This window comes from Streptomyces sp. NPDC003697, assembly GCF_053587115.1.
The window spans coordinates 1-56,704 of record NZ_JBSFNN010000009.1; the positions used below are offsets into that span (position 1 = coordinate 1).

The 56,704-nt window shown below is 74.1% G+C and carries 50 protein-coding genes and 1 riboswitch (1 of these 51 cut by a window edge); of the genes, 33 read left to right on the plus strand and 17 right to left on the minus strand.

Features of this window, described 5'->3' with window-relative positions; all coding sequences use genetic code 11:
• Window positions 1–432: 432 nt before the first annotated feature.
• Entirely contained in the window at window positions 433–1,572 is a 1,140-nt protein-coding gene (locus ACWDNY_RS05675) for a sigma factor-like helix-turn-helix DNA-binding protein (RefSeq protein ID WP_451644431.1), read from the minus strand.
• A gap of 96 nt (window positions 1,573–1,668) precedes the next feature.
• Between ACWDNY_RS05675 and ACWDNY_RS05680 the strand changes: the two genes are divergently transcribed.
• On the plus strand, window positions 1,669–3,975 hold the full coding sequence (locus tag ACWDNY_RS05680; RefSeq protein ID WP_451644432.1) for a cell division protein PerM: 2,307 nt from the start codon (window positions 1,669–1,671) through the stop codon (window positions 3,973–3,975).
• Window positions 3,976–4,100: 125 nt separating this feature from the next.
• Here ACWDNY_RS05680 and ACWDNY_RS05685 read toward each other — a convergent pair whose 3' ends face one another.
• Window positions 4,101–4,934 (minus strand): hypothetical protein, encoded by an 834-nt coding sequence (locus ACWDNY_RS05685; RefSeq protein ID WP_451644433.1) that lies wholly within the window; start codon window positions 4,932–4,934, stop codon window positions 4,101–4,103.
• A 288-nt stretch (window positions 4,935–5,222) separates the two neighbouring features.
• Here ACWDNY_RS05685 and purN point away from each other — a divergent pair, with 288 nt between their 5' ends.
• The gene (gene purN / locus ACWDNY_RS05690) at window positions 5,223–5,852 is read left to right on the plus strand and encodes a phosphoribosylglycinamide formyltransferase (RefSeq protein WP_451644434.1); all 630 of its coding nucleotides are present in this window, start codon (window positions 5,223–5,225) and stop codon (window positions 5,850–5,852) included.
• Window positions 5,849–7,438 (plus strand): bifunctional phosphoribosylaminoimidazolecarboxamide formyltransferase/IMP cyclohydrolase, encoded by a 1,590-nt coding sequence (gene purH, locus ACWDNY_RS05695; protein ID WP_451644435.1) that lies wholly within the window; start codon window positions 5,849–5,851, stop codon window positions 7,436–7,438. Before purN ends, purH begins: the two co-directional genes overlap by 4 nt.
• A gap of 84 nt (window positions 7,439–7,522) precedes the next feature.
• Here purH and ACWDNY_RS05700 read toward each other — a convergent pair whose 3' ends face one another.
• From ACWDNY_RS05700 to ACWDNY_RS05715, 4 genes are all read right to left on the minus strand, one after another.
• Window positions 7,523–8,023 (minus strand): hypothetical protein, encoded by a 501-nt coding sequence (locus ACWDNY_RS05700; RefSeq protein ID WP_451644436.1) that lies wholly within the window; start codon window positions 8,021–8,023, stop codon window positions 7,523–7,525.
• Window positions 8,024–8,154: 131 nt separating this feature from the next.
• Window positions 8,155–9,825: a serine/threonine protein kinase gene (locus tag ACWDNY_RS05705; RefSeq protein WP_451644437.1), complete on the minus strand. Its 1,671-nt coding sequence runs from the start codon at window positions 9,823–9,825 to the stop codon at window positions 8,155–8,157.
• The gene (locus tag ACWDNY_RS05710; RefSeq protein ID WP_451644438.1) at window positions 9,822–10,568 is read right to left on the minus strand and encodes an FHA domain-containing protein; all 747 of its coding nucleotides are present in this window, start codon (window positions 10,566–10,568) and stop codon (window positions 9,822–9,824) included. Before ACWDNY_RS05710 ends, ACWDNY_RS05705 begins: the two co-directional genes overlap by 4 nt.
• A gap of 115 nt (window positions 10,569–10,683) precedes the next feature.
• Window positions 10,684–11,247 carry a hypothetical protein gene (locus tag ACWDNY_RS05715; RefSeq protein WP_451644439.1) on the minus strand — a complete coding sequence of 188 codons (564 nt, stop codon included), beginning with the start codon at window positions 11,245–11,247 and terminating at the stop codon, window positions 10,684–10,686.
• Window positions 11,248–11,503: 256 nt separating this feature from the next.
• Between ACWDNY_RS05715 and ACWDNY_RS05720 the strand changes: the two genes are divergently transcribed.
• The 12 genes from ACWDNY_RS05720 (at window position 11,504) to ACWDNY_RS05775 (ending at window position 27,289) form a co-directional block, all read left to right on the plus strand.
• Window positions 11,504–12,358 carry a bifunctional methylenetetrahydrofolate dehydrogenase/methenyltetrahydrofolate cyclohydrolase gene (locus ACWDNY_RS05720; protein WP_451644440.1) on the plus strand — a complete coding sequence of 285 codons (855 nt, stop codon included), beginning with the start codon at window positions 11,504–11,506 and terminating at the stop codon, window positions 12,356–12,358.
• Window positions 12,348–12,848 (plus strand): DUF3017 domain-containing protein, encoded by a 501-nt coding sequence (locus tag ACWDNY_RS05725; RefSeq protein WP_451644441.1) that lies wholly within the window; start codon window positions 12,348–12,350, stop codon window positions 12,846–12,848. The genes ACWDNY_RS05720 and ACWDNY_RS05725 overlap by 11 nt, the downstream gene beginning before the upstream one ends.
• A gap of 604 nt (window positions 12,849–13,452) precedes the next feature.
• On the plus strand, window positions 13,453–14,685 hold the full coding sequence (locus tag ACWDNY_RS05730) for a DUF2690 domain-containing protein (protein WP_451644442.1): 1,233 nt from the start codon (window positions 13,453–13,455) through the stop codon (window positions 14,683–14,685).
• A gap of 766 nt (window positions 14,686–15,451) precedes the next feature.
• Window positions 15,452–16,441 carry a malate dehydrogenase gene (locus tag ACWDNY_RS05735; RefSeq protein ID WP_451644443.1) on the plus strand — a complete coding sequence of 330 codons (990 nt, stop codon included), beginning with the start codon at window positions 15,452–15,454 and terminating at the stop codon, window positions 16,439–16,441.
• A gap of 233 nt (window positions 16,442–16,674) precedes the next feature.
• Window positions 16,675–18,423: a hypothetical protein gene (locus ACWDNY_RS05740; protein WP_451644444.1), complete on the plus strand. Its 1,749-nt coding sequence runs from the start codon at window positions 16,675–16,677 to the stop codon at window positions 18,421–18,423.
• Window positions 18,410–18,757 carry a hypothetical protein gene (locus ACWDNY_RS05745; RefSeq protein ID WP_451644445.1) on the plus strand — a complete coding sequence of 116 codons (348 nt, stop codon included), beginning with the start codon at window positions 18,410–18,412 and terminating at the stop codon, window positions 18,755–18,757. Before ACWDNY_RS05740 ends, ACWDNY_RS05745 begins: the two co-directional genes overlap by 14 nt.
• A gap of 51 nt (window positions 18,758–18,808) precedes the next feature.
• Window positions 18,809–19,936 carry a hypothetical protein gene (locus ACWDNY_RS05750; protein ID WP_451644446.1) on the plus strand — a complete coding sequence of 376 codons (1,128 nt, stop codon included), beginning with the start codon at window positions 18,809–18,811 and terminating at the stop codon, window positions 19,934–19,936.
• Window positions 19,937–20,121: 185 nt separating this feature from the next.
• The gene (locus ACWDNY_RS05755) at window positions 20,122–21,648 is read left to right on the plus strand and encodes an aldehyde dehydrogenase family protein (protein WP_451644447.1); all 1,527 of its coding nucleotides are present in this window, start codon (window positions 20,122–20,124) and stop codon (window positions 21,646–21,648) included.
• 104 nt (window positions 21,649–21,752) lie between these two features.
• Window positions 21,753–23,282, plus strand: a complete 1,530-nt coding sequence (locus ACWDNY_RS05760; protein WP_451644448.1) for a GMC family oxidoreductase — start codon at window positions 21,753–21,755, stop codon at window positions 23,280–23,282.
• Entirely contained in the window at window positions 23,282–24,376 is a 1,095-nt protein-coding gene (locus ACWDNY_RS05765; RefSeq protein WP_451644449.1) for a quaternary amine ABC transporter ATP-binding protein, read from the plus strand. The genes ACWDNY_RS05760 and ACWDNY_RS05765 overlap by 1 nt, the downstream gene beginning before the upstream one ends.
• A complete protein-coding gene (locus ACWDNY_RS05770; protein ID WP_451644450.1) occupies window positions 24,376–26,325 on the plus strand; it encodes an ABC transporter permease subunit in 1,950 nt (649 codons plus the stop codon). Before ACWDNY_RS05765 ends, ACWDNY_RS05770 begins: the two co-directional genes overlap by 1 nt.
• A gap of 1 nt (window position 26,326) precedes the next feature.
• A complete protein-coding gene (locus ACWDNY_RS05775) occupies window positions 26,327–27,289 on the plus strand; it encodes an ABC transporter substrate-binding protein (protein WP_451644451.1) in 963 nt (320 codons plus the stop codon).
• A gap of 364 nt (window positions 27,290–27,653) precedes the next feature.
• Here ACWDNY_RS05775 and ACWDNY_RS05780 read toward each other — a convergent pair whose 3' ends face one another.
• Window positions 27,654–28,163, minus strand: a complete 510-nt coding sequence (locus ACWDNY_RS05780; protein ID WP_451644452.1) for a carboxymuconolactone decarboxylase family protein — start codon at window positions 28,161–28,163, stop codon at window positions 27,654–27,656.
• A 46-nt stretch (window positions 28,164–28,209) separates the two neighbouring features.
• On the opposite strand from ACWDNY_RS05780, the gene pdxR reads away from it, so the two are divergent.
• The 6 genes from pdxR (at window position 28,210) to ACWDNY_RS05810 (ending at window position 34,897) form a co-directional block, all read left to right on the plus strand.
• On the plus strand, window positions 28,210–29,628 hold the full coding sequence (pdxR, locus tag ACWDNY_RS05785; protein ID WP_451644453.1) for a MocR-like pyridoxine biosynthesis transcription factor PdxR: 1,419 nt from the start codon (window positions 28,210–28,212) through the stop codon (window positions 29,626–29,628).
• Window positions 29,629–29,785: 157 nt separating this feature from the next.
• Window positions 29,786–30,130, plus strand: coding sequence for a hypothetical protein (locus ACWDNY_RS05790; protein WP_451644454.1), 345 nt, complete (start codon window positions 29,786–29,788; stop codon window positions 30,128–30,130).
• 13 nt (window positions 30,131–30,143) lie between these two features.
• On the plus strand, window positions 30,144–31,367 hold the full coding sequence (locus ACWDNY_RS05795) for a glutathionylspermidine synthase family protein (RefSeq protein ID WP_451644455.1): 1,224 nt from the start codon (window positions 30,144–30,146) through the stop codon (window positions 31,365–31,367).
• Between the two features lie 75 nt (window positions 31,368–31,442).
• Window positions 31,443–31,536: riboswitch (ZMP/ZTP riboswitch) on the plus strand.
• 32 nt (window positions 31,537–31,568) lie between these two features.
• The gene (locus tag ACWDNY_RS05800; protein ID WP_451644456.1) at window positions 31,569–33,017 is read left to right on the plus strand and encodes a glycine hydroxymethyltransferase; all 1,449 of its coding nucleotides are present in this window, start codon (window positions 31,569–31,571) and stop codon (window positions 33,015–33,017) included.
• A gap of 134 nt (window positions 33,018–33,151) precedes the next feature.
• Window positions 33,152–34,165 carry a tryptophan--tRNA ligase gene (gene trpS / locus ACWDNY_RS05805; RefSeq protein ID WP_451644457.1) on the plus strand — a complete coding sequence of 338 codons (1,014 nt, stop codon included), beginning with the start codon at window positions 33,152–33,154 and terminating at the stop codon, window positions 34,163–34,165.
• 153 nt (window positions 34,166–34,318) lie between these two features.
• Window positions 34,319–34,897 carry a 2'-5' RNA ligase family protein gene (locus ACWDNY_RS05810; RefSeq protein WP_451644458.1) on the plus strand — a complete coding sequence of 193 codons (579 nt, stop codon included), beginning with the start codon at window positions 34,319–34,321 and terminating at the stop codon, window positions 34,895–34,897.
• Window positions 34,898–34,995: 98 nt separating this feature from the next.
• Here ACWDNY_RS05810 and ACWDNY_RS05815 read toward each other — a convergent pair whose 3' ends face one another.
• Window positions 34,996–35,748 carry a decaprenylphospho-beta-D-erythro-pentofuranosid-2-ulose 2-reductase gene (locus ACWDNY_RS05815; protein ID WP_451644459.1) on the minus strand — a complete coding sequence of 251 codons (753 nt, stop codon included), beginning with the start codon at window positions 35,746–35,748 and terminating at the stop codon, window positions 34,996–34,998.
• Window positions 35,749–35,833: 85 nt separating this feature from the next.
• Here ACWDNY_RS05815 and ACWDNY_RS05820 point away from each other — a divergent pair, with 85 nt between their 5' ends.
• Complete coding sequence (locus tag ACWDNY_RS05820; protein ID WP_451644460.1) at window positions 35,834–36,742, plus strand: YihY/virulence factor BrkB family protein; 909 nt, start codon at window positions 35,834–35,836, stop codon at window positions 36,740–36,742.
• Here ACWDNY_RS05820 and ACWDNY_RS05825 read toward each other — a convergent pair.
• On the minus strand, window positions 36,690–37,979 hold the full coding sequence (locus ACWDNY_RS05825; protein ID WP_451644461.1) for a D-alanyl-D-alanine carboxypeptidase family protein: 1,290 nt from the start codon (window positions 37,977–37,979) through the stop codon (window positions 36,690–36,692). The genes ACWDNY_RS05820 and ACWDNY_RS05825 overlap by 53 nt on opposite strands.
• A gap of 91 nt (window positions 37,980–38,070) precedes the next feature.
• On the opposite strand from ACWDNY_RS05825, the gene ACWDNY_RS05830 reads away from it, so the two are divergent.
• Together ACWDNY_RS05830 and ACWDNY_RS05835 are read left to right on the plus strand one after the other, a co-directional pair.
• Complete coding sequence (locus ACWDNY_RS05830; protein WP_451644462.1) at window positions 38,071–38,310, plus strand: SCO4848 family membrane protein; 240 nt, start codon at window positions 38,071–38,073, stop codon at window positions 38,308–38,310.
• 147 nt (window positions 38,311–38,457) lie between these two features.
• Entirely contained in the window at window positions 38,458–39,846 is a 1,389-nt protein-coding gene (locus tag ACWDNY_RS05835) for a metallophosphoesterase (RefSeq protein ID WP_451644463.1), read from the plus strand.
• Window positions 39,847–39,921: 75 nt separating this feature from the next.
• Here ACWDNY_RS05835 and ACWDNY_RS05840 read toward each other — a convergent pair whose 3' ends face one another.
• The 7 genes from ACWDNY_RS05840 to ACWDNY_RS05870 form a co-directional block, all read right to left on the minus strand.
• On the minus strand, window positions 39,922–40,671 hold the full coding sequence (locus tag ACWDNY_RS05840; protein ID WP_451644464.1) for a TetR family transcriptional regulator: 750 nt from the start codon (window positions 40,669–40,671) through the stop codon (window positions 39,922–39,924).
• Between the two features lie 267 nt (window positions 40,672–40,938).
• On the minus strand, window positions 40,939–41,346 hold the full coding sequence (locus ACWDNY_RS05845) for a VOC family protein (RefSeq protein WP_451644465.1): 408 nt from the start codon (window positions 41,344–41,346) through the stop codon (window positions 40,939–40,941).
• Between the two features lie 173 nt (window positions 41,347–41,519).
• The gene (locus ACWDNY_RS05850) at window positions 41,520–42,281 is read right to left on the minus strand and encodes a succinate dehydrogenase iron-sulfur subunit (RefSeq protein ID WP_451644466.1); all 762 of its coding nucleotides are present in this window, start codon (window positions 42,279–42,281) and stop codon (window positions 41,520–41,522) included.
• Window positions 42,281–44,035 (minus strand): succinate dehydrogenase flavoprotein subunit, encoded by a 1,755-nt coding sequence (gene sdhA, locus ACWDNY_RS05855; RefSeq protein ID WP_451644467.1) that lies wholly within the window; start codon window positions 44,033–44,035, stop codon window positions 42,281–42,283. The genes ACWDNY_RS05850 and sdhA overlap by 1 nt, the downstream gene beginning before the upstream one ends.
• 23 nt (window positions 44,036–44,058) lie before the next feature.
• Complete coding sequence (locus tag ACWDNY_RS05860; RefSeq protein WP_451644468.1) at window positions 44,059–44,541, minus strand: succinate dehydrogenase hydrophobic membrane anchor subunit; 483 nt, start codon at window positions 44,539–44,541, stop codon at window positions 44,059–44,061.
• A gap of 5 nt (window positions 44,542–44,546) precedes the next feature.
• Complete coding sequence (gene sdhC, locus ACWDNY_RS05865) at window positions 44,547–44,927, minus strand: succinate dehydrogenase, cytochrome b556 subunit (protein ID WP_451644469.1); 381 nt, start codon at window positions 44,925–44,927, stop codon at window positions 44,547–44,549.
• A gap of 149 nt (window positions 44,928–45,076) precedes the next feature.
• On the minus strand, window positions 45,077–45,601 hold the full coding sequence (locus ACWDNY_RS05870; protein WP_451644540.1) for a 2-oxo-4-hydroxy-4-carboxy-5-ureidoimidazoline decarboxylase: 525 nt from the start codon (window positions 45,599–45,601) through the stop codon (window positions 45,077–45,079).
• A gap of 178 nt (window positions 45,602–45,779) precedes the next feature.
• Here ACWDNY_RS05870 and ACWDNY_RS05875 point away from each other — a divergent pair, with 178 nt between their 5' ends.
• From ACWDNY_RS05875 to ACWDNY_RS05905, 7 genes are all read left to right on the plus strand, one after another.
• Entirely contained in the window at window positions 45,780–47,402 is a 1,623-nt protein-coding gene (locus tag ACWDNY_RS05875; RefSeq protein WP_451644470.1) for a beta-N-acetylhexosaminidase, read from the plus strand.
• A 254-nt stretch (window positions 47,403–47,656) separates the two neighbouring features.
• A complete protein-coding gene (locus tag ACWDNY_RS05880) occupies window positions 47,657–48,232 on the plus strand; it encodes a hypothetical protein (protein WP_451644471.1) in 576 nt (191 codons plus the stop codon).
• Window positions 48,233–48,389: 157 nt separating this feature from the next.
• On the plus strand, window positions 48,390–48,782 hold the full coding sequence (locus ACWDNY_RS05885) for a hypothetical protein (RefSeq protein WP_451644472.1): 393 nt from the start codon (window positions 48,390–48,392) through the stop codon (window positions 48,780–48,782).
• A gap of 315 nt (window positions 48,783–49,097) precedes the next feature.
• Window positions 49,098–49,718, plus strand: a complete 621-nt coding sequence (locus tag ACWDNY_RS05890) for an RNA polymerase sigma factor (protein ID WP_451644473.1) — start codon at window positions 49,098–49,100, stop codon at window positions 49,716–49,718.
• Between the two features lie 60 nt (window positions 49,719–49,778).
• A complete protein-coding gene (locus tag ACWDNY_RS05895) occupies window positions 49,779–50,618 on the plus strand; it encodes a hypothetical protein (protein WP_451644474.1) in 840 nt (279 codons plus the stop codon).
• Between the two features lie 810 nt (window positions 50,619–51,428).
• Window positions 51,429–52,091 carry an RNA polymerase sigma factor gene (locus tag ACWDNY_RS05900; protein ID WP_451644541.1) on the plus strand — a complete coding sequence of 221 codons (663 nt, stop codon included), beginning with the start codon at window positions 51,429–51,431 and terminating at the stop codon, window positions 52,089–52,091.
• Entirely contained in the window at window positions 52,091–53,065 is a 975-nt protein-coding gene (locus ACWDNY_RS05905; protein WP_451644475.1) for an extensin, read from the plus strand. Before ACWDNY_RS05900 ends, ACWDNY_RS05905 begins: the two co-directional genes overlap by 1 nt.
• 439 nt (window positions 53,066–53,504) lie before the next feature.
• Here ACWDNY_RS05905 and ACWDNY_RS05910 read toward each other — a convergent pair whose 3' ends face one another.
• Window positions 53,505–54,410 (minus strand): L,D-transpeptidase family protein, encoded by a 906-nt coding sequence (locus tag ACWDNY_RS05910; RefSeq protein ID WP_451644476.1) that lies wholly within the window; start codon window positions 54,408–54,410, stop codon window positions 53,505–53,507.
• A 221-nt stretch (window positions 54,411–54,631) separates the two neighbouring features.
• Between ACWDNY_RS05910 and ACWDNY_RS05915 the strand changes: the two genes are divergently transcribed.
• Window positions 54,632–56,212: an acyl-CoA mutase large subunit family protein gene (locus tag ACWDNY_RS05915; RefSeq protein ID WP_451644542.1), complete on the plus strand. Its 1,581-nt coding sequence runs from the start codon at window positions 54,632–54,634 to the stop codon at window positions 56,210–56,212.
• A gap of 89 nt (window positions 56,213–56,301) precedes the next feature.
• Window positions 56,302–56,704, plus strand: partial view of a Uma2 family endonuclease gene (locus tag ACWDNY_RS05920; RefSeq protein ID WP_451644477.1) — the 5' portion only. Its footprint extends 173 nt past the window's final position; only the first 403 of its 576 coding nucleotides appear in the window; the start codon lies at window positions 56,302–56,304; its stop codon lies beyond the right edge, outside the window.

Genomic DNA, 56,704 nt, shown 5'->3' on the forward strand with positions numbered 1-56,704 from the left:
GGAAGCCAGCTACGGCTACGCCGAGATCGTGATCCCCACCTTGTCCGCAGTAGCCGCCGAGCGCGAGAACCCCGGTGCCGGCCGACCTCACACGCGCGGCCCGGCTCCACGCGCCGATGCCCGCGGCCTCTCCGGCAGCACGCGCCGATGCCCGCGGCCTCCCCGGCTGCAGGCGTCGGTGCCGCTGGCCTTCCTGGCCCCACGCCCCGACGCCGGTGGCCTCAGGCGTCAAGGCGGTCGGTTACAAGGCCCCAGGCGGTGAGGCGGTGAGGCGGCGAGCGGCGAGGCGGCCCGTCTGCCCGGCCCCGGCGGCGAAGCGGCCGGTCACCGGGCCTCAGGCGGCGAAGCGGCCGGCCTCCCCGGCCCAGGCGTCGAAGCGGCCGGTCGCCGGGCCGCAGGCGCGGGTGCCGGCGGGCGCCCCGGCCGCACGCGTCACCGGGCCTCCGGCATCACGCGCGCCGGTCCGCCCGCCGTGTCCCGCGCCGTCAGCTTCGCCCGCAGCCGGGTCTGCGCCGGCGACAGGGGCCCCAGGGCGGCCCGCGGCGGCACCCCGCGCACCGTGCGCCCCGGAGACACCGGTGTCTCGTAGTGCGTCGGAGCCGTCCGCAACGTCAGGGCCGTCGCCCCGACGACGGTGACCGTGAAGGCGATGGCGGCCCGCACCCAGAAGCGGGTCCGGCGTTCGCCGGCCGTCCGCACGACCGGGGGCCGGTCCGCCCGGAACTGGTCCCCGGAGGCCAGCCGGACCAGCCGCCGGTGCAGCTCCGCCGGGTCGGACAGCTCCGGCAGGCACGCGGCGACGGCCTCGCGTGCGTGCATCAGCCGGTTCGCCGTCGCGGGTGTGCTCGCCTCACTCTCAGCCGCCGTCTCGGGCAGGTCGAGGCCGACGCCGTCGTAGAGGACCAGGGCGCGGCGGTACGACGGCGGCAGGTCGAGCAGGGCGCGCAGCAGCGCCCGGTCCGCTGGGTCCGCGGGCGGCGGTTCGGCGGCAGCGGCGGCGCGGGAGGGCGGGCGCAGACGGTGCCAGGGGGAGAGGGCGCAGTCGTACGCCGTCGCCCGTACCCAGCCCGCCGGGTCCGGATCCCGGGCCACCTCCGGCCAGCGCTGCCAGGCCAGCTGGAAGGCCCGCTCCACGGCGTCCCGCGCCCGGTCCCGACGGCCGGTCAGCAGGTAGGCCTGCCGGACGAGGGCGGGCGCGCAGAAGGCGTACAGGGCGTCGAAGGCCTGAGCGGGCGTCATGACGGGCCCGGCGGAGGGATCGGCCGAGGCGGGCGCACCTGAGGCATCGGCGGAGGCGGCCGCACCGTGTGACGCGCCGGTCCCCCGACGGGCCGTCACACCGACCGAGCGCCCGTTTTCCTGACGCTCCGCATCGACGAGTGCGGCGAGCAGGTCCGCGTACGCCTTCCGCTCCCGGCCACGCGCCGGGGAGCGGCCGGCCTCCCAGGCGCGCACGGTCTCGAGGGCTACACCGATCTGCGAGGCGACCTGATGCTGGGTCAAGGAGGCCGCCTGACGCAGACGTCGGCATTCCGCGGGCGGCGGCAACGGTTGCGCAGGACTCCGGTTCACGATGCGCCCCTTCGCGCGATAAAGAACATAAACGTATGTTGTGCGACACAGCGGCAGTTCGCCTGTTACGAGAGGAAAGCGGGTGGTGTTGGGAGCATGGCGGTCGTGATCCAGACGACCGCGCGACGTCCGCCGCTGCCACCCCTGCGTATCCGGGTGCGGGACCGATCGCCCGGGCTGGGCGCCGGCCTCCTGGGCGGCGCGGTCGCGGCGGGGCTCGGACTGGGCTCGTTCGCCGTGCTGGTCATCGCGCTGTGGATCAGCTCGCCGTACCCGGACAGCGGGCCGGGCGGCGCGCTGCACGTCGCTGCCGCACTGTGGCTGCTGGCACACGGGGCCGAACTCCTGCGCGCCGACACGCTGTCCGGTGTGCCCGCCCCCGTGGGCGTCACACCGCTGCTGCTCCTCGTGGTGCCGGTACTGCTCGTGCACCGCGCGGCGCGGGACGCGACCGACGCGGGCGACGGCGGGCCGCTCGTCCCCGCGCGGACCGCCTGGGTGGGCGTGGTGCTCGGCTACCTCGCCGTCGGCGGCGCGGCCACGGTCTACGCGGCGGGCGGTGCGCTGCGGCCCTCGTACGTCTGGACGGTGATCTGCGTGCCGCTGGTCGCCACGGTGGCGGCGGCCAGCGGGGTGTGGACGGCGTACGGCTGCCCGCGTGCCCCGGTGGAGAGGGCACTCGGCGGGCTCCCGGCGGGCGTCCGGCGTCTTCTGCTCGCTCGCGGCGCCCGCGCGCGGCTCGGCGGTGCCGCGCGGGCGGCGGCGGCCGGGACGGTGGTGTTCGGCGGTGGCGGGACGTTGCTGTTCGGGATGTCGCTGGTGGGGCATGGCGCGGCCGTGCAGCGGGCCTTCGTGCACCTCTCGGAGGGGTGGTCGGGCCGCTTCGCCGTCGTGGTGCTGTGCCTCGTCCTGCTTCCGAACGCGGCGGTGTGGGCGGTCGCGTACGCCGCCGGCCCCGGCTTCCTGCTCGGCGCCGGTCATGTGGCCGGCCCGCTGTCGTCCGCGCCGGCTCCGCTGCTGCCGCCGTTTCCGCTGCTGGCCGCGGTGCCGGGCGCCGGGCCCGGCACGCTGGTGCACTGGGTGGCCGCGGTGCCGGTGGCGGCCGGGCTGACGATCGGGTGGTTCGTCGCGGGGGCGGCCGTGGCGGAGGGACGGGGAACGGCAGCCGGCGCGGGCGGCCGTACGGACAGGAGTGCCGCCGCGGCCGGTGCCCGGGGCGCGGTCGCCGGACGGGGCGCGGGTGCGGGCCGGGCGTCGGACAGGCCGGGCCGGGGGACCGGGGAACCGGAAGGGCCGGAAGGGGGAGAAGCCGAGGTGTGGTCGTGGGGGCGGACGGTGGGCGGCGCCGGGCTGGCCTGTGTGCTGTGCGCCCTGGTCCTGGCCGTGCTCGCGACGCTGGCGGGCGGCCCGCTGGGCAACGCCGCCCTGGCGCGCTTCGGGCCGGTGGGCTGGCAGGTGGGACCTGCCGTGCTGGCGTGGACGGTGCCCGCGGCCGTGCCCACGTCGCTGGTGGCACGGGCGTGGCGCCGCCGCGGCGGTCGCGTCACGCGGGAGCCGCGGGCCGGGACACCGCGGACGGCCTGCGCCGGTGCCCGGCCGGGCGCCGACGGAGGCCGGGACCAGGCTGCCGCGCCGTCGACGCGGGGCCGGCTCACCCGGGGCGGGACGCGCGCGCCGCGACCGCCGGAGCCGGCGTCGGCCTCCGGGCACGACGAGGACTCCGTGCTGGAGGCGTACGACGTCCTGCCCCTCGACGACCCGTCGGGCGGTGACGGCTCCCTCTGGCACGACGACGTGACCCGCGCGGCCCGCTGGGCGGCGCTGAGGGAGGCCGCGAAGGACTTCCCCGGCCTCGCCGGGACGACGCAGGCGGCGGAGGGCGGCCCTGCCGGACCCGGCGAGGCGGCGGGCGCGGCGAAGGGAACGCCGGCGGGGGAGGAGACGGAGGAGGCGGCGGCGCTCCGGCTCGGCGACCCGGGGCGGGACAGCGAGCACGCCGAGGCCGACGGGACCGGGCACGCCACGCGATCCCCACAGGTCCCGGAGGCCACGCATGCCGCGCCGGCGACCGGGGCCGGGGCGGCCGCCCGGCTCCCCGGGCCGACCGAGGCCACCGTCGCCCGGGGATCCGCGACGGCCGGTGGACCCAGCGCGCCCGAGGTGCCCGCGGAGAACGCGGAGAACGCGGAGGACGCGGCACCGGACGCACCCGGGAGGCCGACGCCCGCGAAGAACACCGCGCAGGTCGAGACGTCCGCGGCGGTCGACGGATCAGCGGCGGTGGAAGACCCCTCGGCGGCCCGGAGCGCCGCGCCTCCGAGCGACCGGCCGGCCCCACCCCGGCCGGCACACGTTCCCGATCCGCCGCCCGCCTCCGGCCCGACCGGCCTGCCCCACCGGTGAGGTCGTCACCGGCCAGGACCGGAGGACGTCACCGGCAAGGACCGGAGGACGTCACCGGGGAGGCCCGGAGGACACCGGGATGCCGCCGGCCACCTGCCCGAGCCGAAGGCGAAGGTGTGACCGTCTCAGCCGCTCACGCCCAGCACGCCCCGCAGTTCCTTCGGCAGGTGCTGGTCGCAGGACTGTCTGGCCTCGTTCGTCAGGGCGTCCTTCACACACGAGTAGTAGTCGCTGTACACCAGCTGCGCCGTGAAGCTCACGGCGACCAGGGCCAGGGCCAGGGACGCGGTGACCAGACCGCTGATTGCCGCCGTCGTCTGCGGCCGGCCCTCGGGGGCGGGAGCGGGGGCCGCGGCGTGCGGGTCGGGGGTGCGCGGCTTGGCGCGCAGGGCGCTGACGCCCCAGTACAGAGCCGGCGCGCCCAGCAGCAGAGCCACGTACGGCCAGCTGAAGAGCGCGAAGAAGAAGGCCCACATGCCGCACAGCAGGGCGTAGCGCGCCCTGCGCTGGGCGGGGTCGGTGGGGTCCCAGCGCAGGCCGGGGCCTTTGCCCTGCCCCTGGGGGCCGCCGGGCCCCTCGGGTCCGCCGCCGGGCGGCTGCGGGCGGTCGCCGAAGCCGCCCGGTGAGCGGCCGGGCTGCCGGTCGCTCCACTGGCTGCCCCAGTGCGAGTCGCCCCGGTCACCGGAGTCGCCGTCGGGGGACTGGTCGCCGCCCGACGGGTGCCGCGGCTGCCAGGGGCGGTCGGGCGTGCCCTCCGGCGGCGGCGCGAAGGGGTTGTCGTCCTGTCCCGCGTCGCCCTGCCCGGCGCCGTTCTTCCCGGCGCCGTTCTTCCCGTCCTTCCCGCCCGAGGGCGCGTCCGGGGGCGAGGTGGGGCGCTCCCGCAGCAGTACGGCGCCGCGTACCCCTCCCGGCGTCGGCTGCGGGGGGAGCGTGAGGAGTCGCGGGCTGCGGTCCGGCATCAAGTGAGCGTCTTCCCCTTGGTGAGTCACGACTGATCTTGAGCGTCCCCGAAGCGCTCGGGAGCCCGGGACTCGGGTACGCACCCGGTGAACGCACGGTGCGCGGAGCGCGTTCCCGTACGGGCTCACCTCAGACGCTACCTTCCGGCCGCGCCCCCGTCCCGTGGGGGCCGCATGGTGTGCCGGTATCGTTGCTGGCGGTCGGCCGCTTCGTAGGCTTCCCCGTATCCGGGGGCGCGAAGCATTCGTACGACCGTACAAACAGCTCCCCCGAGAAAGGGCCCCGCCGTGGCCGCCAAGACCGTGGCCAAACGCCTCGTCGTGCTGGTCTCCGGATCCGGCACCAATCTGCAGGCGCTCCTCGACGCGATCGCCGAGGCCGGCGTCGAGGCCTACGGCGCGCGGATCGTCGCCGTGGGCGCCGACCGCGACGGCATCGAGGGGCTGGCACGCGCCGAGCGCGCCGGGGTGCCGACCTTCGTGCGGAGGGTCAAGGACTACGGCACGCGCGAGGAGTGGGACGCGGCGCTCGCCGAGGCCGTCGCCGCCCACGAGCCCGACCTCGTCGTGTCCGCCGGGTTCATGAGGATCGTGGGGAAGGAGTTCCTCGCGCGGTTCGGCGGGCGCTTCGTCAACACCCATCCCGCCCTGCTGCCCAGTTTTCCCGGGGCCCACGGCGTGCGGGACGCGCTGGCGTACGGCGCCAGGGTCACCGGCTGCACCGTCCACTTCGTCGACGACGGCGTCGACACCGGGCCGATCATCGCGCAGGGCGTGGTGGAGGTCCGGGACGAGGACGACGAGAGCGCGCTGCACGAGCGCATCAAGGAAGTCGAGCGAAGGCTGCTCGTCGAGGTCGTGGGGCGGCTCGCCCGCAACGGCTATCGCATCGAGGGACGAAAGGTAGTTATCCAGTGACCGCCGAGAGCAACAAGCGGCCCATCCGGCGCGCGCTCGTCAGCGTCTACGACAAGACCGGCCTGGAGGAGCTGGCGCGCGGGCTGCACGAGGCCGGCGTCGAGCTCGTCTCCACCGGGTCCACGGCCGCGAGGATCACCGCGGCCGGCGTCCCCGTCACCAAGGTCGAGGAGCTCACCGGCTTCCCCGAGTGCCTGGACGGCCGCGTCAAGACCCTGCACCCCAAGGTCCACGCCGGCATCCTCGCCGACCTGCGCCTGGAGGACCACCGCAGGCAGCTGGCCGAGCTGGGCGTGGAGCCGTTCGACCTCGTCGTCGTCAACCTGTACCCGTTCCGCGAGACCGTGGCCTCCGGTGCCTCGCCCGACGAGTGCGTCGAGCAGATCGACATCGGCGGCCCGTCGATGGTCCGCGCCGCAGCCAAGAACCACCCCTCGGTGGCGGTCGTCACCAGCCCGGCCCGGTACCCCGACGTCCTCTCCGCGGTGCGGGAGGGCGGCTTCGACCTCGCCACCCGCAGGCGGCTCGCCGCCGAGGCGTTCCAGCACACGGCCTCCTACGACGTCGCCGTCGCCTCCTGGTTCGCCGGCTCCTACGCCCCCGTCGACGACTCGGGGTTCCCCGACTTCCTCGGCGCCACCTGGCAGCGCGCGCACACCCTGCGCTACGGCGAGAACCCGCACCAGCCCGCCGCGCTCTACGTCGACACCGCCTCCGTGGGCGGTTCCGCTGGGGCCCGCGGCGGCCTCGCCCAGGCGGAGCAGCTGCACGGCAAGGAGATGTCGTACAACAACTACACGGACACGGACGCCGCCCGTCGTGCCGCCTACGACCACGCCGAGCCCTGCGTCGCGATCATCAAGCACGCCAACCCCTGCGGCATCGCGATCGGCGCGGACGTCGCCGAGGCGCACCGCAAGGCGCACGCCTGCGACCCGCTGTCCGCGTTCGGCGGTGTGATCGCCGTGAACCGGCCGGTCAGCAGGGAGATGGCCGAGCAGGTCGCGGAGATCTTCACCGAGGTCATCGTCGCGCCCGGCTATGAGGAGGGCGCCCTGGAGGCCCTCACCAAGAAGAAGAACATCCGCGTGCTGCGCGCCCCCGAGGCGCCGGCCGCCCCCGTCGAGATCAAGCCCGTCGACGGTGGCGCGCTGCTGCAGGTGACCGACCGGCTCCAGGCCGAGGGCGACGACCCGGCCCACTGGACCCTCGCCACCGGCGAGGCGCTGGACGCCGCCGGGCTGGAGCAGCTGGCCTTCGCCTGGAGGGCGTGCCGGGCGGTGAAGTCCAACGCGATCCTGCTCGCCAAGGACGGCGCCTCGGTCGGCGTGGGCATGGGACAGGTCAACCGCGTCGACTCCGCGAAGCTGGCCGTGGAGCGGGCCGGCGCCGAGCGTGCCCGGGGCGCGTTCGCCGCCTCCGACGCCTTCTTCCCGTTCCCCGACGGGCTGGAGATCCTGACCGGGGCCGGTGTGCGGGCCGTGGTCCAGCCGGGCGGCTCCGTCCGCGACGAACTCGTCGTGGAGGCCGCGCGCAAGGCGGGCGTCACGATGTACTTCACCGGCACCCGCCACTTCTTCCACTGAGTCGGCCGGACAGGCCGGCGAGCGACGGGCCGCGGTCTCCGGCACCTCCCCGGGGGGAGGGCCGAAGACCGCGGCCCGGTCGCGTCAGCAGGGGCGCACGGACCAGATCGGGTCCCAGGTGGCCCGGCCTGCCTGGTAGGCGGTGGACGTCCAGCGGACGCTGCCGTCCTTGTTGTAGAAGCGGGCGACCGTGCCCGGCGTCTGGTTGTTGACGAAGTCGCCGTCGCCGTACCAGTTGGAGACGGCCCACGTCTGGCACTTGTAGAACGTGAAGACGGTGCCGCGGACGTTGACGCACAGGTAGCCGTAGGCGCAGTCCAGGGCCGCGGCCTTGGCCCGGCCGGCCTGACCGGCCGGGTAGACCGTCACGTCGAGGCCGTCGTAGTGGACCTTGCCGGCGGCGACCTGGCGGCCACCGGGCTGCGCGGCGAGCACGGCGTCGACGCGCTGCTGGACCCCGGCCGGCGCCGCGACGGCGGTCCGGGTGGGCGGGACGTTCCCGGCCGTCTGGGCCGCGGCGGCCGAGACGGTGGAGCCGGCGAGCAGGGCGGTGGCCGCGACGAGCAGCGCGGCGGGCCTCTTCATCTTCACTTTTCCCCCATGTGTGATCGAGCACCGGTGTGGTGCGTCGTACCGTCCGGCGGAGCACCGCCGGAGCGGAGTGGGACCACCGTGCCAGGGACTCCGGGGCGGGGGGTACCTCGGAGGTCTCAGGGTCACTTACCGCCGGGCGGGGTGTACTCCTCCAGGTAGTGGGCGATGCGGTCGGCGTAGCCGCGGTACCTCGGGGGGACCCCGCCCGCGCCGTTCACCTTCGCGTACGACGTCCGGTAGGCCACGGCGATCAGCACCCGGCGGTCGCCCGGCAGGCCGGAGTCGAGCCGGGGCGCGATCCAGCACAGGTAGCGGCCCATGGCCGGGATCGACTCGGCGGGAGGGAACGGCGGCTGGGGGACGCTCTCCGCGGGCGTGCCGTCGGCGTGCATCCACCAGCGGAGCACGCTCGGGGTCCAGCGGGCGATGCCGTACTCGTCGTTGGCGGGATCGGCGAGGTCCGGGTCGAAGCCGCTCTCCACCTTCAGCATCGCCGCGATCAGGGACGCGGTGACGTCCGGCTGCCGGCAGTCGTGCGCGGTCTGCACGATCAGCAGCCGGTAGGCGGCCGGCACGCCCCTGTCCGTCCGCAGTTCCGAGGCGCCGTACGCGGCGGAGACCCGGACGGACCCGGCGTGGGACGCGATGGCCGAGGGGCGGCCGGAGTCGCCCGCGCGGTCCCCCCAGACGCTGACGCCGTAGCCGAGGGCGGCGACGGCGGCGGTGGCGGCCGCCGCGCCGAGCACCCTCCCCGCCCGGCGTCCGCGCGGCTCACCCTCCCGCCGGGGCCGTCCGGCATGCGGGCGGCGCGCGAGGCCCCGCAACCGGGGGCCGCCGGGCGAGCGGTCGGAGCCCGCCGCGGCCTCGACACGGCGCAGCAGGGCCTCGGTGCCGACGCGGTCGTCGTGCGTGCGGGCCAGGCAGTCCCGCACGATGTCCCGCCAGGCGTCCGGCAGATCGGGGGACAGGCGCAGGTCGTCCAGGCCCCGGGCGTAGGCGACGGCCGCGTCCCGGCGGGCGCCCGGCGTGCCGCCGGGCAGGGGGAGGGAGCCGGTGAGGACGAGGTGGGCGAGGACGCCGAAGGCCCACACGTCGGCGGACGGGCGGGTGCGGCGGCCGTGTTCGCCGATCTCGCACCACAGCAGCTCGGGCGGGGTGTAGTCGGGCGTGGAGAAGGCGGGGGTGTAGGCGTGCGTGCCGTCCAGCTCGGCGGCCATGTTGAAGTCGGCGAGCCGCGCCGAACCGTCCCGCATCAGCAGCACGTTGGCCGGCTTGAGGTCACCGTGCACCCAGCCCGCGCGGTGGAGCTGGGCGAGGCCCTCGCAGATCTGGGCGAGCAGCACGGGCCCGGCGGCGGGCCGCGGGGCGGCGGTCAGCAGGGCGGCCAGCGAGCCCTCCGCCTTCTCCAGCACCAGGACGGTGGCGCCGTCCAGGCCGGGATGCCCGGGGTCGTCGACGGTCAGGGTCTCGTACATGCGGATCAGCCGCGGACGCCTGAGCCGGCGATGCAACGCGACTTCCCGCTCGACGAGTTCGCGCAGGTGGTTCAGCTGGCGCGGGGTCCCGGTGCCGGTGGGCAGGAACTTCAGGGCGGCCGTGCGCGGCAGCGCGCCGGTGCCGTCGCCGCGCCCCGCCTCCGGCACGCCGGTGCCGGCCGCCGACGTCCCCTCGGGGCCGCCGGTGCGCCGGGCCTCGTACACGCTGCCGAAGGCGCCCGTCGCGAGGGGGCGCCGCACCTCCCAGACGCCGACCCGGTAGCCGCGCGGCACCGGCACGGCGTACGGCTCGGTCACCGGTCCACCCGGCTCGGCGGGGGCGCCAGCACGACCAGGTCGTCCTCGCGGACCAGGTCGAAACGCAGCGCCAGGGAGACCAGTGACTCCTTCTTGCCGTTGAGGCGGCCGCCGGTGCCGGCGGTGTCCGGGCCGGGCTTCAGACGGAGTTTCACCGCCAGGTAGTCGATGTTCCACTGCACCGACGTGCGGGACGCGGCCGGCCAGGTGGGACGCAGCCGCTCGACGACCTGGTCCACCGTCGGCAGCGGCGCGTGCGGGGCGCCGCGCAGCCGGGGTTCGCACAGGGCGGCGAGTACCGCGAAGTAGCGCTTGGTGCGGTCCACCGAGAACGCGGGCGCGGTGGTCCCGCCGTCTGTCCCGCCCGCGCCGTGCAGGTAGTCGTGACGGGGCGCCCAGACCTCCAGCGCCAGGAGGTCCCCGGCGGCGGGCAGCACGATCCGCGAGAACTCGAAGGGGACGGGTGCGTCCAGCCGTCCGGGCGGGACCTTGACGTGCTCGCCCGCGCCCTCGGGGTTCTCCACGACGTACGTCTGGCGCGCGGAGAGGTTGCTCAGTATCCAGAAGGCGCCGTAGGCGGCGATCTCACCGGCCCGGCGGGAGACCCCGTCGTGCGGGATCACCAGGTCGTTGCCGGGTGCGGACCGCCCGAAGGCGAGCCGCTCGCCGGGCGCGAGCCGGACCTGCGGGCCGCGGTGCTCGTCCTCCGTGGTCGGCGGAGGTACCACGATGATGCTGTACAAGGTGCGTCTCCCCGTGCCTGACGGCTGCGGAATTCAGACTAGGGCGACGCACCAGGGCCGTGTCGCCTCTTGTACGGGGTGAGACACGGCCCTTGGGGTGAATGGCGTGAAGTGGTCAGTAGCGGGGGCGGTTGAACCAGGCCGCGCCGTTCGAGCCACCGACGAAGCAGGCGATCAGGATGGCGAGCACCGTGTGCACCAGACCCACCAGGACGAACGGGTAGATGCCGAGGATCGCGGTGATGATGGCGAAGACCATCGTCGTCACGCGCACGCCGTTGCCGCCGGTGCTGAACTTCGCCGCCAGCACGCCGCCGAAGACGCCCCAGGCCAGCGCGAAGACGACGATGGCCCACAGCAGGCCGGTGGAGTAGTCCGCGAGCTGCTGGAAGGCGGCGTCGTCCTTGAGGGTGTTGTCGTTCCTGGCGGTGTGGAGGCCCACGGCGGCGAAGGCGAACAGCGCCACGCCGACGACCTGAAGGGCGACGATCACCCACAGCATGACGCGGGACGCGCTGACGTTGCCGGGCATCGTCTGCGGGACCGGGGCGCCGTAGTGCTGCTGCACCGGCGGGGCCTGCGGGTAGCCGTAGCCAGGCCCCTGACCCTGCGGGTGGCCGTAACCCTGCTGCTGCTCCTGCGGCGCGCCGTAGGGGTTGTTCGGGTCACCGAAACTCATGGTGGTCCTTCCTCCGTTCTGTGCGGGACGACGCGCGCGGCACCGCGCGGAGGAGAGAGCTACAGATGCGGTCCGTCCCCCCGATGAGCTGCCCGCGACACTGCGACCTTCATCGTTCTCGACCGGACTTGAGCTGTCCAGCCGGAATGCGTGGGTGTTGTGCAAGTGCAACATCGCCGATCATGACCGGATGTGTGCAGGACGGGATCGGGGCCCGGATTGGAACCGCGGCCCGGTCATCCGCGAGGATGGGACCATGACCGCCCAGATTCTCGATGGCAAGGCCGCCGCAGCCGCGATCAAGACCGATCTGACCGCCCGGGTGGCGGCGCTGAAGGAGAAGGGCGTCACGCCCGGCCTCGGCACGATCCTGGTCGGGGACGACCCCGGCAGCCAGAAATACGTCGCCGGCAAGCACCGCGACTGCGCGCAGGTCGGTATCGCCTCCATCCAGCGCAAGCTGCCCGCCACGGCGACGCAGGAGGAGATCGAGGCGGTCGTCCGCGAGCTGAACGAGGACCCGGCCTGCACCGGCTACATCGTCCAGCTGCCGCTGCCCAGAGGCATCGACGAGAACCGCATCCTCGAGCTGATGGACCCCGGCAAGGACGCCGACGGCCTGCACCCGATGAACCTCGGCCGTCTCGTCCTGAACGAGCCCGCCCCGCTGCCCTGCACCCCCAACGGCGTGCTGACCCTGCTGCGCCGCCACGGCGTGGAGATCAAGGGCGCGGAGGTCGTGGTCGTCGGCCGCGGTGTCACCATCGGCCGCCCGATGCCCCTGCTGCTGACCCGGCGCAGCGAGAACGCCACGGTGACCCAGTGCCACACCGGCACCCGTGACCTGTCCGCCCACCTGAGGCGCGCCGACATCATCGTCGCCGCGGCCGGCTCCCCGCACCTCATCCGCGCCGAGGACGTCAAGCCCGGCGCCGCCGTCCTCGACGTCGGTGTCTCCCGCAACGCCGAGGGCAAGGTCGTGGGCGACGTGCACCCGGACGTCGCCGAGGTGGCCGGCTGGCTGTCCCCCAACCCCGGCGGGGTCGGCCCCATGACGCGGGCCCAGCTGCTGGTCAACGTGGTCGAGGCGGCGGAGCGCAGTGTCGGCTGACGCAGAGGGCACCCCGCGCGGGGCGGACGCCGCGGACGCGGAGCCGGAGATCGAGGTGCGGGACCCGGTCAGCGCGCCCGACGCCGAGGGCAGGCCCCGGCGGGTCACGCGCCGCTTCCCGCTGTTCACCAGGGACACCGCGCCCCCCGAGGGCGGCGGCCGGGCCGCTCCCCGCGACGCCCCGGCCCCCGCGCGGCAGTGGCCGATACTCGCGGTGCTGTCCGTGGTCGGGCTCGGTCTGCTGATCGCCGCGTTCGACGCGTTCCGGATCGGGACGATGCTGATCGGCGTCGGGCTGATCGGCGGCGCCGTGCTGCGCTGGCTGCTGCCGGGCGTCGGCATGCTCGCCGTCCGCTCCCGCTTCACGGACATCGTCACGTACGGCGTGCTCGGCGCCGCCATCGTCCTGCTGGCGATGATGGCCCAGCCCAGGCCGTGGCTGGAGATCCCCATCCTGAACGACGCCTTGCACTTCACGGTCCGGGGATAGGGATTCCGCCCGGACGGTCCGGGCGGCCCGGACGGGCACGGACCGCCCCGTCCGGCCTGACCCGGACGAGGGCCCCGAGGCCCTCGCGGCGCCTGCGGTGCCGGCCCGTCCCCTCCCCCGAGCAGGGGCTCCGAACAGAAGGGGAGTCCGATCAGCGCGCGGCGTCCGGTGCGTGCCGGACGTCGCGCGCCGGGCGCCCGTTCTGTTCGGGGCTCCAAGGACGGGCCGGCGCCACGACCCACCCTCCGGCACAGGGAACGGGCTGTTCAACGGCTGTCCGCGCGCTGTGGCACGGAAGTGACCGTTCCGCCACGGTGTCCGTCTTCCGCCACAGTGGCACCGGCCGGTGCGGCGCGCTGCGTTGAAGCCTCCGGAGGGCGGGCCGGTACGGGGGGAAGTCGGTGAAGCCGCGGGAGTTCGGGCCGTCGGCCGCGACGGTGCGCGCGCACGGCACGCGTTCCGGTCGGCGTGCTCCCGTGCGCCCCCACGCCGGGAAACTGGGACCCTGTGCGGAGGCATCCCCGTGGACAGGGGGAGCGGGGACCCGGCCAGGGCACCGCGCGCGGCGAACCGTTGGCACCAACAGGGGGAAGAGGGGGAAGCAATGCCTCGCTGGAAGGCTTTGCCCGACGAACTCGATCCGCAGGTCCGGGAGTTCACCGACCGGCTGCGGCGGCTCGTGGACCACGGCGGTCTCAGTGTCGAAGCGCTCGCGGACCGCACGGGTTACAGCACGACGGCCTGGGAGCGCTATCTCAACGGCCGGTTCCTCGCGCCCAAGGGAGCGATCATCGCGCTCGCCGAGGTCACCGGGACCAGTCCCGTCCACCTCACCGGGATGTGGGAGCTGGCGGAACGGGCCTGGAGCCGCTCGGAGACGGGCGACGACCCGGCCATGGACGCCCCGCGCACCACCCGGGCAGGCGCCGCGCCCGGGGGGAGAGCGGAACCGCCCCCGAGGCACACCGGGGACACCGCGGGCGGCGGAGGCGATGGGGCCGTCCGCTCCGGCGGCAGAACCACGGTGACCCCCGCGATCGGGAGCGCCGCCGGTACCGTGCCGGCCGTGCCGGCGCAGCCGACGGCCTTCGACGCCGACGTACGCGACGGGGTCCCACGGCGGGCGCCCTCCGGCTCCGGCGCCTCGCCGGGGGCCTGGCGGAGCGCGGCCGGGCACCGCGGTGCGCCCCGCGCGGGCGCGGCCGCCCAGGCCGCGGGAGCGCCGTCCGGCGGCTCCGGACGGACAGCCCAAGTCCCGGGCCCGCACGCCGGACCGGCCGGCACCCCGCGCCCCGCCGGCCCCGGCGGTGACGGTGGCCGTGACGGCGACGACGGCCACGCCAGGGCCACCCGGCAGCTGACGACGTCCGTCGCGGGCGTGGCCGGTGCGCTCCTCCTCATCGGGGCCGTCCTCTGGTTCACCGACGGCGCCGGGGACTCGAGGACTCACGTCGCGGCCGGGCCGCCGGCCCCCGCCGCGAGCACCCGTCCGGCCCTGCCCGCCGGCGTCGGGTGCGGCGGGGTGGGCTGCACCGGCAAGGACGCCGAGGCCATGGGGTGCAGCGGCGACCTGGTGACCACGGACCGCAGTGCGACCGTCGGCACGGCGGTCGTCGAGGTCCGCTACAGCAGGACCTGCGGCGCCGCCTGGGGCCGCGTCACCCAGGGCGCCCCGGGCGACCGGGTCCGGGTCGAGGCCGGCACCCTGGAGGAGACCGGCACCATCACGGCCGCCGGTGGCACGACCGCGTACACACCGATGGTCGCGGTGCGGGACGCCGGGCAGGCGAGGGCGTGCGTGACACTGGCGTCCGGGCGGACGGGGTGCACGACGTAGACCGGGGTGCACTACGCAGGCACGGCGAGACGGGGGGCGCGGGCATGCGCGGCGCCTGCGCGCGGTCGGCAGGGGCGCGGTCCTTCCCGGCGGACCGGCCCGCCCCGGCCCCCGCTCGCGGCGCGGGCGCGTGGTCCGTCCCGGCCGACCGGCCCGGCCCGGCGCCGGCACCCGGCGACCGTCCGTGCGGGCGGCTGCTGGTGGGAGTGGTCGTTCTCCGGAGTGCGGGTCGACCGCACGCATGGCTGGTCCCCCCGCGGGCAGCCGGCCGTCCCGGCTCGGACGGCCGGCACGTCCCGCCGCGCGCGGTCCGTCCCGGCCGGCAGCCAGGGGCTCCGGTGGCGGCGCCCGGTGGCCGTCCGTGCGGCCGGTCGCTGGTGCGAGCGGGCGTTCGCCGGGCAGCCGGCCGGTGCCACGCATGACTCGTCCTCACCCGGGCAACCGAACTGCAACCCCACGGGACTCCGGTGCTCCGGGAACCCCTCGGCGGCCGTCCTCGTCCTCCCCCTCCCGGACGGGCGGCCGCCTTCCGACCGGCTCCGGCCGGTCCGCGGCGCCGGTCACTCTGTGGGACGGGCCACACGCAGCCCGCCCGTCCCGCATCCCGCGGGCGCGATAGCCTGACCGCTGGATCTCTTGACGCCAAGAGATCGATCATCCGTACCCGTGATCGATCATCGCGGCGGGCGCCGGTCACGAGCCGGCGGCGGGATCCCGCACCCCGGGGCAGGGACGCCCCACCGCCAGCTGTCATACGGAGAACGCCATGACCCGCACTCCCGTGAACGTCACCGTCACCGGCGCGGCCGGCCAGATCGGTTACGCCCTGCTCTTCCGCATCGCCTCCGGCCAGCTGCTCGGCGCGGACGTGCCGGTCAAGCTGCGTCTGCTGGAGATCACCCCGGCGCTGAAGGCCGCCGAGGGCACGGCCATGGAGCTGGACGACTGCGCGTTCCCGCTCCTGCGGGGCATCGACATCACCGACGACCCGAACGTCGCGTTCGACGGTGCCAACGTCGCCCTCCTCGTGGGCGCCCGCCCGCGCACGAAGGGCATGGAGCGCGGTGACCTCCTGGAGGCCAACGGCGGCATCTTCAAGCCGCAGGGCAAGGCGATCAACGACCACGCCGCGGACGACATCCGGGTCCTCGTCGTGGGCAACCCGGCCAACACCAACGCGCTCATCGCGCAGGCCGCCGCCCCCGACGTGCCGGCCGAGCGCTTCACCGCGATGACCCGCCTGGACCACAACCGCGCGCTGACCCAGCTCGCCAAGAAGACGGGCTCGACGGTCGCCGACATCAAGCGCCTGACCATCTGGGGCAACCACTCCGCCACGCAGTACCCGGACATCTTCCACGCCACGGTCGCCGGCAAGAACGCCGCCGAGATCGTGAACGACGAGAAGTGGCTGGCCGAGGACTTCATCCCGACCGTCGCCAAGCGCGGCGCCGCCATCATCGAGGCCCGCGGTGCCTCGTCGGCCGCCTCCGCCGCCAACGCCGCGATCGACCACGTCCACACCTGGGTGAACGGCACCGCCGAGGGTGACTGGACGTCCATGGGCATCCCGTCGGACGGCTCCTACGGCGTCCCCGAGGGCCTCATCTCCTCCTTCCCGGTCACCTGCAAGGACGGCAAGTACGAGATCGTCCAGGGCCTGGACATCAACGACTTCTCCCGCTCCCGCATCGACGCCTCCGTCAAGGAGCTCGAGGAGGAGCGCGAGGCGGTCCGCGGCCTCGGCCTCATCTGACCCCACCGGGCACCGGCCGCCCGGGCGGTCCGCCGCCCGTCGTGACCCCGCGCAGGCCCCGCTCCGGTCCCACCGGAGCGGGGCCTGCGGTGTTGACGTTCCGCTTTCCCCGCCACCCGCGTCCCTCTATGCTGATGCGTCATCAACTCCCCGTCCCGGCGTCCTCGGTGTCCTGGCCGTCTTCGGCGTCCTGGGCGTCCTCGGGGTTCTTTCACACGCATCGGGGGATTCGCGTGAGCACCGCGTACGTGCCGCAGCAACCGCAGGCCGCAGCCACCGCGGCACCACTGGACCTGCCCGCCACACCGCCGCACGCCAGTGAGGCCACCCGGCTGCTGTGCGCGGGCACGTACTCGGATTCCGGTTACCGCGACCGGGTCATCGAGGAACTGCACCTCAACGAGCAGCGGTTCGTGGCCCCCTCACTCGGGCTCGACGCGGCGCGGGTCCTCGCGCACGCGTTGCGGGCCCGGCGGCGGGAACTGCTGTGGGCCGGTCTGATCCTGGGGCTGTGGGTGGTGGGCGCGGCCCTGACCGGCGGATGGCTGGCCTTGTTCGTGGTGCCCAGCCTGTACCTCGCCTTCGCGGCGTGGATCCGGGGCCGGGAGGAGCGGCCGCCCCTGTACCGCCGGGTCCCCGCCTTCCTGGTCCGCTGGTGGGGCCGGATCATGTTCCTGTACCTGCTGTTCGCCACGCTGACCTCCGCGTTCGGCGGCTCCGACGGCGACTCGCACTCCTACGGCGCCGACCCCTACGGCTACGGCGAGCCGAGCGCGAACGACGTGCTCCTCCCGGGCTCCGGGCTGGGTGACTTGATCAAGCCCTGGCAGGCCTGGGCCACCATCGCGCTGTTCGCGCTGCTCGCGGTGTGCGTGGCCGCCCAGCGGAACCAGTTCGCCCGGGCGCTGGCGGCCGAGCTGTCCCCGCAGCGCTTCCCGGACGCCGCGGGCGACCCCGCCGAGCGCGGCGAGGGCGCGCGGTTCCAGCGGCTGAAGGACCGGATCAGGGCCGAGCAGCACGCACCGCTGATCATGTACCACGAGCTGCGCCCGTTCTGCGGGGCCGGTGACGCCCACGACACCTGGGTGCTCCCCGTCGAGCTCAAGCCGGACCCTCTGCGCAAGGAGCAGCTGCCGATCAGCAACCGGGCGGTCCTGGAGAAGATCCGGCCCCTGCTGGAGCAGCTGAGGCTGCCCTCCGAGTACGCCGGTTACACCGTCCGCGACCGGCTGCGGCGGCTGGAGATCGACGAGTGCGTGTTCCTGCCGGCCGAGGGCCTGCTGCGGCGCGTCGACGCCCCGTACGACCGGGCGGCGTTCGAGGAGCACCGGGCGCGCGCGGTCGAGGAGGGCGGCGAGAAGCGGCGCCACTTCCTGCGCATCCGTGTCGGCGGCTGGGAGGAGGAGCTGGTCGTCACCGTCTTCGTGCGCATCCACACGCAGGGCCGCATGCTGATGCTGGAGGTCGCCCCGCACGTGCTGCTGCCGGTGCGGGAGGACTTCAAGGAGACCGACCGCACCGCGCACCGCTTCCGGCACAACAACCTGCTGGGCAAGGCGGCCTGGGCCGTGCCGCTGGTGCCCTCCTCGGCGGCCCGTTCCCTGGTCGCCCTGGGCAAGGGGCTGTGGTACGGGTGGCGCCTGCTGACCGGCGGCTACGCGAACGCGCTGCCGGACGGGCCGGCCGTGTCGGTCCGGGAGCTGGGCTCGGCGTCCTCCCGCTCGCTGTTCCAGGGCATGGACATCGAGCGCTACCTGAGGAGCATCCAGGACCGCGTGGCGAACGGCGTGCGGGCGGCACTGTCCGAGTCCGGCTACCAGACCGGCGAGTTCGTGCAGCAGATCAACAACATCAGCAACGGCGGCGTGCACATCAGCCACGTGGAGGGCAGCAGCATCGCCCTGGGTGAGCACGCCTCGGCCTCGACGACCATGGGCGGCTCCGTGCCGCAGAAGGGATCCGGCCCCGATGACCACGGATGAGCCGTCCGTCAACATCAGCAACGTCTCGCACAGCAGCCTCGCCATCGGCAAGGGGGCGCGGTCCGAGAACCGCTACGCCGCCCCGCGCGACGAGTCCGCCGAGGCGCTGCTGCGGGCGGTGCGCGAGCTGCGCGCCGACCTGGCCCGCCTGAACGCCAGCGACGAGACCCGGGCGCTGGACGAGGCGCTGGCCGACACCGAGGGCGAGATCACCCGCACCGGAACGGCGGGCGACACCAGGCGGCAGCGGCTGCGCGAGGTGCTGACGGACGCCCAGTCGGTGCTGAACCTGTTCGCGTCGGCCGGAGCCGTGGCCGGTCTGCTGGGGCTGTGAGACGGACTCGGCGACAGCGCTGAGCCGGGGTTGGTGAAAGGGGAGGGCGCCGTGGCCGACGGGGGCGGACGGTTCTGGAACGAGGAGACCCAGCGCTGGGAGGACGGCGCGCGGAGCGCACCGCAGGTGACGGCGCCGCCGCCCGCGCGGCCGGGGCACGCGCCGGCCGCGCCGCCCGGCGCCGTCGGCGACCCGGACGCGGTGACGGGCACGAACGCGGCGACGGGCACGGATGTGCCGGCTCCGCGGTGGCCGCCGTCCGGCGAGGACGTGCCCCCGGCGGTCCCACCGTCCGCGCCGGCCTCCGGCGGCTTCGCTCCCGCCGCCCTGCCGCCCCTTCCGGCCGAGGGCACGTGGCCCCCTGCGGGTGCGCCGTCCGTGCCGGCCGAGGGCACGTGGCCCCCGACCGCCCCGTCGTCCCACCCGGCCGACACCTGGCCCCCGGCGGTGCCGCCGTCCGCCCCGGCGCAGACCGAGGGGCACAGCCGCCGGACGCTGGTGGCGGTGATCGCCGCGGCCGCCGCGGTCGGGGTGGCCGTCAGCCTGGTGGTGACGCTCGGTTTCGGCGGCACCTCCGACGACCGCGAGGGCCCCGCCACGGCGGGCGGCACGTCCACGACCGCCCGGCAGGCGCCCACCACGAACGGCGAGTCCCCCGCCCCCACGCCGTCCCCGTCCACGTCGGCCGCGGAGCCGCCGGCCGGGTCCACGGTGTACGACGACCCGGCGGGCTTCCGCATCGCCCTGCCCGAGGGCTGGCAGCAGGAGCGGACGACCGTCGGCGCCCAGTACGGCATGGACATCGTCAACTACCGCGACGCCACCGGCACCCGGCGGCTGCAGGTGTACGAGGTGGCGGAGCCCACGCCGGACGAGTCGTTCCGCCTGTACCTGTCCGACGAGGTGCCGAAACCCGAGGGGTTCCGGCAGCTCTCCCTGCAGAACCTGGACAGCGCCGACTTCACCGGCTCGCGGCTGGAGTACCTCGCCACGGCCCTGAAGGGCGAGCCGGACATCGGCACCTGGCACGTCGTCGACGAGCGCTTCCAGGCCGCCGACGGCAAGCTCTACGCGATCGCCTCCTACGGCCCGGACGACGACGGCCGGGACGACGAGCGGCAGGTCGTCGACACGGCGCTGAACTGGTTCTGCCCGGCCGGCGCCCCCTGCTCGGAGTGAGGGGCGCCCGGCCGGCCTCTTTGCCGCCCTTCGTCCCCTGCCTTCCGTGAGCCGTGCCACTTCCGGCTCCCCGGGCGCATGGGACGCGCCGAGGAGGGCAGGTGCCCGAATCCCTGGGGCCCACTCCCGGGCCGGCACCCGGGCAGACCGCGGTGACGGAGCAGGAACGGAAGGCAAAACCGGTCATGGCGGACAGTACGAAACTCAGGGGGCGCGACTCGATCCACGCGGGAGGGGAGTGGCGGGAAGCGGCGTCCGGCGCCACGCGCGACGTCCTCGACCCGGCGGACGCGACCCCGTTCGCCGTGGTCGCCGAGGGCGACGAGAAGGACGCCGACCTGGCGGTGGAGGCCGCCCGGCAGGCGTTCGACGGTGGTGCGGGCGCCTGGCCGCGCACGCCCGTCGCCGAGCGCGCGGCCCTGCTGCACCGGGTCGCCGACCTCCTGGTGCGCGACCGTGAGCGGCTCGGTCTGCTGGAGAGCCGGGACGCGGGCAAGACCGTCGAGGAGGGCCGCGTCGACGTCGACTGCGTCGCCGACGCCTTCCGCTACTTCGCCGGCCTGGTGGCCGCCGAGGCGCCCGGCCGGGTCGTGGACGCCGGCTCGCCCGACATCCACAGCGTCGTCGTGCACGAGCCCGTCGGCGTCTGCGCGCTGATCACCCCCTGGAACTACCCGCTGCTCCAGGCGAGCTGGAAGATCGCGCCCGCCCTCGCGGCCGGCAACACCTTCGTCGTCAAGCCGAGCGAGATCACCCCGCTGACGACCGTCGCCCTGATCGACCTGCTCGTCGAGGCCGGTCTGCCGGCGGGCGTCGCCAACATCGTCACCGGCCCCGGCCACACGGTCGGCGCCCGGCTCGCCGAGCACCCCGACGTCGACCTCGTCTCCTTCACCGGTGGCCTGGCCAGCGGCACCAAGGTGGCGCAGGCGGCCGCGCCGGGAGTGAAGAAGGTCGCCCTCGAACTCGGCGGCAAGAATCCCAACGTCGTGTTCGCCGACGCCCTGGCCACCGACGAGGGCTTCGACACCGCCGTCGACCAGGCCCTCAACGCGGCCTTCATCCACAGCGGCCAGGTCTGCTCCGCCGGTGCCCGGCTCATCGTCGAGGAGCCGGTCCGGGACCGCTTCGTCGCCGAGCTGACCCGCCGCGCCGCGCGGATCCGCCTGGGCCGCGGCACCGAGGCCGGTGTCGAGTGCGGTCCGCTCGTCTCCGAGCAGCACCGCGCCAAGGTCGAGGCGTACGTCGCCTCCGCGCTCGCCGAGGGAGCCGTGCTGCGCACCGGCGGCAGGCGGCCCGAGCCGTCGCCCGAGCGGCCCGCCGCCGGCTACTTCTACGAGCCGACCGTCCTCGACCACTGCCACCGCGAGATGAAGGCCGTCCGCGAGGAGGTCTTCGGCCCGGTGCTCACCGTCGAGACGTTCCGCACCGAGGACGAGGCGGTCGCGCTCGCCAACGACACCGAGTACGGCCTCGCGGGTGGCGTGTGGACCGCCGACGCCGGCCGCGCCCGGCGTGTCGCCGGCCGGCTGCGCCACGGCACCGTCTGGATCAACGACTTCCACCCCTACCTGCCGCAGGCGGAGTGGGGCGGCTTCGGAAAGAGCGGCGTCGGCCGCGAACTGGGCCCGGCCGGGCTCGCCGAGTACCGCGAGAGCAAACACGTCTACCAGAACCTCGCGCCCGCGCCGGTGCGGTGGTTCGCGGGCTGAGCCGGCCACCCGTCCGGCTGCCCGCGGCCGCCCGCCGTCACGGCCTCGTCCCGCTCCTCCGCCAGAGTCCTCCCGACTCCCGACCCCCGGAGTACCAACCCCCCATGCCCGACAAACTCCACGTGTACGACTACGTCGTGATCGGCGGCGGCACCGCAGGCTCCGTCATCGCCTCCCGTCTGACGGAGAACCCGGACGTCACCGTCGCCGTGATCGAGGGCGGCCCCAGCGACGTCGGCCGTGAGGACGTGCTCACCCTGCGCCGCTGGATGGGCCTGCTCGGCGGCGAGCTGGACTACGACTACCCGACCACCGAGCAGCCGCGCGGCAACTCGCACATCCGGCACAGCCGGGCCCGGGTCCTCGGCGGCTGCTCCTCCCACAACACCCTCATCGCCTTCAAGCCGCTGCCGTCCGACTGGGACGAGTGGGAGGCCGCCGGCGCCGAGGGCTGGGGCGCGGTCCCGATGGAGGCGTACTACGCCCGGCTGAGGAACAACATCGTCCCGGTCGACGAGAAGGACCGGAACGCCATCGCCCGCGACTTCGTCGACGCGGCCCAGGAGGCGCTCGGCGTCCCGCGGATCGAGGGGTTCAACAAGAAACCGTTCACCGAGGGCGTCGGCTTCTTCGACCTCGCCTACCACCCGGAGGACAACAAGCGCTCCTCCGCGTCGGTGGCGTACCTGCACCCGGTGATGGACGAGCGGCCCAACCTGACCATCATGCTGGAGACCTGGGCGTACCGGCTCCGGCTCGACGGCACCCGCGCCGAGGGCGTGCACGTGCGCACCAAGGACGGCGAGGAACTCCTCGTCCGCGCCCGCCGCGAGGTCGTGCTGTGCGCCGGCGCGGTCGACTCGCCCCGTCTGCTGCTGCACTCCGGCATCGGACCGAAGGCGGACCTGGAGGCGCTCGGCATCCCCGTCGCGCACGACCTGCCCGGCGTCGGCGAGAACCTGCTCGACCACCCCGAGTCGGTCATCGTGTGGGAGACCGACGGCCCCATCCCGGAGAACTCCGCGATGGACTCCGACGCGGGCCTGTTCGTGCGCCGCGACCCAGGCCACCCGGGCCCGGACCTGATGTTCCACTTCTACCAGATCCCGTTCACCGACAATCCGGAGCGACTGGGCTACGAGCGGCCGGAGTTCGGCGTGTCGATGACCCCGAACATCCCCAAGCCGAAGAGCCGCGGCCGGCTGAGCCTCACCAGCGCCGACCCGTCCGTGAAGCCGGCCCTGGACTTCCGCTACTTCACCGACGAGGACGACTACGACGGCCGCACCCTCGTGGACGGCATCCGTATCGCCCGTGAGATCGCCAGGACCCAGCCGCTGGCCGGCTGGCTCAAGCGCGAGGTGTGCCCCGGCCCGGACGTCACCGGGGACGAGGAGCTGAGCGAGTACGCGCGCAGGGTCGCGCACACCGTGTACCACCCGGCGGGCACCTGCAGGATGGGCGCCGCCGACGACGAACTCGCGGTCGTCGATCCCGCGCTGCGCATCCGCGGCCTGGACGGCATCCGCATCGCCGACGCGTCCGTCTTCCCGACCATGACCGCCGTCAACCCGATGATCGGGGTGCTCATGGTCGGTGAGAAGGCCGCCGACCTGATCGGAGGTGAGAGCTGATGGCTCTCACGGTTCCCACTCGCAAGCCTCCCACCACCGCGGCCGACGACGACGCCCCCGTCTTCGCCGTCGACGGCCTGTGGAAGGTGTTCGGCCCCAAGCCGGACCGGATCCCCGCCGACCCCGAACTGGCCGGCCTGACCCCCGCCGAGCTGCGCGAACGCACCGGCTGCACCGCCGCGGTCCGCGACGTCGGCTTCGACGTGCGCAGGGGCGAGGTCTTCGTCGTCATGGGCCTGTCCGGTTCCGGCAAGTCGACGCTGGTGCGCTGCCTGACCCGGCTCGTCGAGCCGACGGCCGGCACCATCGCGATCGACGGCGAGGACGTCCGCGCCATGGACAGGGCCGCGCTGCGCTCCCTGCGCCGGCACCGCGCCGCCATGGTCTTCCAGCACTTCGGCCTGCTGCCGCACCGCACCGTCCTCGACAACGTCGCCTACGGCCTGGAGATCCAGGGCATGGGCCGGGCCGAACGCCGTGAGAAGGCGGCCCGGTTCGTCGCGAAGGTCGGTCTGGAGGGCATGGAGCAGCGCCGCCCGGGTCAGCTCTCCGGCGGCCAGCGGCAGCGCGTGGGCCTCGCCAGGGCGCTGGCCGTGGACCCCGAAGTGCTGCTGTTCGACGAGCCGTTCAGCGCGCTCGACCCGCTGATCCGGCGCGACATGCAGGAGGAGGTGGTCCGGCTGCACCGGGAGGAGGGCCGCACGATGGTCTTCATCACCCACGACCTGAGCGAGGCCCTCAAGCTGGGCGACCGCATCGCCCTCATGCGCGACGGCCGCATCGTCCAGCTCGGCACCCCCGAGGAGATCGTCGGCTCCCCGGCCGACGACTACGTCCGCGAGTTCGTCCGCGACGTGCCGCGCGAGCAGGTCATGACGGTGCGCAGCGCCATGCGCCCCCTCTCGTCCGCGGACCACACCGACACCGGTCCCGCCCTCGCCCCGGAGGCGACCGTGGCGGAGGCGATCGAGGCGGTGGCCCGCAGCGGCGAGGCCGCCCGGGTGGTGGACCAGGGACGCTGTCTGGGCGTCGTCGACCACGAGTGCCTTCTCGGCGTCGTGGCGGGAACGGAGCGGCCCGGGGAGACGGTCTGATGGCCGCGCTCACCGCCTTCGCCCCGCGCGCCGCGCTGCCCGGTCTCCTCCGCCGCCCCGCCGTGCGCAAACTGCTGGTCCTCGCCGTCCTCGCGGCGGTCCTGGTGCCGCCCGCGCACGCCCGCTGGGCGAGCGGGAGCTGGCCGCACGCGCTCACGGTCGACCTGTCCGGCCCGCTCGGCGACGCCAGCGACTGGATCGTCGACAACCGCGACAGCCACCCGCTGTTCCTGTACTTCTTCGGCCACATCAGCAACGCGGTGGTCGTCTCGGTCCGCGCCGTCTACCTCACCCTCCTCGCCGCCGGCTGGGCGGGCGTCACGGCCGGGGCCGCCCTGGTGGCCTGGCGTGCGGCGGGCGTCCGCCTCGCCCTCGGCACCGCCGCCGCGTTCCTCGCCTGCGGCCTGCTGGGCATGTGGGTGCCGACCATGCAGACGCTCGCCCTGATGGTGGTGGCGGTGCTCGCGTCCGTCGCCGTCGGCGCGCTGCTCGGACTCGCGGCCGGCCTGTCCGACCGCATGGACCGCGCGCTGCGTCCGGTGCTGGACACCATGCAGGTCCTCCCCGCGTTCGCGTACCTGCTGCCCGTCGTGCTGGTCTTCGGCATCGGCGTGCCCGCGGCCGTCCTCGCCACCGTCGTCTACGCCGCCCCGCCCATGGCCCGTCTGACGGCCCTGGGCCTGCGCGGCGCCGACCAGGAGGTGCTGGAGGCGGTCGACTCGCTCGGCGCCACCGCGCGCCAGCGCCTGCTGACCGCCCGCATCCCGCTGGCCCGCAGGGAACTCCTACTGGGCCTCAACCAGACGATCATGATGGCGCTGTCCATGGCGGTCATCGCCTCCGTGATCGGCGCCGGCGGCCTCGGCGACCGCGTCTACCAGGCGCTCGCGTCGGTCGACGTGGGCGCGGCCCTGGCGGCCGGCATCCCGATCGTGCTGCTGGCCGTCGTCCTGGACCGGGTCACGGCCGCCGCCGGGGAGCGCCTCGGGCACGAGGGCCCGGGCCACGCCCGCACCCGGTGGGCCGTCGCGGCCGGCGTCACGGTCGCCGTGGCCCTGGCCGCACGGGCGGTGGGCCTGCTCGACTGGCCCGAGGGCTCGACCGTGCCCATCGCCGAACCGGTCGACCGCGCCGTCGGCTGGATGACCGACCACCTCTACTCCGGCGTCCCCTACGTCGGCGGCACCGCCGACTGGGCGGGCCGCTTCACCACCTGGGTCCTGGACCCGGTGCGCGACGGCCTGCAGTGGCTGCCGTGGTGGTCCGTGCTGCTGATCGTCGCCGGCCTCGCCTGGCTGATCGGCACCTGGCGCACCACGCTGACCGCCACCCTCGCCATGGCCGCGACCGGCGTCCTCGGCGTGTGGAAGCCGTCCCTGGACACGCTCTCCCAGGTGCTCGCGGCCGTGGCCGTCACCCTCGTCGCCGGGGTCGCGGCCGGTGTCGCGGCCGCCCGCAGCGACCGCGTCGAACGGCTGCTGCGCCCGGTCCTCGACGTGTTCCAGACGATGCCGCAGTTCGTGTACCTGATCCCGGTCGTCGCGCTGTTCGGCGTGGGCCGCGCCCCCGCCGTCGCCGCGGCCGTCGTGTACGCGCTGCCCGCGGTCGTCCGCATCACCGCGCAGGGACTGCGCCAGGTCGACGCGGCGGCCATGGAGTCGGCCCGCTCGCTCGGCGCGACCAGCGGCCAGCAGCTCCGCCAGGTGCAGCTGCCGCTGGCCCGTCCGGCACTGCTGCTCGCGGTCAACCAGGGCGTGGTGCTCGTCCTCGCCGTCGTCATCATCGGGGGCCTGGTCGGCGGCGGCGCGCTCGGCTACGACGCCGTCTTCGGCCTCGCGCAGGGCGACCTGGCGACCGGTCTGGTGGCCGGCATCGCCATCGTCTGCCTCGGCCTGACGCTCGACCGGGTCACCCAGCCGACCGAACGCCGCGTGCGGAAGGGAGCATGACATGAGGCTCAAGCGCAGGACGGCCCTGGCCGCCTCCGCGGCGGCGGCCCTGTCGCTGCTCACCGGCTGCGGCGCCGCCGACATGACCCAGCAGGCCTCGCCGTTCGCCAACGCGCGCGGCTCCCGGACGGTGACCCTGTCCGTGCAGTCCTGGGTCGGCGCCCAGGCCAACGTGGCCGTCGCCCAGTACCTGCTGGAGCACGAGCTGGGGTACCGCGTCGACACCGTCCAGGTCGACGAGGTGCCCGCCTGGGACGCCCTCAGCCAGGGCCGGGTCGACGCCATCCTGGAGGACTGGGGCCACCCGGAGCAGGAGAAGCGCTACGTCGACGACAAGGGGACGATCGCGCGCGGCGGCGAGCTCGGTGTGACCGGCCACATCGGCTGGTACGTCCCGGCCTACCTCGCCCGGCAGCACCCGGACATCACCGACTGGAGGAACCTGGACAGGTACGCCTCCCTCTTCCGCACCCCGGAGAGCGGCGGCAAGGGCCAGCTGCTGGACGGCTCCCCGTCCTACGTCACCAACGACAAGGCGCTGGTGCGGAACCTGAAGCTGGACTACCAGGTGGTCTTCGCCGGTTCGGAGGCCGCCCAGATCACGCAGATCCGCCAGTTCGCCAAGGAGAAGAAACCCTTCCTGACGTACTGGTACGCGCCGCAGTGGCTGTTCGAGAAGGTGCCCATGACGGAGGTGAGGCTGCCCGCGTACCGGGAGGGCTGCGACGCGGACGCGGCGAAGGTCGCCTGCGCCTATCCGCACACCCCGCTGCGCAAGTACCTCAACGCGGACTTCGCGAGGTCCGGCGGCAAGGCGGCCGCCTTCCTGAAGAAGTTCCGCTGGACGACCGAGGACCAGAACGCCGTCTCCCTGATGATCGCCGACCAGAAGCTCACCCCGGCCGAGGCGGCGAAGAAGTGGGTGGACGGCCACGAGTCCACCTGGCGGCAGTGGCTGCCCTGACGGCTGCCGCCCGCGCGCCGGCTCCGGAGCCCGCCCCCTGAGGCCGGCGGAGGCCGCGGGGTACCGGGGTTCGACCCGAACCCCGGGCGGGTGCGGTGGGGTCCCGGGGCTGGGGCGGGTCCCGGTCCGGGCGCCGGGGTTCGGGTCGGAATCAGGGCCGGGCCCCGGCACGAATGCCCGGGCCCGGCCCCATGCCGGCGGGGGCGGGCCCGGAGGCGCGCGTCACGGCTGGCGCGGCGGGCCCGGAACCGGGCCGGCGTGGCCGAACCCGCCGCCGCGCGTCACGGTCGGCTCCGCGGGGGCCGGGCGGGCCGGGCCGGCGGGGCCTCGCGGTCCAGCCGGCCCGCCCGCGTCGCCGCGGTGGTCACCTGTGCCGCCCCGGCTCGTAGTGGCCCGGCACCATCCGGGTGGCCACCCCGAACCGGTTCCAGGCGTTGATGACGGCGATCGCGGCGATCAGCTGCGCCAGCCCGGCCTCGTCGAAGTGCTCGGCGGCCCGGTCGTACACCTCGTCCGGCACGAAGCCGTCGCCGAGGACTGTCACCGCCTCGGTCAGCTCCAGGGCGGCCAGCTCCCTGGCGGTGTAGAAGTGCCGAGACTCCTCCCAGGCGCTGAGCTGGACGATCCGCTCGACGCTCTCACCGGCCGCGAGGGCGTCCTTGGTGTGCATGTCGAGGCAGAACGCGCAGTGGTTGAGCTGGGAGGCGCGGATCTTGACCAGCTCGCGCAGCCTGGCGTCGAGGCCCTGCCCCGCGGCGGCGTCGAGCCGGACCATCGCCTTGTAGACCTCGGGCGCGTGCTGCGTCCAGCGCGTGCGGGGGGTGTGCTCGGGTGCGTACTCCACGGGCTCGGTGCCCTGCTCCATGGTCGTCATACCGCGACCCTAGAAGTCGGGCAGCCCAGGAGTACGGTCCATTCCCATGGCGGAATCATGGGCCACTTACGGAGTGGACCTGCATCTGGAACCCGCGAGTCCGGGCGTGCGGCGAGGCCTGACCGACGCCCTGCGCGACGCCGTCCGCACCGGCCGCCTGGCCCCCGGCACCCGACTGCCCTCCTCCCGCTCCCTCGCCGCCGATCTGGGGCTGGCCCGCAACACGGTCGCCGAGGCGTACGCCGACCTGGTCGCCGAGGGCTGGCTGACCGCCCGCCAGGGCTCGGGCACCCGGGTGGCGGCACGGGTGCCCGCTCCGCCACCGGGGCAGCGGGGGAGCGCGGCGGCCCCGCCCGCCGGCGCGGCACCCCCGCGCCGTGAACGGCCGCGCCCCGTCCACGACCTCCTGCCCGGTACCCCGGACCTCGCCTCCTTCCCCCGCGCCGCATGGCTGCGGGCGGCCCGCCGGGCCCTCGCCGCCGCCCCCCACACCGCCCTCGGCTACGGCGACCCGCGCGGCCATCCGGAGCTGCGCACGGTCCTCGCCGGCCACCTGGCCCGGGTGCGGGGCGTGCGCACCGATCCCGAGCGGGTGCTGGTGTGCGCGGGCTTCGTGCACGGGCTGCGGATCCTCGGCGCGGCGCTGCGGGCGCGCGGTGTCCGCACGGTCGCCGTCGAGTCCTACGGCCTGGACATCCACTGGCGGCTGCTCACCGAGGCCGGGATGCGCGTCCGGCCGCTGCCGTTCGACGAACTCGGCACGGACACGCGCGCGCTGGACGACGCCGACGCCGTCCTGCTCACCCCGGCGCACCAGTTCCCGATGGGCGTGCCCCTGCACCCCGGCCGGCGCGCGGCCGTCGTGGACTGGGCCCGGCGGACCGGCGGCCTGGTCCTGGAGGACGACTACGACGGCGAGTTCCGCTACGACCGCCAGCCGGTCGGGGCCCTGCAGGGCCTGGACCCCGACCGGGTGGTGTACCTGGGCACGGCGAGCAAGTCCCTCGCCCCCGGGCTCCGCCTGGCCTGGATGGCGCTGCCGCCCGCGTTCGCCGAGGAGGCCGCCGCGGCCAAGGGCGGCACCGAGACCTGCGGAGTGCTGGACCAGCTGACCCTGGCCGAGTTCATGACCTCGGGCGCCCACGACCACCACGTCCGCGCGTGCCGGCTGCGCTACCGCCGGCGCCGGGACGCCCTCGTCGCCGCCCTCGCGGCGCGCGCCCCCGCCGTGCACGCCACCGGCATCGCAGCCGGCCTGCACGCCGTTCTGCGCCTGCCGGCCGGCAGCGAGCAGAGCGTCGTGCGGGCGGCCTCCTGGCAGGGTCTCGCCCTGCACGGCCTCTCCCGTTTCCGCCACCCGGACGCCGTCACCGACCCGCTGGACGCACTGGTCGTCGGCTACGGCACACCCCCGGACCATGCCTGGCCCGGCGCCCTGGACGCCCTGTGCCGGGTTCTGCCGTGACCGAGGCCGGCGTACCGGGCCGGCCGTACGGGGCGAGTCCCCGGCCCGGCGGCGAGCGCCCCGCGCGGGCCGGAAAGGGCGGGCCGCCTGTACGGGCGCCGCACGCGCTCTCTAACCTGGCGGTGGCAACCGGCCAACGGACAACGGGGGAACGGACATGGCGGACGCACGCCGGCAACTGCGCTCGGGCACGGTGGTACTGGGCGGCATGGGACTGCTCGCCGCGGCACTCACCGCCTGCTCCTCCGACCCCGACAAGCGGTGCGTCGACCGGGACAGCTACACGGCGGCCAGGGGCTACAAGGTCGTCTCCGACAAGAACTGCAAGTCCGCCACGACGTCCGGCCACACCTTCTGGTACTACGGCGGCAAGAGGAAGGGCGGCTGGATCGACGGCGGCTCGTTCAGCAAGCCCCGCAAGGGCTCGGGCGGTTCGGGCGGCGGCTCCGGACACGGCGTCGACCGCGGCGGCTTCGGCGGCGGCAAGGGCTCCGGCGGCTGAGGGACCTTCTGGCATGGAACGCCGTACGATCGCCCCCCGTCCCGGCTGGCAGCAGACCGTCGAGTCCCAGGGGCTCATCTACCCGCTGACGCTTCCCCCGGCGCTCGAGGCCGCTCGCGCGGCAGGCGCCCCCGTCCCCGACGACGCCTGGCTGCCCTACTGGGACGAGAGCGCCTACTACGCCTTCACGCTCGCGGAGGTCGAGGCGCTGGAGGACGTCGTCGAGGAACTGCACCGCATGTGCCTGGCGGCGGCGGAGCACATCGTCGCCCACGACCGCTTCGCGGACCTCGGCATCACCGACCCGCGGATCGCCGAGGCGGTCGGCGAGGCGTGGCGCCGGCGCGACCGGCTGCCGTCCGTCTACGGCCGTTTCGACCTGCGCCACGACGGCTCGGGCCCGGCGAAGTTGCTGGAGTACAACGCCGACACCCCCACCTCCCTGGTGGAGGCGGCCTCACCCCAGTGGTTCTGGATGGAGGAACGGTTCCCCGGCGCCGACCAGTGGAACTCCCTGCACGACCGCCTCGTCGCCGCCTGGCGGAAGCAGGCCGCCCTCCTGCCGCCCGGCAGCCCCCTGTACTTCGCGCACTCCTCCGCCGACGAACTCGGCGAGGACCTGATGACGGTCGCCTATCTGAAGGAGACGGCCGACCAGGCGGGCCTCGAGACCGACTGGATCTCCATGGAGGAGATCGGCTGGGACCCGCTGTCCGGCCGTTTCGTCGACAACAAGCTCCGCTTCATCCGGAGCTGCTTCAAGCTCTACCCGTGGGAGTGGCTGACCACCGACCGCTTCGGCGACCACGTCCTCGACACCCTGGACCACGGCGGCGGCACCGGTTCCACCCTGTGGATCGAGCCCGCCTGGAAGATGCTGCTCAGCAACAAGGCGCTGCTGGCGATCCTGTGGGAGCTGTACCCGGGCCACCCGAACCTCCTGCCCGCCTACCTGGACGGCCCCCGCGAGCTGGCGGCCACCACCGGCTGGGCGGCCAAGCCGCTGCTCGGCCGGGAGGGCGAGGGCGTGTCGCTCCACGGTCCCGGCTCGGACCCGGACGTCCGGGAGGAGCCCTGCTGCTACCAGGAGCTGGCGCCGCTGCCCGCGTTCGACGGCAACCACGTCGTCCTCGGCGCCTGGATCGTGGACGGCGAGTCCGCCGGCCTCGGCATCCGGGAGTCCTCGGGCCTGGTCACCGACGGGTACGCCCGCTTCCTGCCGCATGTGATCCTCTGAGGGCTGTCCGTGCTCCCGCGTCCTCGCCCGCATGGTGGACGGGGACGCTCCCCGCGCGGACCGCCCGGTAGTCTGGCCGCGGGCCGTGACTGGCGCGCTGGGATGGGACCGACCATCGGGGAGCGGCCTTCAGCTGAGCGATCGTGTGCCGTGCGCCTGGGCCAACCGTGAACGCCGACCGCACGCCGTCCGGAGGTCCCCATGCCAGAGCAGCCCCTCTCCACCGAGTCCACCGCCTTCCGCGCCGCCCTGGACGTGATCCGCGCCGTCGAGCCGCGCGTCGCCGACGCCATCGGCCAGGAGGTCGCCGACCAGCGCGAGATGCTCAAGCTGATCGCCTCGGAGAACTACGCCTCCCCGGCGACGCTGCTGGCGATGGGCAACTGGTTCAGCGACAAGTACGCCGAGGGCACCGTCGGCCGCCGCTTCTACGCCGGCTGCCGCAACGTCGACACCGTCGAGTCGCTGGCCGCCGAGCACGCCAGGGAGCTCTTCGGCGCCCGCCACGCCTACGTCCAGCCGCACTCCGGCATCGACGCCAACCTCGTCGCCTTCTGGGCCGTGCTCGCCCAGCGCGTCGAGCTGCCCGCCCTGGAGAAGGCGGGCGTCCGCCAGGTCAACGACCTCTCCGACGAGGACTGGGCCGAACTGCGCCAGGCCTTCGGCAACCAGCGCATGCTCGGCATGTCCCTGGACGCCGGCGGTCACCTCACCCACGGCTTCCGGCCGAACATCTCCGGCAAGATGTTCGACCAGCGCTCCTACGGCACCGACCCCGCCACGGGCCTGATCGACTACGAGGCGCTGCGCACGTCCGCCCGCGCGTTCAAGCCGCTGATCATCGTGGCGGGATACTCGGCGTACCCGCGCCTGGTGAACTTCCGGATCATGCGCGAGATCGCCGACGAGGTCGGCGCCACGCTCATGGTCGACATGGCCCACTTCGCGGGCCTGGTCGCCGGCAAGGTCCTCACCGGTGACTTCGACCCGGTCCCGCACGCCCAGATCGTGACGACCACCACCCACAAGTCGCTGCGCGGCCCGCGCGGCGGCATGGTGCTGTGCGACGACTCCCTCAAGGACCAGGTGGACCGCGGCTGCCCGATGGTCCTGGGCGGCCCCCTCCCGCACGTCATGGCCGCCAAGGCCGTGGCGCTCGCCGAGGCCCGGCAGCCGTCCTTCCAGGACTACGCCCAGCGCATCGTCGACAACGCGCGCGCCCTGGCCGAGGGCCTGATGCGCCGCGGCGCGACCCTGGTGACCGGCGGCACGGACAACCACCTCAACCTGATCGACGTCACCTCCTCCTACGGCCTCACCGGCCGCCAGGCCGAGGCCGCGCTGCTGGAGTCGGGCATCGTCACCAACCGCAACGCGATCCCGGCCGACCCGAACGGCGCCTGGTACACCTCCGGCATCCGCGTCGGCACGCCCGCGCTGACCACCCGGGGCCTGGGCACGGCCGAGATGGACGAGGTCGCCGGCCTCGTCGACCGCGTCCTGACGGCCACCGAGCCGGGCACCACCAGCAAGGGCGCCCCGTCCAAGGCGCAGCACGTGCTCGACCCGAAGATCGCGGACGAGATCTCCCACCGGGCGACGGACCTGGTCGCCGGCTTCCCGCTGTACCCGGAGATCGACCTCGGCTGACACGCCCGGCGCGGCTGCGCGCACCCGAGCCCCGCACGCGGCGGCCCGCCCCACCGCGGGCCGCCGTTCGGCGTGCCGGAGCGGTCGGTCCCTCCGCGTCAGCAGGGGCGGCCCGCAATGAGAGAATGGTGTGCATGGCCTCTGATCGACCCCGTGTGCTCTCCGGAATCCAGCCCACCGCAGGCTCGTTCCACCTCGGCAACTACCTCGGCGCCGTCCGCCAGTGGGTGGCCCTGCAGGAGACCCACGACGCGTTCTACATGGTCGTCGACCTGCACGCGATCACGGTCCCGCAGGACCCGGGGGAGCTGCGCGCCAACACCCGGCTCGCCGCCGCGCAGCTGCTGGCCGCCGGGCTCGACCCGGAACGCTGCACGCTCTTCGTCCAGAGCCACGTCCCCGAGCACGCCGAGCTCGCCTGGGTCATGAACTGCCTCACCGGCTTCGGCGAGGCCAGCCGCATGACCCAGTTCAAGGACAAGTCGGCCAGGCAGGGTGCGGACCGGGCGTCCGTCGGCCTGTTCACCTACCCGATCCTCCAGGTCGCCGACATCCTGCTCTACCAGGCCAACGAGGTGCCGGTCGGCGAGGACCAGCGCCAGCACATCGAGCTCACCCGCGACCTCGCCGAGCGCTTCAACGGCCGCTTCGGCCAGACCTTCACCGTCCCGAGGCCGTACATCCTCAAGGAGACGGCGAAGATCTACGACCTGCAGGATCCCGCCATCAAGATGAGCAAGTCGGCCTCCACGCCGAAGGGCCTCATCAACCTCCTCGACGAGCCGAAGACCACCGCCAAGAAGGTCAGGAGCGCGGTCACCGACACCGACACCGTCATCCGCTTCGACCCCGAGAACAAGCCCGGCGTCAGCAACCTCCTCGGCATCTACTCCACCCTCACCGGGACGGGCGTCGCCGAACTGGAGGCGAAGTACGAGGGCAAGGGCTACGGTGCGCTCAAGACGGACCTCGCCGAGGTCATGGTGGAGTTCGTGACGCCGTTCCGGGAGCGGACCCGGCAGTACCTGGACGACCCCGAATCGCTCGACTCGATCCTGGCCAAGGGCGCCGAGAAGGCGCGCGCGGTCGCCGGGGAGACCCTCGCCCGGGCGTACGACCGGGTGGGCTTCCTGCCCGCCAAGCACTGAGGCGCACCACCGCACACACCGGCCGCCGGGCAGAGCGCTGCACATCACTTCCGCCGCGCCTGCCCACCGGACGGCCGTGGCCGTACAGTCGATAGCCGGACGGCCACGACGAAACGGCTGAGAACCACACCGGCACGACGACAGGGAGACGACGTGGGGACCGTAACGATCGGTGTGTCGATCGCGGTCCCGGAGCCCCACGGCAGCCTGCTCCAGCAGCGGCGCGAGGGCTTCGGCGATGCCGCGGCTCACGGAATCCCCACGCACGTCACCCTGCTGCCGCCGACCGAGGTGGACGCCGCCCGTCTCCCGGCGATCGAGGCACACCTGTCCGAGGTGGCCGCCGCCGGGCGGCCCTTCCCGATGAAGCTGTCCGGCACCGGCACCTTCCGCCCGCTGTCGCCGGTGGTGTACGTGCGGGTCGTCGAGGGCGCCGAGGCGTGCGCCTGGCTGCAGAAGCAGGTCCGCGACGCCTCCGGGCCCGTCGCCCGCGAACTGCAGTTTCCCTACCACCCGCACGTCACGGTGGCGCACGGCATCGACGAGGCGGCGATGGACCGCGCCTTCGAGGAACTCGCCGACTACGAGGCCCAGTGGCCGTGCACCGGGTTCGCCCTCTACGAGCAGGGCGCCGACGGAGTGTGGCGCAAGCTGCGGGAGTTCGCCTTCGGCGGTGCGGTGGTGCCTTCGCAGTCCAAACCGCGCGACCGCGGCACGCAGCCCGCCTGCTGACACCGGACGCGGCGCACCCGACGACACCGCCTCGGCTCCACGTCGGCAGTGCCGGAGCGCCCGCCGCCGGTCAGCGGCTGCCGCCCGGCACGGCCGCCTCAGAGCGGCAGCCGCCGGAACACCGCCCGTGGCAGATGGCGCAGCACCGCCATCACCGGCCGCAGGGCGCCCGGCACCCACACCGTGTCCGAGCGCCGCCGTAGCCCGAGCTCGACGGACCGCGCCACCTCCTCAGGCGTCGTCGCGAACGGCGCGTCGAGCCCGGCGGTCTTGCGGGAGCGCACGAAACCGGGGCGTACGACCATGACGTGCACACCGGTGCCGTGCAGCGCGTCGCCCAGGCCCTGCGCGAAGGCGTCCAGGCCCGCCTTGCTGGAGCCGTACACGAAGTCCGCCCGCCGGGCGCGTTCGCCCGCGACCGAGGAGAGCACCACCAGCGCGCCGTGCCCCTGGGCCTGCAGCCCCTGGGCGGTGACCAGGCCCGCCGACACCGCTCCGGTGTAGTTGGTCTGCGCGACCCGCACCGCGCCCGCCGGCTCCCGCTCGTCGCGCGCCTGGTCCCCGGGGATGCCGAAGGCCAGCAGCACCAGATCCACGGGACCCTCCGCGAACACCTTGCCGAGCACGGCGGCGTGGGACCCGGCGTCCAGGGCGTCGAAGGCGACGGTGCGCGCCTCGGCCCCCAGGCGGCGCAGATGGGCGGCGGCCTCCTCCAGCGCGGGTGAGGGGCGGCCCGCCAGCCAGACCGTGCGGGTGCGGCGGGCGATGAGCCGGCGCGCGATGGCCAGCGCGACCTCGGACGTGCCGCCGAGGACGAGCAGGGAGCGGGGGAGACCGAAGGCGTCCTTCACGACGGACGACTGTAGCGTCCGGGTATGGGCGTTTCGGTTGAGAAACGCGGTGTTCAGGGGAACGGCGAGCGGGCACAGTCGGATCATGGACTGGCTGAGGAACCTTCCCGTCATCGGTCCGCCGGCGACGCGGCTGATGGCCACGCACGCCTGGCGCTCCTGCGAGCGCCTGGACCGCGTGAAGTGGACGCGGCTCGCCGCCGCGATGACGTTCGTCAGCTTCGTCGCGCTGTTCCCGCTGCTCACCCTGGCCGCCACGATCGCCGCCGCCACCCTCAGCACGCAGCAGCAGCGGGAACTCCAGAACAAGATCGCCGAACAGGTCCCCGGCATCTCCGACCAGCTCGACGTCAACGCCCTGGTGCAGAACGCCGGCACCGTCGGCGGTATCGCCGGCGCCCTGCTGCTGCTCACCGGCATCGGCTGGGTCGGACAGACCCGCGACTGCCTGCGTGCGGTCTGGGAGCTGCCCGACGCCGAGGAGAACCTCTTCCTGAGCAGACTCAAGGACGGTGGGATCCTCCTCGGGCTGGGCGGCGCCCTCCTGGTCACGATCGCCGTCTCCGCCCTCGCCTCCGCGGCCGTCGGCTGGACCTCCCGGCGGTTCGGGCTGGAGGAACAGGGCTGGGGCAGCGTGCTGTTGCAGATCTCCGCGTTCGCCGTCGCCGTCCTGGCCGACTTCCTGGTGCTGCTCTACGTCCTCACCCTGCTGCCGGGCGTGGAGCCGCCGCGCAGGCGGCTGCTGGACGCCGCGCTGATCGGCGCCGTCGGCTTCGAACTGCTCAAGCTGCTCCTCAGCGGCTACCTCCAGGGCGTGGCGGCGAAGAGCATGTACGGCGCCTTCGGCGTCCCGGTCGCACTGCTGCTGTGGATCAACCTCACCTGCAAACTCGTGCTGTACTGCGCCGCCTGGACGGCGACGCCGAGCGAGCGGGCCGAGCTCACGGACGGTTCCGACGGCGCATCAGGTCCGGCAGTGGCCAACGGCGGTTGACCAGCCAGCCCCCGGCGGCGCCCAGCGCCAGCACCCCGGCGGCGATCCCCAGCGCGATCCCGGCACCGCCCGCACCGCCACCGCCGCCGCCGGCGCCCGCCACGGGCTTCGACGAGGTGCCGTGGGCCCCCGCGGCGCCACCCGCCTGCCCCGGGGAGGAGTCCGCACCCGGCTCGCCGCCCGCCCCCGCGGCGCTCTTCGGCGGCACCAGCTCACCCACCGGCCGAACCTTCCCGGCCGCCTGGAACCCCCAGTCGAAGAGCCGCGCGGTCTCCTTGTAGACCTCGTTGTGGTCCTTCTTCTCCGGGTTCATCACGGTGACGAGCAGCACCTTGCCGCCACGCTCGGCGACGCCGGTGAACGTGGCACCCGCGTTGGTGGTGTTGCCGTTCTTCACGCCCGCGATGCCCGGGTACACCGAGATGTCGTAGTCACCCCTCAGCAGCCGGTTGGTGTTCTGGATCTCGAAGGACCCGCGGGACGTCCGGCCCTTCTTGTCCTTCTTCGTCTCTCCCGGGAACGGCGCCCGCACGGTCGAGCAGTACCCGCGGAAGTCCTTCTTCTGCAGTCCCGAGCGGGCGAACAGGGTCAGGTCGTACGCCGACGACACCTGGCCCTTCTGGTCGTATCCGTCCGGGCTGACCACCTGCGTGTCGAGCGCCCGCAGTTCGGCGGCGTGCGCGTTCATGTCCCGCACGGTCTGCCGGACACCGCCGTTCATCGAGGACAGCACGTGCACGGCGTCGTTGCCGGACATCAGGAAGACGCCCAGCCACAGGTCGCGGACCGTGTAGGTCTCGTTCTCCTTGATGCCGACCAGGCTGGAGCCGGCGCCGATCCCGGCCAGGTCCGCCGGCTGGACGCGGTGCGCCTGCGTCGCGGGGAACTTCGGCAGGACCGTGTCGGCGAACAGCATCTTCAGCGTGCTGGCCGGGGCGAGCCGCCAGTGCGCGTTGTGCGCGGCGAGCACCTCGCCGGACTCGGCGTCGGCGACGATCCACGAGCGCGCGGTGATGTCCCGGGGCAGCACCGGGGCCCCGCTGCCGAGGTCGACCTGCGTCCCGGCCAGGCCCAGGCGGGTACCGCCGACGGTCGACATACGGGCCGGGGGCGTGGCCGCCGGGGTCGCCGTGGGGCGGGGCGCGGCGAGAGCGGCGGGTGCGGCCGACGCGAGGGAGAGCAGGGCGGCGGAAGCGACCAGCAGAGCGCGCCTGGCCGTCGTCTGGGGTATGGGCACGGCCGAGAAACTACCTGCCCCGGCCGTCGAGGTCCCGTCGCCCCCACCACCCCGGCCGCGGAACCGGACGCCCGGCGGCGATACTGGACCCATGAAGCTCAGCCGCCCCCTCTCCTGGTTCCTGCTCGCCTTCGGGGTGTGGAGCTGGGTCATCTGGATCACTTTCGTCAAGAATCTCGTCAAGGACGGCAGCGGGCTGGCGTTCGACCACGGTGAGCCGACGGCGTACTTCTGGGTGCACCTGGCGCTCGCCATCGCCTCCTTCGTATGGGGGACGGCCATCGGGGTCATCGGGTTGCGCTCGCTGCGCGCACTGAGCCGGACGTCATAGCGTTTTCAGACTGCTGACTGCTGACTGCTGACTGCTGACTGCTGACTGCTGACTGCTGACTGCTGACTGCTGACTGCTGACTGCCGGCGGCCGGGGGTTGCCGGCCGTCAGCCGGGAGCGGGACCGACAAAGGGGGGACACGACCGCATGGTGGTCGTCTTCGTGCTCGTGGCGCTGCTCGTGCTGAGCGCCGTGGTGGCGGGCAACTGGTACGTGTGGCGCCGCCTGTTCCGCGACACGACCCGCGGTCCGGGCACCGCGCGGCGGGTGGGCGCCGGGGTGATCGCCGGCGGCTGGGTCCTGGCGGTCGGGGCGCTCGTCGCCGAACGTGCGGGCGCGCCCTTCGGGCTCCAGCGCGCCCTGGCCTGGCCGGGCTTCCTGTGGCTCGCGCTGTCGATCTACCTGCTGCTGGGCGTGGTGGCGGGAGAGGCCGTACGGCCGCTGCTGCGGCGCCTGCTCGCCCGGCGCGCCCGTGCGCGGGTCGCGCCGGCCGTCACCGCGTCCCGGACGGACCAGGACCCGGTACCGGCGGCCGCGAGGACGCCGGGCGCGTCCCTGAGCCCGGCCGCCGAGCCGTCCGGCGGTTCTTCCCCCGCACCCGGCGCCGGACCGGCCCCCGCCGACGGTGCGACCACCCCCGCGGGCGGGCCCGCACCCGAGGACCGGACGGCCGGCGCCCCGCCGGCCGCGGCACCCGCCCCGGCCGCCGACCCCACCCGCCGTCTCTTCGTCTCCCGTGCCGTCGCCGGCGCCGTGGCCGTGGCCGCCGTGGGCACGGTCGGAGCGGGCACCTACGGGGTGCTGCGCGGGCCGCGGGTCAAGCGGGTCACCGTCCCGCTCGCCAAACTCCCGCGCGCCGCGCACGGCTTCCGGATCGCGGTCGTCAGCGACATCCACCTCGGCCCGGTGCTGGGCCGGGGGTTCGCCCAGAAGGTCGTCGACACGATCGACGCGACCCAGCCGGACCTCATCGCGGTCGTCGGCGACCTGGTCGACGGCAGTGTGAAGGACCTCGGGCCGGCCGCCGCACCGCTCGCCCGGCTGCGCGCCCGCCACGGGGCCTACTTCGTCACCGGCAACCACGAGTACTTCTCCGGCGCCGAGCAGTGGGTCGAGGAGGTGCGGCGGCTCGGCCTGCACCCGCTGGAGAACGCCCGCACCGAGATGCCGTACTTCGACCTGGCCGGCGTGAACGACGTGGAGGGCGAGAGCCAGGGCCAGGGCCCCGACTTCGGCGCGGCCCTCGGCGACCGGGACCCGGCTCGCGCGTGCGTGCTGCTCGCCCACCAGCCGGTGCAGATCCACGAGGCCGTCCGGCACGGCGTCGACCTCCAGCTCTCCGGCCACACCCACGGCGGCCAGCTCTGGCCCGGCAGCCTGCTCGCCGAGGCCGCCAACCCGACCGTCGCGGGTCTGGAGCGCTACGGCGACACCCAGTTGTACGTCAGCCGCGGCGCCGGCGCCTGGGGCCCGCCGACCCGTGTGGGCGCCCCGTCCGACATCACGGTGGTGGAACTGGCCTCGCGGCAGGCGTGACCGCGCCGTGGGGCCGGGGCCGGAGCGTGCAGCCGGACGCCGGGTGTCCCGTACGCCCGTCCCGCCCGGAGGGGATCAGTTCCCCGCGCTCCGCCCCCGGTGCGCCGGATCGGGCAGTGCCCTCGTCATCCCCGGCAGGAAGTCCGTGAACAGTTCGTGCGCCTCGCGCACGAGGGGCCGCAGCACCCTGAAGCGGGCCAGCACCACGCCCCGCGCGGTGAGCCGCGCCCCTCGCTCGGCGAGCCGGTAACTGCGCTCCCGTCCCTCGGTCCGGTCGAAGACCCAGTACAGGACGAGCCCCATCTGCGACAGCCACATCAGCTCGGGCAGCACGTCCCGCAGGTCGTCCGGCACCTTCGCCCTCGACCCGGCCAGCACCTCCCGGTGCACGGCGACGGCCTCCGCACGGGCGGGCTCCGACTCGGACGAGAAGGGACTGAGCGGGCTGTCCGGATCGGCGGCGTTCCTGAAGAACTGCACCGCGAACTCGTGGTACGGCGCGGCCACGTCCAGCCATGCCGTCAGCACGCCCGCGAGCCGCTTCTCCAGGTCCGTCTCCCGGTCCAGCAGCTCCCGGACGGCCGCGCGGTGCTCGGCGGCGATCCGGTCGTAGAAGCCCTGGATCAGGTGCTCCTTGCCCGCGAAGTAGTAGTAGGCGTTGCCGACGGAGACCCCGGCCTCCTGGGCGATCGCCCGCATGGTGGTCTTGTCGTAACCCCGTTCCTCGAACAGCCGCATGGCCGTCTCGAGGATCAGCGCCCGGGTCTGCTCCGACTTGCTCGGGGCCACGCCCTCACCGGGGCCGTCGTCGTTCTTCGCGGACACGAACGCCAAGCCTAGTGCCGAGAAGGCAACGTTCGCCCCGTCGCGACGCCCGGCGCCCTCTCGCCGTACCGGCCGAAAGTCAAAGTACCAAGCACATCCCAGTACGAGGGCGTCAGGCCGGCACGCCGAGAGCACGCACCGGGCGCCGCTCCTTGACGGGCAGACGTCGCCTGCCGCGGCACAGGTGCGGTGACTGGATCCAGGCCGCAGGCCCCGGCCGGACCGGACGAACGCCCCGCGGGTTCCTCGTGGACCCCCGGCCTTCCCTCAGCCCCGGCGGCCCAGCTCGGGACGTTTGCCGTAGTCGGTGAAGCCGAGGATGTTGCCCCAGGGGTCGGCGATCTCGACGGCCCAGCCCGTGGCGACGGCGGACGGCTCGTCGAGCAGGGCGATGCCCGCCGCCGTCAGTTCCCGTGCCGCCGCCCGGGCGTCCGGCACCTCCAGCCATACGCGGGGCGAGGGCCACGGCGGCGTCCGGTGCCCGAACTCCTCCTGGCGCAGCAGGATCCCGGGCGTCTCACCGCCCACCTTCAGCTGTGCGATGCCCGCCTCGTCCAGCCGGAACCCCACCGTGAACCCGGCCCGCTCGTAGAACGCCAGCGCCTCGCCGAGGTCCCCGACCGGCAGCAGCACGTGGTCGAACCCGAGCAGCTCGTACGACTCGTCATCTGACATGCCATCACATTAGGTGGGCGCCGGCCGGGAGCGGCGGAGGCGGCGGGCACCGGGTCACCCGCCCGGCCGAGCCCGCGGAACGCACGGACCCCTGGTCCGGCCGCGGCCGTGAACGCGTCCGGGCCCCGCTCCACGGGGGAGCGGGGCCCGGAGGGACTACCGGAGGGAGGTGGTCAGAGGCGGCGGGTGATCAGGGCGCGCCTGACCTCCGTGATCGCCTTCGTCACCTCGATGCCGCGCGGGCAGGCGTCGGTGCAGTTGAAGACGGTGCGGCAGCGCCAGACGCCGTCCTTGCCGTTGAGGATCTCCAGGCGCTGCTCGGCGGCGTCGTCACGGCTGTCGAAGATGAAGCGGTGCGCGTTGACGATGGCCGCCGGGCCGAAGTACTGCCCGTCGTTCCAGAACACCGGGCAGGAGGAGGTGCAGGCCGCGCAGAGGATGCACTTCGTCGTGTCGTCGAAGCGCTCGCGGTCCTCGGGGGACTGCAGCCGCTCCCGCGTGGGCTCGTTGGTCTCCTTCGCGATCAGGAAGGGCATCACGTCCCGGTACGCCTGGAAGAACGGCTCCATGTCCACGATCAGGTCCTTGAGGACCGGCAGGCCCTTTATGGGCTCGACCGTGATCGGCTTCTCGGGGTTGATGTCCTTGATCAGCGTCTTGCAGGCCAGACGGTTCTTGCCGTTGATCCGCATGGCGTCCGAGCCGCAGATGCCGTGCGCGCAGGAGCGGCGGAACGTCAGCGTGCCGTCCAGCTCCCACTTGATCTTGTGCAGACCGTCGAGGACGCGCTCCTTCGGGTCGATCTCCAGCTGGAAGTCTTCCCAGGTCGCCTCCGCCGAGACCTCCGGGTTGAAGCGGCGGACACGGAAGGTGACCGTGATGTACGGGGTGGCCGTGGTCTGCTCCTCGGCCTTGTCCAGAACGGGGGTAGCCATCAGTACTTACGCTCCATCGGCTGGTACCGGGTCTGGACGACCGGCTTGTAGTCCAGACGGACGGTCTCGGTTCCGTCGGCGCCGACCTCGCGGTACGCCATGGTGTGGCGCATGAAGTTGACGTCGTCACGGTTGGGGTAGTCCTCGCGGTAGTGACCGCCGCGGGACTCCTTGCGGGCCAGGGCGGAGATCGCCATGACCTCGGCCAGGTCGAGCAGGTTGCCCAGCTCGATGGCTTCCAGCAGGTCCGTGTTGAACCGCTTGCCCTTGTCCTGGATCGCCACGTTCTTGTAGCGCTGCTTCAGCTCGGCGATCTTCTCGACCGCGGTCTTGATCGTCTGCTCGGTGCGGAACACCATGACGTTGGCGTCCATGGTCTCCTGCAGCTCGCGGCGGATGGTCGCCACGCGCTCGGTGCCCGTGGAGTTCCGCAGCCGCTCGATCTCCTCGACGACGAGGCTCTCCGGGGCCTCCGGCAGCTCCAGGTAGTCCGCCTTCGCGGCGTACTCCGCGGCGGCGATGCCGGCCCGCTTGCCGAAGACGTTGATGTCGAGCAGGGAGTTCGTGCCCAGGCGGTTGGCGCCGTGCACGGAGACACAGGCGACCTCGCCGGCCGCGTACAGGCCCGGCACGACCGTGGTGTTGTCCGAGAGGACCTCACCCTGGACGTTGGTCGGGATGCCGCCCATGGCGTAGTGCGCGGTCGGCTGGATCGGGATCGGGTCGGTGTACGGCTCGATGCCCAGGTAGGTCCGCGCGAACTCGGTGATGTCGGGCAGCTTGGCGTCCAGCTGCTCCGGCGGCAGGTGGGTGAGGTCCAGGTAGACGTGGTCGCCCTCGGGACCGCAGCCGCGGCCCTCGCGGATCTCGGTGTAGATGGCGCGGGAGACGACGTCGCGGGAGGCGAGGTCCTTCATGACCGGCGCGTACTTCTCCATGAAGCGCTCGCCGTCCTTGTTGCGGAGGATGCCGCCCTCACCGCGCGCACCCTCGGTCAGCAGGATGCCCATGCGCCAGATGCCGGTCGGGTGGAACTGGAAGAACTCCATGTCCTCCAGCGGCAGGCCCCGGCGCCAGACGGCGGCCTGGCCGTCACCGGTCAGCGTGTGCGCGTTCGACGTCACCTTGAAGAACTTGCCGCAGCCGCCGGAGGCGTAGATCACGGCCTTCGCCTGGAAGACGTGGATCTCGCCGGTCGCCAGCTCGTACGCCACGACACCGGACGACCGCTTGACGCCGTCGACCTCGACCAACAGCTGGTCCAGGACGTAGAACTCGTTGAAGAACTCCACGCCCTCCTTGACGCAGTTCTGGTACAGCGTCTGGAGGATCATGTGGCCGGTGCGGTCGGCCGCGTAGCAGGACCGGCGGACCGGGGCCTCGCCGTGGTTGCGGCTGTGACCGCCGAAGCGGCGCTGGTCGATGGTGCCGTTCGGGGTGCGGTTGAACGGCAGGCCCATCTTCTCCAGGTCGAGGACGGAGTCGATGGCCTCCTTCGCCAGGATCTCGGCGGCGTCCTGGTCGACCAGGTAGTCACCACCCTTGACCGTGTCGAAGGTGTGCCACTCCCAGTTGTCCTCCTCCACGTTGGCCAGCGCGGCGGCCATGCCGCCCTGCGCGGCGCCCGTGTGGGACCGGGTGGGGTAGAGCTTCGTCAGGACCGCGGTGCGGCTGCGCTTGGTCGCCTCGATGGCGGCACGCATACCGGCGCCACCGGCGCCGACGATGACGGTGTCGTACTTGTGGATCTTCATCAGGATTACCTCGGTCCCGGGGCCTAGCGAATGTTCGGGTCGAAGGTGAAGATCACCAGCGTGCCCAGCAGGATGGTGAACACCGTGGCGGTGTAGAGCAGTGCCTTCAGCCACAGCCGGGTGCCCGCGCGCTCCGCGTAGTCGTTGATGACTGTCCGCAGGCCGTTGCCGCCGTGGAGCATGGCCAGCCACAGCATGGCGAGGTCCCAGAGCTGCCAGAAGGGCGAGGCCCAGCGACCCGCAACGAAGGCGAAGCCGATCTTCGAGACGCCGCCGTCCAGGACCAGCTGGATCAGCAGGTGGCCGAGGACGAGGACGACCAGCACCACTCCGGACAGGCGCATGAACAGCCAGCCGTACAGCTCGAAGTTGCCACAGCTGGACCGCGGCGTCTTCCTGGTGCGCGTGCGTGGGGCCTCGAGGTAGGGCGCCGGGTTCTCGACGCTGGGACCGGACGCGCCCTCGACGGGGCCGATACCGGAAGCGGTGGTGTCAGTGGTGGACATACGCGTCAGCTCCCGAACAGGACTCGAGCGGCGTGGCCGAGGACGGGGTACACGGCCCCGAGCATCAGCACGACCCACACGGCGACGACGGCCCAGAGCATCTGCTTCTGGTAGCGGGTGCCCTTCCACCAGAAGTCGACGGCGACGATCCGCAGGCCGTTCAGCGCGTGGAAGAGGATGGCGGCGACCAGGCCGTACTCCAGCACGGCGACGATCGGCGTCTTGTACGTGGCTACGACCTTGTCGTAGTCCTCGGGCGAGACACGGACGAGAGCGGTGTCCAGCACGTGTACGAACAGGAAGAAGAAGATGAGGACGCCGGTGACTCGGTGAGCCACCCAGGACCACATTCCTTCCCGGCCGCGGTACAGCGTTCCAGCCGGCACGGAAATCCCTCCGGGAGCGGGGACTGAGGGCCGCGCCGGCTTCGGTGTCGGTCGGGCCCGGCCGGGTACGGTCCACCGGCCCCCAGCATCGTAGCGACCGGTATGTGTGGCGTTTACATGGGGGGCCGTGTATGTGAGCGAACCCGCACTCAAAGGGGCACGGACGGGCTACGGACCGGACGGCCCCCCGCGTGCCCGGTGAGCCGCGTCAGCCGCCCCCGTGCCAGGCGGCGCAGTTCCTCGGCCGCCACGACCCGCTCCTCGTCCGGATCGTTCGCCAGGCGCGACCGGATCGCCGCCAGGACGCGGTCCAGCAGCTCGTCGGCCGTGACCCCGTCCAGACAGATGGCGAACGTGTGGCCGAACTTCGCCTCGTAGGCGGCGTGGGCGGCGCTCAGGGCCGTGGACGCGGCGGCGTACGTGTCGCCGGGCAGGACCGGCAGCGCCTCGCCCGCCAGGGCCTCGGCCAGGTCCGCCCGCGTCAGGTCGTAGGCGGCCTCGTCGGCGGCGGCCAGCAGGGCGCCGAGGTCCGGGTAGGGGCGGTGATCGGCGACCCGCCGGGCCCAGCGCGGGCTGCGCAGGCAGGCCAGGAGAAGGCGACGGGCCTCGGCGGCCGGGGCGGTGTTGAAGTGCTCCAGGTTCTGCGCGGGCAGCGTGGGTCCTCGGCGATGGATGCGGCGACCCCCCTCGTGGACGTCACGTGCGGGGGCGGGGGATTGTGTGACCGATGTGCCGCAACGTTATCGCTCATGGTCATCACCTGTCCGACGGATGCCCGAATTTCACTCGGACGGGAGAGTTTGAGAACGCCCTGTGGACGCGCCGGACGCGCCGAGGCTTTAAGTTGGCTGAGTGAGTCAGCACAGGCGCCGGGCGCCGGCGAAGAAGGTGCGGCACAGGCGGGCACTGGCCGCCGGAGCGTTCGCGGTGACGGTCGGGCTGGGTGTCGGAGTCGGGCTGTGGGCCTCGGGCGGGCAGTCCCCCGCCGACTCGGCAGGGTCGCGGACGGGCACCTCCGCCGCGGCACCGAGCCCCAGCCCCACGCGCAGCTACCCCCTCTCCCAGGCGCCGCGCACGATCCCCGCCGTCCGCTCCCACACCCCGGCCCGCGGACCGGGGTGGCGGCCGGCGGGCGGCGAGCGCGTCGTGGTGAGCGACCCGGGCCTCGCCGACGAGGGCCGCCTGATCGCCGGCGAGCTGGGCCTGGCGTACGGGGGCGAGAAGAACGACGTCCGCCCCGGCGACGTACGGCTGGCGCTGAGCGGTGGCGGCGGCAACGCCGAGTCGTACACCATGACCGTGCGCGACGGGCGGGTCACCATCAGCGGACCGGCCGACGCGGGGGTCTTCTACGGCACCCGCACGCTGAAGCAGGAGGTGCACGGCGGCGGCACGGCCCCCGAGGGCGTCGTCAAGGACGAGCCGGCCAAGCCGCGACGCGGCCTGATGCTGGACATCGCGCGCAAGCCGTACCCGGCCGCCTGGATCGAGGACCGGGTACGCGAGCTCGGCGACCTGAAGTACAACGAGCTGGGCCTGCACTTCTCCGACGACCAGGGCTTCCGCATCCAGTCCGACAAGCACCCGGAGATCGTCTCCCCCACCCATCTGAGCAAGGCGGAGGTCAAGCGGATCGTCGACCTCGCCGCGGCCCGGCACATCACCGTCGTCCCGGAGATCGACTCGCCCGGCCACCTCGGCGCGGTCCTCGCCGCCCATCCCGAGCTCCAGCTGCGCAACGCCCAGGGCGTGCCGACGCGCGGGGCGATCGACATCTCCAAGGACGCCTCGGGCGCCCTCGTCGACGACCTCCTGAACGAGTACGCCGGGCTGTTCCCCGGCGCCTACTGGCACCTGGGCGCCGACGAGTACCAGGCCCTGATGGCCTCCAACCCCTCGACGGCCTACCCGCAGCTGGCCGCCGCCGCGCGGGCCGCCTACGGTCCCGGCGGCACCGTCTCGGACCTCACCACGGGCTGGCTGAACGACCGCGCCGCCACCGTCCGCGCCCACGACCGCACCCCGCGTGCCTGGAACGACGGCTTCTTCCGCGGCACCTCGGTCCAGGCCGCGAAGGACATCGAGGTCGGCTACTGGACCGGCAAGGAGATCGGCGCGCGTCAGCCGGCCGAGTACCTGAGCGCCGGCCGCAAGGTGATCAACTACAACGACGAGTTCCTCTACTACGTCCTCGGTGAGCCGCTGACCTTCGTCTACCCGACCGGGCAGCGCATCTACGAGCAGTGGACCCCGCGGGTGCTGCGCGGCACGCAGGCGGTGCCCGCGCGGTACGACGGCCAGATCCTGGGCGGCTCCCTCGCGGTCTGGGGCGACCGCCCGAACGCGCAGACCGCGGACCAGGTGGCCGCCGGCATCCGCATGCCGCTGCGGGCGACCGCCCAGAAGCTGTGGGACCCGCGCACCCCGGCACTGTCCTGGACGGAGTTCAAGGCACTGGCGGGGAAGCTGGGCTGACGCCGGGGCGCGGGCGCCTGCTCCCGGGGGACGCCGGGGCGGTGGCCCTGCGGCGGGCGCGGGGGAGGGGCCGGCCGGTCTGCCGCCGGGGCTCCTCGCCCGGGTGACCGCGTTGCTCGCCGACTGGCCGAAAACTTTCTTTCGTCCCGCTACTTCACTGCGTGTGGTGCCCGTGTGACACTACCGGGCGATCGCACGCAGTAAGGGCAGGTGCGGGCTCCGCTAAGGTCGGCGCCCTGGCGAGGGAGACGTGGATGAGCCTGGTGGAACTGATCGCGCGGGCCGACGAGCGCGGACTGGCCGCCAGCGGACTGGCTTGTTTGGATCGATGCGTTCCCCTGCTCGGTGGTGACGACGAGGTGCTGCGGCCGCTGTGGGCGAGCCTCGCCGAAGACGGTGACGACGGCGACGACTGGTCCGGCCGTCTGGAGAAGGCCCGCGGCGCGCTGGACGGGACCGGTGCCGACGACACCGCGGAGGACGAGGCCGCACGGCTCGCCCGCCACATGCTCGCCACGGCGCCGTCCGCCCGGACCGCCCCCGAGGTACGCGCGTGGGCCGACGCCTGCTCGGTCGCCTCGCTCCGGATCCACTGGCTGCTGGACCCCGCCGACCCCGCCGAGGACGCGATCCCCGTCGACTCCTGCCGCGAGGGCGGCGCGGAGGGCATGTCCCCGCTCGTCGCCGCCGAGGTGCGTCGCCAGGTCACCGTCCTCGAACTGCTGGCCGGTCACGGCGCGGCCGGGCTCCGCCAGGCGCTGGAGGTGTCCACCGAGGGCCGCCGGGTCCTCCGGGCGGTCGTGTCCCGCCGGGCGCGGGGACGCGGCTGACCCCGGGCTCCCGCGTGGACGTCCGTCCCCGCTGAAGAGGTTCCGTGACCGTCCTGCGCCCACGGTGGGGTGGTCCTGCGCCGATCACGGGCAGACGCCGGATCCGGGTGACGGATCGGGCTCCGGGCTCGCTTTTCCCTATGTGACAGCCCAGGACGTGACGACTCAGCAGCAGACCAGGCCGCAGGCCGCCGTCAAACCGGTGCGGTGGGCGGCGGACGCCGTGGCGACGATGCGCGAGGGGGCCCGGCTGCGCCTGGACTACTCGGCGCAGAGCCTGTGGCGTGTCGACCGGATGATCGACGACCTGCGGCGGGAGGGCACACCGCCCGCCGCGGTGGAGAGCATGCTGCGCGGTCTCGGCGCCTACGCGGGGGAGGTGATCGTCCGGCAGGCCGGCGGGGACTGGTGGGCGACCGGTGGCGACCACTGGGTCCGCACGCCCGACGGCCGCCTGTGGGACCCGATCGACGAGGCCCGCCGCTGCTTCACCGGGCACGGGTCGCTGCGGCTGCTGTGCCGCGACGCGGCGGGCACGACCCGCGGGTGACGCCGGCGGACGACCCGGCGGCCCCGGCGGTGGTGAGGGGCCTGGTCCATGGGCTCGGTCCGCGCAGGGCGGCGGCCGAGCCGGGCGGCGGCCGTCCGCCCGACCCCGCCCGGGCGTCCGTGCCGGACGGCGGTGGCCGGCCGGCCACGGCCCCCCGCCGTACGACGGCGGCCGGTCCGGGGCGGCCCACGGACTGTGACACTTCCGTACACCCCGACGCTGATGACCATGGAGGCGTGGACACGGCCTGAGCCTGTCGCACGGTGGGGATGGCGCCAGGCGGTGGCCACGAACTCGGCACGAACGAGGACAGTTTTGGGCCAGGCAGGGGAACCCCGTCGCAGACAGGCGCACGACGGGGAGCTGGGCGCGGCGGTCGCGCGGGCCCAGGAGGGGGACGAGGCGGCCTTCGCGGTCGCCTACCGGATCGTGCAGCCCGGACTGCTCGGCTATCTCCGCGGGATCGTCGGCGACGACGCCGAGGACGTGGCGTCCGACGCCTGGCTGGAGATAGCCCGTGACCTGGGCCGGTTCAAGGGGGACGGCGCCGGGTTCCGCGGGTGGACCGCGACGATCGCCCGGCACCGGGCACTGGACCACCTGCGCCGTCAGCGGGTGCGTCCCCGGCCGGCGGCGCTGGAACAGGACGTGCTGGAGCTGCCGGGCACGCACAGCACCCATGAGCAGGCGCTGGAGTCGCTCTCCACCGAGCGCGCCCTCGCCCTGGTCCGCGCCCTGCCGCGTGACCAGGCGGAGGCGGTCCTCCTGCGCGTCGTCGTCGGTCTGGACGGCCCCGCCACCGCACGGGTCCTCGGCAAGCGCCCCGGAGCGGTCCGGACGGCCGCGTACCGGGGGCTGAAGCGGCTGGCCGGCCAGCTGAGCGGTGCGGCAGGTGTGACGAACGACGGCCCCGGCACGCTGGGGGAGTCGGAGTGAACGGCAACGGCGGCCTGCACGGCCAGGACGGCCGACCGTCGGACCGGGATGGGTACGGGCATGGGTGAGCGGCAGAGCGACGGCAGTACGGGCGGCCGTCGGCGCGGACACCCGGCGGCCACCGTGCCCGGTCCCGAGCGGACGCCGGACGGCCCGGCGCTGCAGTCGATGCTCGCCGCCGCCCTGCGCGGCGGCGCCCTCGACGTCGTGGCCGAGCAGCGGGCGGTGGCGGCGTTCCGCGCCGCCCGGGACGGCGCGGCGCACGGGACGCGCACCCGGAGCGGTGACGACTGGCGGTCGCGCGGACACCGGCGCGTGCGTCTGTCGGTGAAGGCCCTCCTGGGCGTGTTCGCGGCGAGTCTGACCCTGGGCGGTGTCGCCGTCGCGGCGATCGGCACGGCCGGTTCGCCGGACCGCGGACCCGAGGACGGGCAGCGGTCCCACCGGCCGTCCGCTGCCCCGGCCGAGCCCTCGGCCGGCGGCTCCGCGACGGCGTCCCGCCCCGGTGCGCCGGCTGCGCCGGCCACGCCGGGCCACCCGGCCGCCCCGCGGGACGTCGACGGACGCTGCCGCGCCTACGAGCAGGTCCGCGGGGCGGGCCGGGCGCTGGACGCGCCGGCCTGGCGGTGGCTCGTGGCGGCCGCGGGCGGCGAGGAGAACGTCGGCCGGTACTGCGCGGAGCGGACGGGCAGGCCACCGGCCGGGAACGGCCCGAAAGGCGCCGACGGCACCGCAAGCCCGGCGGCTCCGGGCGGTGCGGCGAGTCCCGGGAGCGCGGCGGGCACCGGCACTGGCGCCGGCACTGGCGCGGGCAGCGGGAAGGGCGGCGCCGGCCGGGAGAACGGCGGCGGCGCCGGGAGCGACCGGCGCGAGAACGGCACGCCCGGGGTGCGGCACTGACGGAGGCGGTTCTGACGGGCGCGGGCGGCCGGGGGCCGGCGGTGCGCGGGGAGCGGCCGGGGCGGGAACGGCACGCCCGGGGTGCGGCACTGACGGAGGCGGTTCTGACGGGCGCGGGCGGCCGGGGGCCGGCGGTGCGCGGGGAGCGGCCGGGGCGGGAACGGCACGCCCGGGGTGCGGCACTGACGGAGGCGGTTCAAGCGGTCGCGGGACGACCCGCGGTGGGGCGGATGGGGCGATCGGGGTCCGGGTCCCGGCCAAGTGGCACTGCGACGCGGCCCGGATGCATCCAGCCGCGCGGTCACCGAACGGTGGGGCCCGCGTCCGAGCGGGCGCCCCGCACCGCGCGAGGCGAGCCCTGAACAGGGGTCTCGCGCTGGGACGGGCGGGCTGTGAGCGCGGGCTTCCTGCCGGGAGGGGTGGGCCCTGAGCCATGGCCCCGTGAGTCCGGGTCCGGAGAGAGGGCCGAGACGCGGCCGGTGGGGCCCGCGCCGGCGTTCACGCGGCTTCCGGTGCCGTCCCGGCCGGGCGCCGAACTGCTTGCCGAGGCAACGACCGGGGCCGCCACCCCCCACAGGAGAGGCCCCGGCCGTCGCGCGGCACGGGCCGCGCGGCGGCCCGTACTTCCTACAGCGCCGGGCGTCCGTTTTCTGTCACACCGCAGCTCCTCCGAGTTAGTTGCATGTTGTACGGACATGGACGGCGAGCGGTTTGACGCCGTAACGTGCCTTTCGCGCCGGGCGCGGGATATGCATGATCACCGCAACCATCGGCGGCCAGGAGCTGCACCGATCGACTGAGGAACCACGGGTGCTGGGGGACGACGCGGAGTTGACCGCCGCGGTGCTTGCGGCACAGGACGGGGACGAGACCGCGTTCCGGACTGTGTACCGCGCCGTGCACCCACGGCTGCTCGGATACGTACGGACACTGGTCGGCGAGCCGGACGCCGAGGACGTGGCGTCCGAGGCCTGGCTGCAGATCGCCCGCGACCTGGGGCGGTTCAGCGGCGACGCCGACCGCTTCCGCGGCTGGGCCGCGCGGATCGCCCGCAACCGGGCGCTGGACCACATACGGATGCGCGGCCGCCGTCCGGCGATCGGCGGCGACGAAACGGAACTGACCGGCAGGGCCGCGGAGTGCGACACCGAGGGTGAGGCCATGGAGGCCCTCGCCACCGACAGGGCCCTCTCGCTCATCGCCCGACTGCCACAGGACCAGGCCGAGGCCGTGGTGTTGCGCGTGGTCGTGGGCCTGGACGCCAAGACCGCCGCCGACACGCTCGGCAAGCGGCCCGGCGCGGTGCGCACCGCCGCACACCGCGGTCTGAAACGGCTCGCCGAACTGCTCGGCGCCGATCCGGAATCGCCCGGTGCGCTCGACGCGCTGCCGGCTCAGCGAGAACCGCGCGGCCACGCGGTGACGTCCGCCGGTGTGACGCATCTCCGGGCCCGGACGCAGAGGGACATGTGATGGCCGATGAGCAGTACAGGTGGCTGAACCGCGAAACGGCGGAGGCTCTGCTGCGCGGCGAGTCACCGGACACCGTCGACGCCGCCACCCGTGACCAGGCCGAACGGCTCGCCGCGACGCTGAACGCCCTGTCCGCCGCCACCGTCGCGGCCGACGTCGAACTCCCGGGCGAGGCCGCCGCCCTGGCCGCCTTCCGCAAGGCGCGCGCGGAGCAGGCCGACCCGGGCACGGCCGCCGACCGGCGGACCCGCCGGTTCGCCGGTGCCGACGACGCGGGAGTCGTCCGCATCGGGGGCCGTCCCTCCGGCCCGCGGCGTGCCCGGTGGGGCCGTCCCGTCCGGTTCGCCGTGTCCGCCGCGCTCGCGGTCGGGGCGGTCGGCGGGGTCGCCGCGGCGGCGACGACCGGCGTGCTGCCGACGCCGTTCGGTGTCGGCGAGCCGGGTCCCGCCGCGTCCGTGGAGGGCTCCGGGACGCCCGACCGGGTGTCCGGCTCGCCGTCGCCGGGCGGACGCTCCCGCCCGGCGGTCCCCGGCAGCCCGACCGGTGGTCCCTCCGGCGGCGCGACCGCCGGTGACGGCCCCGCCGCGTCCCCGGGCGCCGACCCCGGGCCGGACGACGCGCACGGCGTCCCGGGCGGGCAGCGGCGCATGGCCTCCGCCTGCCGCGACCTGCGCGACGGCGAGAGCCTCGCCCCCGGCCGCAAGCGCGCCCTGGAGCGGGCGGCGGGCGGTGCCGGGCACGTGGAGGCGTACTGCCGGGGCGTCCTGAGGCCGGCCGATCCCGGCTCCACCGGCAAGGGCGGCAAGGGCGGCAACGGCCAGGACAAGAGCAACAAGGGCCGGGCCGAGGACACGGGCGGTGGCAACAGCGGTGGCAAGGGGAACGGCCACGGCCAGGGCGGCGGCAACGCGGCCGAGGGCCAGGGCGGTCAGAAGGACGAGAAGGGCAAGGGCGGCGACGACGGCAACCACTGAGGCGGCCACCGTCCGAGGAAGAGCGCCGGAGCCACGCCGAGCCCTGCCTTCGCCCCGGCGGGACCCACCGCGTCCGGTCCCGGAGCGTCGTCCACCGCCCTCGCGCCGTCGCCGCACGCCACGTACGACCTGATCTGACTCCGCCGTCCCGGCCCCACGCCCCGCGCACCGGCAGCGTCGGGTCGGCCGCCGCGCCTCGCTGACCTGCGCTTTCCTCACTCCCGGAAGTTCTTCCCGGAGGGGTGTGACGTTTTGGCGGGCCCCTACGCAGTAATGAGTGAGCCGACTGGTCATCGGCTGTCGCACCGAGCCGGGGTTCCCCCCGTACCCATGGCTCGTGCACCTGGCGCGGGCGGGACACGTTCCCCCGGTCCCGCCCGCGCCCCGCATCCTTCTCCTCGCGCGGCAGCGGCCGCAGGCCCCTCCCGCGCAGCGCGCCTCACCAGGAGACGACGACCTTGTCGCCCACCCGGACCTCGGCGAACAGTTGCGCGATCGCCCCTTCGTCCCGGACGTTGACGCAGCCGTGCGACCCGCCCGCGTAGCCGCGCGCCGCGAAGTCGTACGAGTAGTGCACGGCCTGCCCGCCGCTGAAGAACATCGCGTACGGCATGGGGGAGTCGTAGAGCGTCGACACGTGGTGCCGGGACTTCCAGTAGACCTCGAACACCCCCTCCCGGGTGGGTGTGTGCTCCGTGCCGAACCGCACCGACACCGTGGAGACGGTCCGCCCGTCGATCATCCAGCGCAGCGTCCGGCTGGTCTTGTCGATGCACAGGACCCGGCCGGTGAGGCAGCGCGGGTCGGGCGGCGCGGCGGGCTGCCCGCCCATCAGGTACAGCTCCCACCGGCCCGGCTCGTGCGTCATCTCCAGCAGCCGCCGCCAGGTGACGACGTCGGTCCTCCCCGTCCGCGCCAGCCCCCGCTTGCCCTGGAAGCCCTCGACCGCGCGTTCCGTGAGGTCGTCGTAGGTCCCCGTCGGTCCGTCGGAGAGCCACTCCACCTGGCGCAGCCGGGCCTGCAGCTCGCGGACGCCGGACCCGCTGTCGCCCGGGCGCCACAACACCGGCGCGGCCACGCTCCGGCCGGGGAGGCCGCGCTGCCCGCCGCCGCCCGGTGCGGGGCCGGCGGGACGGCTCGCGGGCGGCGGCGCGGGCCGGCGGGTCGGCGGGCTCGCGGGCGTGCCGGCGGCCGGGACCTCGATGTGCACCGGCAACCGGTGTCCGCCGTTCGCACCGTCCGTGCCGTTCGTGCCCTCCGGCCGGACCGTGCAGCCGTACGTCCCGGCCAGCGCCACGGCCGCGGCGACGACGGCCGCAGCCCTCCTCACGTCCCCCACGCGCATACCGCCCCCCGGCGTCTCCTCGGTGTCCGGTGGTCCACCCCGGATGTCTCCCCACGCGTGACGGGCGGCGAACCACGGGGCAGGGTGGGGACACAGGGCTGAACCGGTCTGTGAGCAAGGTCCCAGCGTGGGGCACTCCACCCGACGCGCGGGCCGCCGCTACAGTCCGTGGCGAGGACTGGCTGTACTGGCGAGTAACCAAGAACGCGGAGGCACACACCATGGCGCGCGAGTCGGAGTCCGGGCTGCCCATCGAGCCGGTCTACGGGCCGGACGCCCTGGAGGGCTGGGACCCGGCCGGGAAGCTGGGCGAGCCGGGGTCGTACCCCTTCACCCGCGGCGTGTACCCGACGATGTACACGGGCCGTCCGTGGACGATGCGCCAGTACGCCGGCTTCGGCACGGCCGTCGAGTCCAACGCCCGCTACAAGCAGCTGATCGCCAACGGCACGATGGGCCTGTCGGTGGCCTTCGACCTGCCCACGCAGATGGGCCACGACTCCGACGCGCCGATCGCGCACGGCGAGGTCGGCAAGGTCGGCGTCGCGATCGACTCGATCGACGACATGCGGGTGCTGTTCGGCGGCATCCCGCTGGACAAGGTCTCGACGTCGATGACCATCAACGCGCCCGCCGCTCTCCTGCTGCTGCTGTACCAACTGGTGGCCGAGGAGCAGGGCGTCCCGGCGGACCGGCTGACGGGCACGATCCAGAACGACGTGCTGAAGGAGTACATCGCGCGCGGCACGTACATCTTCCCGCCCAAGCCCTCCCTGCGGCTGATCGCCGACATCTTCAAGTACTGCCGGGCCGAGATCCCGAAGTGGAACACGATCTCGATCTCCGGCTACCACATGGCGGAGGCCGGTGCCTCGCCCGCGCAGGAGATCGCGTTCACCCTGGCGGACGGCATCGAGTACGTGCGCACGGCGGTGGCGGCCGGCATGGACGTCGACGACTTCGCGCCCCGCCTGTCGTTCTTCTTCGTCGCGCGGACGACGATCCTGGAGGAGGTCGCCAAGTTCCGCGCGGCCCGCCGGATCTGGGCACGGGTGATGAAGGAGGAGTTCGGCGCGAAGAACCCCAAGTCGATGATGCTGCGCTTCCACACGCAGACGGCGGGTGTGCAGCTGACGGCCCAGCAGCCCGAGGTGAACCTGGTCCGTGTCGCCGTCCAGGGCCTGGCGGCCGTGCTCGGCGGCACCCAGTCCCTGCACACCAACTCCTTCGACGAGGCGATCGCGCTCCCCACGGACAAGTCCGCGCGCCTGGCCCTGCGCACCCAGCAGGTGCTGGCCTACGAGACGGACGTGACCGCGACGGTCGACCCCTTCGCCGGGTCCTACGTCATCGAGAGGATGACCGACGAGGTCGAGGCGGCCGCCCTGGAGCTCATGCGGAAGGTCGAGGACCTCGGCGGCGCGGTCACGGCCATCGAGCACGGCTTCCAGAAGAACGAGATCGAGCGCAGCGCGTACCGCATCGCCCAGGAGACCGACTCCGGCGACCGGGTCGTCGTGGGCGTCAACCGCTTCCAGCTCGACGAGGAGGAGCCGTACGAGCCGCTCCGCGTCGACCCCGCCATCGAGGCGCAGCAGGCGGAGCGACTGGCGAAGCTGCGCGCCGAGCGCGACCAGGCGGCCGTGGACGTGGCCCTGGCGGCCCTGAAGAAGGCCGCCGCGGGCGAGGACAACGTCCTGTACCCGATGAAGGACGCCCTCAAGGCCCGCGCGACGGTCGGCGAGGTGTGCAACGCGCTGCGGGAGGTCTGGGGCACCTACGTGCCGTCCGACGCCTTCTGAGCCGCCCGCCCCCTCGAACGAGTGACCAGGGGCGGAAACCACCCGCCCCCGGTTAGCCTCGTGGAAAGTGAGCCCAGAAGGAGGATGCCGTGGTTGTACTGCAACACGAGCTGACGTTGGGCGAGGCCGCCGACCTGCTCTCCCGTGCACTACCCGGGCACCGCGTGGAGATCCTGCAGGGGAGGCTCACTGTGACACCGCCGCCGGACGGCTCCCACGCGCTGTCCCTGACGAAGCTGGGCAGGGCTTTGGACCGGGCAGGGATTGTCGAGGCGGGGTGCGAGTACGTCCAGGGAGTGGGCCTCTGGCTCCCCACTCTGCCCCAGGACTTCGCGATTCCCGACCTGTCCGTCGTCGACGATGACTTCCGCGACGCCCACGTCACGAGGAACTGCTACGCCCCGGACGTCTTCCGCATGGTCGTCGAGGTGACGTCGTCCAACTGGGCGGACGATCTGGGTACCAAGACCGAGTGCTACGCCCAGGCCGGCG

Coding starts and splice junctions, on each gene's coding strand:
- ACWDNY_RS05835 (WP_451644463.1), top strand. CDS start 38,458: ATGGTGGTCGTCTTCGTGCTCGTGGCGCTGCTCGTGCTGAGCGCCGTG.
- ACWDNY_RS05795 (WP_451644455.1), top strand. CDS start 30,144: ATGGAACGCCGTACGATCGCCCCCCGTCCCGGCTGGCAGCAGACCGTC.
- ACWDNY_RS05715 (WP_451644439.1), bottom strand. CDS start 11,247: ATGAGTTTCGGTGACCCGAACAACCCCTACGGCGCGCCGCAGGAGCAG.
- ACWDNY_RS05860 (WP_451644468.1), bottom strand. CDS start 44,541: ATGTCCACCACTGACACCACCGCTTCCGGTATCGGCCCCGTCGAGGGC.
- ACWDNY_RS05845 (WP_451644465.1), bottom strand. CDS start 41,346: ATGTCAGATGACGAGTCGTACGAGCTGCTCGGGTTCGACCACGTGCTG.
- ACWDNY_RS05790 (WP_451644454.1), top strand. CDS start 29,786: ATGGCGGACGCACGCCGGCAACTGCGCTCGGGCACGGTGGTACTGGGC.
- ACWDNY_RS05735 (WP_451644443.1), top strand. CDS start 15,452: ATGACCCGCACTCCCGTGAACGTCACCGTCACCGGCGCGGCCGGCCAG.
- trpS (WP_451644457.1), top strand. CDS start 33,152: ATGGCCTCTGATCGACCCCGTGTGCTCTCCGGAATCCAGCCCACCGCA.
- ACWDNY_RS05680 (WP_451644432.1), top strand. CDS start 1,669: ATGGCGGTCGTGATCCAGACGACCGCGCGACGTCCGCCGCTGCCACCC.
- ACWDNY_RS05720 (WP_451644440.1), top strand. CDS start 11,504: ATGACCGCCCAGATTCTCGATGGCAAGGCCGCCGCAGCCGCGATCAAG.
- ACWDNY_RS05905 (WP_451644475.1), top strand. CDS start 52,091: ATGGCCGATGAGCAGTACAGGTGGCTGAACCGCGAAACGGCGGAGGCT.
- ACWDNY_RS05850 (WP_451644466.1), bottom strand. CDS start 42,281: ATGGCTACCCCCGTTCTGGACAAGGCCGAGGAGCAGACCACGGCCACC.
- ACWDNY_RS05880 (WP_451644471.1), top strand. CDS start 47,657: ATGAGCCTGGTGGAACTGATCGCGCGGGCCGACGAGCGCGGACTGGCC.
- ACWDNY_RS05765 (WP_451644449.1), top strand. CDS start 23,282: ATGGCTCTCACGGTTCCCACTCGCAAGCCTCCCACCACCGCGGCCGAC.
- ACWDNY_RS05780 (WP_451644452.1), bottom strand. CDS start 28,163: ATGACGACCATGGAGCAGGGCACCGAGCCCGTGGAGTACGCACCCGAG.
- ACWDNY_RS05755 (WP_451644447.1), top strand. CDS start 20,122: ATGGCGGACAGTACGAAACTCAGGGGGCGCGACTCGATCCACGCGGGA.
- ACWDNY_RS05760 (WP_451644448.1), top strand. CDS start 21,753: ATGCCCGACAAACTCCACGTGTACGACTACGTCGTGATCGGCGGCGGC.
- ACWDNY_RS05820 (WP_451644460.1), top strand. CDS start 35,834: ATGGACTGGCTGAGGAACCTTCCCGTCATCGGTCCGCCGGCGACGCGG.
- ACWDNY_RS05895 (WP_451644474.1), top strand. CDS start 49,779: ATGGGTGAGCGGCAGAGCGACGGCAGTACGGGCGGCCGTCGGCGCGGA.
- ACWDNY_RS05730 (WP_451644442.1), top strand. CDS start 13,453: ATGCCTCGCTGGAAGGCTTTGCCCGACGAACTCGATCCGCAGGTCCGG.
- pdxR (WP_451644453.1), top strand. CDS start 28,210: ATGGCGGAATCATGGGCCACTTACGGAGTGGACCTGCATCTGGAACCC.
- ACWDNY_RS05800 (WP_451644456.1), top strand. CDS start 31,569: ATGCCAGAGCAGCCCCTCTCCACCGAGTCCACCGCCTTCCGCGCCGCC.
- ACWDNY_RS05770 (WP_451644450.1), top strand. CDS start 24,376: ATGGCCGCGCTCACCGCCTTCGCCCCGCGCGCCGCGCTGCCCGGTCTC.
- ACWDNY_RS05745 (WP_451644445.1), top strand. CDS start 18,410: ATGACCACGGATGAGCCGTCCGTCAACATCAGCAACGTCTCGCACAGC.
- ACWDNY_RS05700 (WP_451644436.1), bottom strand. CDS start 8,023: ATGAAGAGGCCCGCCGCGCTGCTCGTCGCGGCCACCGCCCTGCTCGCC.
- ACWDNY_RS05685 (WP_451644433.1), bottom strand. CDS start 4,934: ATGCCGGACCGCAGCCCGCGACTCCTCACGCTCCCCCCGCAGCCGACG.
- sdhA (WP_451644467.1), bottom strand. CDS start 44,035: ATGAAGATCCACAAGTACGACACCGTCATCGTCGGCGCCGGTGGCGCC.
- ACWDNY_RS05830 (WP_451644462.1), top strand. CDS start 38,071: ATGAAGCTCAGCCGCCCCCTCTCCTGGTTCCTGCTCGCCTTCGGGGTG.
- ACWDNY_RS05915 (WP_451644542.1), top strand. CDS start 54,632: ATGGCGCGCGAGTCGGAGTCCGGGCTGCCCATCGAGCCGGTCTACGGG.
- ACWDNY_RS05910 (WP_451644476.1), bottom strand. CDS start 54,410: ATGCGCGTGGGGGACGTGAGGAGGGCTGCGGCCGTCGTCGCCGCGGCC.
- ACWDNY_RS05775 (WP_451644451.1), top strand. CDS start 26,327: ATGAGGCTCAAGCGCAGGACGGCCCTGGCCGCCTCCGCGGCGGCGGCC.